This window comes from Halohasta sp. A2, assembly GCF_056175805.1.
In genome coordinates this window covers 1-55,627 of the sequence record NZ_JAQFWV010000007.1, presented here as the reverse complement: position 1 = coordinate 55,627, position 55,627 = coordinate 1, and the positions used below count along the sequence as shown (strand labels likewise).

Here is a 55,627-nt window from a genome sequence, read left to right as displayed (position 1 = left end):
CAACCCAATACCGATGTGGTATGTAACTTAGTTCCAATTGCGTAGTTTGTCGTTACTTCAATCACGCTTCGGCCGCCCAGATAAATCACTGTCTACTCGGTCCAGTAGGAACAAGTTACTGACCGGTTATTCGTCTTTTGATGACGTGCTTGCAGCGGCCGACTGGCCATCAGTCGGTCGACACAGAGGCCGAAAAAGCACGAGGGCAGTCTGCTAACGTGCGAATACTGCTCCAGCATTGTTCGCACAGCGCATTGGTAGCCGACGCCATCTCTCCGAGAAAGCCAGTCTCGAACCCGGTTGACCGGCGCGGATTTTCCCCGAGTATCAGTACGGTTTTCACCAGTATAACTGACCACTTGCGAGACTGGTAGTAGTTGTCAACTACAGAACACTGTCGGTTTGGTACTGATTATGTGTCGATCTGTAGTTGACTGATAACAATACGTGTCTCTGAAAGATTATCTGTTACTCTCTGACCCCGAGCGCATCCATCGCGGGCTGGAGGAAAAGCCATGTCCGACGAAACCAACATAACGAGACGAGCGAGCCTCAGAGGAATCGCAGCGACCGGCGCACTCATTACCGGAACCGGCATTAGCGCCGGGACGGTCAGCGCCGGCGAGGAAAAAGGAAAGAAGGTCAGCAAAATCGAGTTTGCTGACTGTCACTCGATGGCGGTCCACCTCAAAGACGACGTCGACGAGGTCCCGATCACGATCAGGGCCTACAACGCCGACGGCGAGCGCATTGAGAACATTCATCAGACAGTCTCCTCAGGCGCGACGATCCCATACAAACACTGGGAAGCGTTCTACGACGGCGACCACGACAAAAAATACGATGATACAGACGACTACGAAAAAAAGAAAAGTGATGACTATGAGAAGTGTATCTGTGAGGAACACGACGACGAACACGAAAAAAAGGGGGACGAAGATAAGTACGTCTGGACGTTCGACATTTTCCAGTTCTACGAGCGCGCAATAGACGCGGGCGACAAAATTCTCTCGGTCGAAGTCGATGGCGAACGAACGAAAAACACCAACGAGTGCGCGAAGAAGTACTCCAACGACTACGACAAGAAAGGCGAGGTCGACACAGACGATATCGGCCTCGTCGCGATCTGTGTTAACAGCGAGCAGAACACTGCACGCTTCCGCGTCGACAACTGGAACAAAAAGGAAGTAACCGTCCAGTACGACGTGTACAACACAGACCGTGGTGGCGATATCATGGTCGAGCCGAAAAGCACGACCTACTTCGACGTCGAAGCCTCCGGCTCGGGCGGCGAGGCAACGGTCAGACTGTTCTACGACGGCGAACTAATCGACACCAAGGCAAGCAACACCCAGCGCGAATGTGTCTCCAAAGACCAAGTCGGCTTCAGTGTGAATGATGTCGATCTTTCGAAGCGTGCCGTCGAGTTCTACGTTACCAACGATACCGACTTCGACAGGACGTTCACGTACTACGACAGCGTGACCGGTGCCGCAGGAACGATCACGGTCGAGAACGATACGGTTAACGCTGAAACCTTCTGGCTACCGACACGGACCTGTACGGCTTCGGTCACGCTGTTCTACCAGGGCGTTGCCGTGGCTACCGCGTCGAACGAAGCCCAATTCTCGGGGCCAGTCATCAACAAAACCCAGCGCGAGAGCTACGAGACGATTCAGGACGCAGTCGACGATGCAGACGAGGACGACACCATCGTCGTCTGCGAGGACGAGGATCTCGGACGAGATCAGGTAACGATCGACGTCGAAGGACTCACGCTCAAAGGGTTCGACAAACCTACTATTCGACTCGCGCACGACTCTGACAACCCTGGCTATCCGGTGTTCAATGTTGTTGCCGATGATGTCACCATCGAAGGATTCCACATCGAGCGTGTACTCACTGGTACGAACGACCGAGGGCAATTTATTGGCCACGGTATCAAGATTGGTGGATTCGAAGCAGAAGGTGGGGATAACGCAACAATCCTCGACAACAAGATCGAACTCGTCGACGAACAGGACCTCGACAATGACGAAACAGACGAAAATATCATGTTTGGGGTTGGCGTCATCGAACCCGATGATGATGGGTCGATCGAAACGGCGAGAATAGCTGGCAACACGATCAAAAACTTCGATGTCGAACCGTTTGATGGCGACTTCGAAAACGCCGGAATCAGAATCTTCGATGCCGAAGAGGGGGTTGTGGTTAAAAAGAACACGCTGAAAGACAACGAGTGCGGCATCCTCTACCTCGAAGATCTCGAGGACAACGTCGAACTCGACGGTAACGAGTTCGAGGATAACGACGAGGACATCTGTCCAATCGAATTGGATAACTAAGCCAACCACAGTGTCGTCGGTCGAACTCCGTCGACCGACACCGTACCGTTGTCTCCATCCCTTTCTGTTGATTCTTTTCTTTCGATTGTAAGCGACTGATCGGCGACCCCGTTTTGAGTCTATTGCTCTGTTTTGTGGTCTAACTACGGTTTGGTTTCCTTACTGGCCTGCTCGTAGTGACATCCCCCGCGCTAATGCAAGAGGATTTCCGAGTGTTGAGATTATACGATTCCAACCCACCTGTTCATTCGGAACGAAGCGCCCCGAGGTTTGATTGAACAGGTAGGATGCTGGCTATGCCAAACGATCGGTACTCATGTCCCCGGCAGAAGGATTTTGAGCCATTTATCTACGAATGTTACTGCACCGTTCACCTCTACGTTCGTCATTACGCTATACGACCCACAGACATACTGTCCACGTTCCACACGATTCACATCGCGCTTCCGACCACAACACGAATCCGAGAATACGTTTCATCGAGAGCGCTTATTACCGAGAGTGAAGCTGCACACTGCTTTGGTGAGCGTTATCGAAAAAAGAGACTGCTGAATTGTTATTCGTCTCTGTGACGCGCCACTACTACCAGCGCGATAAGTGCAACAACCGTTCCAACGACACCGAAACCGGGGGCTTCCTCGGCGGGCGTAGGCTCTTCGTCCGAGCTGTTCGTCTCGTTTGTCTCGCTGGAGTTGCTCTGCGTACTGTTCGTGTCAGTTTCGGTGGCTCCGTTTTCATCCGGCTCAGTGCTCTCGTTTTCGCCGTCGGTCGACTCATCCGTGTCTAACTGCAACACGACGACGACCTGACCGTGCGAGGCGTCTTCGGTGTACGTCCAGCCGCCGCCAGCCTCTTCGTAGGAGGTGGCGGCGTCGATTGGATCGATATCTGTCTCCCACGTGTCGCCACCCTTCTGGATGTAGCCGACGACATCGATCCGGTCGGCGTGCTCGCCGTCGACGCTTGCCTCGCCGTACTCGATTGTTTCGTCCGTATCCGGTCCGTGGAACTCGATGCAGTGGCTGTCCATGTAGCCGTCACCCTGGCCGATATCGTCGGCGGTGCCGAACTGATCGGCGTCGAGCGGGCGGTCGTAGTGCTCGGTGAGTGGGTAGTCGACGGTCATCGGATCCGCACTGCTGTGCCAGTCGATCGCCTCACTGGTCGGCACCGTGACGCTCGTGTTCGGAACCGTTTCGCCGACGATCGGTTCGCCCGCCTCGTTGAGCAGAACGGTACAGATCTTTCCGGAGCCGTCACCGAGATACGGATCGCGGTACTCGTCACGTGGGTTCTCGTAGCTCACCCACCGTCCATCTTCGGCTTCGGCTTCAAAATACTCGTCGCCGGGCTCGGGAGCCGGCTCCTCGTAGGCCTCTTCGGTTACATCATCCGAACTGTTGTCGGCTTGCGCGGTCACTGAGCCGGCCATCAGCGCGCCGAGAGCGACGGTGAGACCGAATAGCAACAGCACACAGATAACTGTCGTTCGACTACTCTCCCAGCTGCGTGTGTATTCTGACATGGTAAGGGGTTCTGACACTACTCCGCTTGCGGTCGACTCGATGGAGATCGGTCGACATCGATGAGAGTGGTTGTGTCAGATCTCCCTACACTGATCTTTCCTTTAGCTATGGTTCGAATACCAGATAGTAGAGGCTGTATACCAGTCGAACAGGTTTCAGTAGTATGAGAACACTCACTTTTTCGAGACGTTAGAGATAGCCTAATTCGGCGAGGCGCTGTTCGGTCGACGCGCTTATTTCGATGGTTGACCCGGAGGTGTGTTCTCGGTCGACCGTGCTGAGCCAGTCGTCTAGCTGTGTCCTGTGGCGTTCGGCGAGGTCGGGTCGCTGGTCGAGACGGCTGCGGTGTTCAGTGTCGTCGGATGCGAGATACAGCCACTGGCTTCCGTCCGATCCAGTGATGTAGGTCGCCGCGTCGGTCCGGATCGACCGGAGCGACCGGTCGAAGGCCTTGACACGCTCGGGTAGCTCTCCGAACCGGGCTTCCAGCGAGTCGACTGAGGGCTGTGGTTCGATATGTTCGGCGTACACCGCCTGGCGCGGTGGCGATGTCGACCGTGGATGAAACGAGCGTCCCTGCGCCTGCTGAGCCAACGCAGGCGCTGAGACACCCGTTTCAGCCAGCAGTGTCGGCACCAGATCGAGCAGTTGAACGAACTCGTCGCGTCGACCTCCATCGCAAAAACTTCCGCCAGTAAGGACCAAGGGCACGTGGACAACCGTCTCGTGGAGGTTGTACTGGTGGCCGAAAAAGCTGTACTCGCCGATATTTTCACCGTGATCGCCGAGGATGACGACGATCGTGTTCTCCCACTCGCGGCTGGCCTGCAACGACGCACGGAGCCGCCCGAGTTGTGCATCGACATACGCGAGTTCACCCCGATACAGACCTCGGAGGAGCTCAAACTCCCGCTCGGAGTGCTCGTACTCGCCGACATCGAACGCTCGGGGATCCTGTCGGAGCTGAAGTGCCTCGGCCACCTCTGACGACGAGAGGAACTGCTCGGCGTACTCGCGGGGGGGATCGTACGGAATATGCGGCTCGATGTAGTTACAGAACAGAAAAAACGGCTGTCGACTAGCGCCTCGGCCCCGGGTAGCCAACCAGCTATCTATCCAGTCGGTCGTTCTGGCAGCTCCGTCATCACTACACAAGTACCGTTCGTAGGCGACGTTCGCCACCGTGACTGCAGGGTTCCCGGTAAGTATTTGGTCTCTAAATGCAATTAGTCGTTCTCTAAGGCCGTGAGCGCGAACAATCGCGCCGGTGTCGACGTCGGATTGGAGATACTGCCACCCTTTTCGAAACCGATCGAAGCCACGGTCGAAGCCGAACTCGCTTGTGATCCAGCAGTTGTTTGAGACGCCGACCGTTTCGTAGCCTGCCGACTGGAAGGCCTCCGGGAGTGTTTCGTGGGCCGTATCGAGATAGGTATGGCCACCGTGGGCTCCGTGGGCGGCGGTATAGAGACCCGTGAACAGCGAGGCGTGAGACGGAAGCGTCCACGGGCTACTGGTGTAGGCGCGGGTGAACTCGGTGCCGCTGTCGGCCAGCGAGGCGAGCGTGGGTGTGAGTCGGGAGTCCGCGGGTACTGTCTCTCTGGCGCGTGCAGTATCCATGACGACGAGAACGACGTTCTGACGGTCGTCCCCGTCGCCGGAATCATGGAGCGCTGCTGTCTCGGATGCACTGTTGTCGGGGGACATGGCATATAATCTACGCCAACTCGCCGTAAGGCAGTAGTTGCCGAACAGTATCCGGATGTTCGTGGTCGACAGCGGCTTCAACCCTCTCTCACGGGCTTTTTAAGCCGTAGTCCCCGACTAATCAGCGATGCGTGCGTTTCGTCTGGCCTACGACGGCCGACCGTTTTACGGCTTTCAACGCCAGCCAACTGTGCCGACCGTCGAGAACACGCTGTTCGATGCCCTCGGCTCGCTGTCGGTACTCTCAGCCGACGCCACCAAACCGACTGGCTACGCGGCCGCGGGCCGAACCGATGCCGGGGTCTCGGCGCTCGCCCAGACGGTCGCCTTCGAGTGTCCCGACTGGCTCCGACCTCGGGCGCTCAACAGCGAACTGCCTGGGACGGTTCGGGCGTGGGCCAGCGCTGATGTCGACCCCGAGTTCCATGCAACCCACCACGCCGTCCGCCGGACCTACCGCTACTATTTATATGCGCCACGGAGCGAGGCCCGGAGTCTCGACGGTCGACCACCGATTGACGAACGCCAAGCAATGGCGGCGCTCGATGGGCTCTGTGGGAGTCACGACTTTTGCAATCTCACACCTGACGATGACGGAACCAGACGTGGGCTCTCGGGTCGAATCCACCGAGAGCGCGAGTGGCTCGTAATCGAGGTCGCCGCCGGGGGGTTCGCTCGCGAACTCGTCCGTCGGCTCGTCTCGGTGATACGTATCGTCGCAAGTGGCGAGCGACCGCTCGCGTGGATCGACGAACTGCTCGGCGCTGAGCCGATTGAGCACCGACCGCCACCGGCCCCGCCCGAACCGCTGGTGCTCACCGACGTTCAGTATCCTGGCGTCAAGTTCGAACCCGACCCACAGGCAGTCGACAGCACGGTCGACGCATTCGGCGAGCGCGCTGTCGAGGCGCTGGCAACTGGGAGAGTCTCGACGGCAGTCGTCGACCACATTAGCAACACCCTAAACAACCGATAATCAGTCTTTGTGGCCGAGTAGGCGAAGGTTACTGGCCGAACTGAGATCGGTTGCTTTCGTGTGGGCTCGGTATTGGTTAAATAGAGACCCGTCGACTGCGACGAAACCCGTCGAGTAACAAGATTTACACCTGCTGTCGGCCTTCGGTCGGTCATGAGTACGGTTCCCGAACGGTCAGAGATTGCGACCGAAGACACGTGGGCGCTCGAAAGCATCTTCGAGTCGGACGAGGCGTGGCACGAACAGTTCGAGACGATTTCCGGGCGGATCGACGAACTCACCGCCTACGAAAGCGAGCTCACCGAGAGCCCCGAAACCCTGCTGGAACTGCTCGAACTCCGTGAGGAGATCATGCGCGAAGTCGCCCAACTCTCCGTCTATGCCAACCTTCGAGCCAGCGAGGATACTCGCAATCAGGAGTACCAGGCGTTGTCGGGCAAGGCACAGGCGCTCTCGTCGGAGGCCTCAAGTGCGACATCCTACATCGAACCGGAACTGCAGGAACTAACCGATGAAGACGTCAAGGAATTCGTCGACGCTGAGCCAGCGCTCGCCGAATACGAGCAGTTCTTTGACGACGTGCTACGGGCGAAGCCCCACACTCGCTCACCCGAAGTCGAGGAACTTCTGGCGGAGTTGGGCGAGGTCACCAGTTCGCCGAGCGAAATCTACTCGATGCTGGCGAACGCCGACATGACGTTTCCCACCGTCGACGATCCTGACGGTGAGGAAATCGAGATCAGCCAGGGAAACTTCACGAAACTCCAGAAACACGAAAACAGAGCCTTCCGAAAGACGGTCCACGAGCAGTTTTACGACGAGTGGGAGACCGTCCGCAACACGGTCGGTACCTCGCTGAAAAAGCAGATCCGAAAGGACGTCAAGATCGCCCGGGCTCGAAACTACGAGACGGCCCGTGAGGCCGCCCTCGACGGGCCGAACGTCCCAGTGGCGGTGTACGACACGCTCGTCGACACCGTCCGTGAGAACCTCGATCTGCTCCACCGCCACGCCGAACTCAAAGCCAACGCGCTCGGCGTTGACGACCTCCAGCCGTGGGATCTCTACATGTCGCTGACGGGCGACGAGGGGCCAACCGTCGAGTACGAACAGGCCAAATCGTGGATTATCGAGGCGGTCGAGCCGTTAGGCGACGCCTACCAACAGCGAATGGCCGAGGGTCTGGAGAGCCGCTGGGTCGACGTCTACGAGAACCGCGGCAAGCGCTCGGGGGCGTTCTCGTCGGGGACCTACGACACCCAGCCGTTCATTCTGATGAACTACCAGGACGACATTTCCTCGATGTTCACACTCGCCCACGAGTTGGGTCACTCGATGCACTCGGAGCTGTCGGCCGACGCCCAGCCGTGGCACGACGCGGGCTACGAGATCTTCGTCGCCGAGGTCGCCTCAACGGTCAACGAGACGCTGTTGACCCAGTATCTACTCGAAACGGTCGACGATGACGAACTCCGACTGCACGTGCTTGACGAGTATCTCGAACGGTTCCGGTCGACGCTCTTCCGACAGACAATGTTCTCCGAGTTCGAACAGCAGATCCACGAACATGCGGAGGCCGACCAGCCACTGACGCCCGACATCTTCGACGAGTTGTACGGCGATCTCAAAGCTGCCTACTACAAGCCAGCCGAGGTCGACGATCACATCACACGCGAGTGGCAGCGGATTCCCCATTTCTACTACAACTTCTATGTCTACCAGTACGCGACCGGGATTTCGGCGGCGGTCGCTATCGTCGAGGGGATTTTACAAGGCGGCGAGGCGGGCGAAAAAGCTGCCGCAGCCTACCGTGAGATGTTACGTGCGGGCGGGAGCGTGTATCCGATCGAAGCGCTTGAACTCGCCGGTATCGATATGACGACCGCCGAGCCGATCGAATCGGCGCTCTCGGTGTACGGCGAGTATCTCGACCGCGTCGACGAGCTCCGATAGGCGTCTTTGATGGCTGAGCGTCGGTAGGAAGGTCCTACCGAACGCCTCAGAGTTCCATTCTCGACTCTTTTGCCGTACCCGGCCGTGGCGTTCGCGAGACCCAAAGGCACATTTAACTCCGGCTCTAATCGCTGACAACAAATGTCACGTAGCCCATCGCTTCCCGACCGTCCACGGCTAAATCTCGATCCCGAAATGTCGACAGCCGAGCGGCTTGAGGCGATCCAACAGCACTTCCGTCGACTCGTGGAAGTAAACGAGGAACTCGACGAGCGGCTTACCGAAGCCAGCCAGCAACGCACGCGTCTTCGACAAAAAGTCTCGAAACTCAAAGACAGAAATGAGGCGCTCAAAACGTCGGCGCTCTACATCGCCAGTGTCGAGGAACTGACCGACGACGGCGGCGTCATCATCAAACAGCACGGCAACAACCAGGAGGTACTAACCGAGGTTTCGCCGGGGCTGTATGCCGAAATCGAAAACGGCGACCGCGTCGCGATCAACGAATCGTTCGGCATTCAGCTCGTACTTGATGATGAAACCGACTCGCGAGCCCAAGCGATGGAGGTCACCGAATCGCCCGATGTCCGATACACCGATATCGGCGGCATCGACGACCAGATCCAAGAGGTCATAGAGGCCGTCGAAGATCCGATCGAGAACCCCGAACAGTTCGAAACAGTCGGAATCGAACCGCCGTCTGGTGTCCTGCTGCACGGTCCACCGGGCACCGGCAAAACGATGTTAGCCAAAGCAGTGGCCAACGAGAGCAACGCGACGTTCATCAAGATGACCGGCTCCGAACTGGTCCAGAAGTTCATCGGCGAGGGCGCGCGGCTGGTTCGGGATCTGTTCGGGCTCGCGGCCGAACGGGAGCCAGCGGTCGTCTTCATCGACGAGATCGACGCCATCGCCTCCCGGCGAACGGACTCGAAAACCTCCGGCGACGCCGAGGTCCAACGGACGATGATGCAGCTGCTCAGCGAGATGGATGGCTTCGACGACCGCGGCGAGATCCGAATCATGGCGGCGACCAACCGGTACGACATGCTCGACGAGGCCATTCTCCGACCGGGGCGGTTCGACCGGCTCATCGAGGTTCCCACCCCCGGTCCCGAGGGTCGACGGAAGATCCTCGAAATCCACAGCCGAGAGATCAACGTCGACCCGGCGGTCGACTTCGACGAACTCGCCGACCAGCTCGACGATTACAGTGGGGCGGATATCGAGAGCCTGATCACCGAAGCCGGCATGTTCGCGATCCGAAACGACCGAACGACCGTCACCCGCAAAGACATCGACCACGCTCGCGAGAAACTCGACCGCAACGAGACCGACGACGGCGTGGTTCGCTACCAGTACTGAGCGCCGACCGGGACTTGTCGACGGCGATCCGTAACCGATTACCGCTGTCGTCACCGTCAATCGGTAATGAATACTATTTATTTGGCGGGTGGCGTTGGCGTCGCACCGACCGAGATGTCGGCCTACGACGCCGCGCTTGCCGACGCGAATCTCCACAACTACAACCTGATTTCGGTCTCGTCTATCGTCCCTGCCGACGCGGAGCTTCAGGTCGTCGACGAAGTCCCGGATCTCGGCCCGGCGGGCAACCGACTCACTGTCGTCCAGGGGAAAGTCGTCGCTGGCCCCGACTCCGAGCACGCGGCGATCACGACCGGCATCGGCTGGTCGACCGGCCCCGGTCCGGGGTTGTTCTACGAGGCCTCCGGCACCGACCCGGAGGCCGTCGAAAGCGAGATTCGCCGCGGGCTCGACGCCGGCGCTGAACTTCGCGAGTGGGACCTTACCGACAGTGATCTGTTGGTGTCAAGCGCCGAACCAGTCGACGATGCGTGGACGGCGGTGGTCGTGCTCGCAGCCTACGGCGAGAGCGAACCGATCCTGTGACCCTGTGGAGTCGTTGAAACGCCGTTGTGACCGCCGACGCCTTTTTACGACCGTCGAACCAACTGTTGGTATAATTCACATGAATGGAAACTACACCGGGTCTGGGGGATCACCGGTCGGTGGCCAGTCGGCGAGTGCCGACGAGCTATCGTGCGGACAGCGCGACGCACTCCGCGTCGCCGTTGCAGGCATCGTTGCCGAAACACAGTCGTATCTCCCCGAGGGCTACCAGGTCGGCTCCGAACTCACCTACGCGAGTGGGGCGACTGCCACCGTCGCGGTCGACCCGCCAGCAGGCCATCCCGTTACGGCTGGCTACTCGCCGGATCCCGACGAGATCGACAGCGGGCTCGATGCCGAGACCCAACACGAGGTCGCACAGGGGCTCGCGGCGAGTGCAGTTCTCCAGGTAATGAATGCGGTCGGTGACGGAATTACCCCTACCGGGCGGTAATCCACACAGAAACAGGTCTATTTCTTACTTGATTCGGTGTTGTTTACCACTGAGCGATGGCTCGCGCCGAGTCGGCTCGTAGTCGGTCGGAATCGATTTGTCACCGGTCGGCGTCGACTAAAATTGACCAACGGCGTACAGACAGTAGCTGACGAGCAGCCCCGCCAGCGCGGCACCGACACTGATTCCGACGAACAGCGGAACCGACAACAGCAACGCGCTCACCGCGCCTGCGAGTAGTGATACTGGAATCGCCGCCAACAGGAGATCGAACTCGGAAAACTCGCGCTCGAAAACCGTCCGTCCAGATTGTAGCTGTGGCTCCATTTCTCGATTCACCCACCATGGATATTGGTGAGTATGCTACGTATTTGTAGCGTTGGATAGCCGACTCGTCTCGTTGGATTGGTGACTCCGTATCGTCACTTGCCCCAGAACGGATCGCGTTTCCGGCGCTTATTTAAATAACCCGAGAGCGCTTCGAGTTCGTCGGCGGGAATCTCGTCCGACAACTCTTGTTCGAGGATCTTGGCGTGTTTTTCGGGGAGCTCAATCCAGAGTTCGTCGCCCTCGTTGATCTGTCGACCCACCGTCGGTCCGTCGATCGCGATACTCACTCGCTGGCCGGCTCGGGCCTCCGAGACGTCGTCGCCTTGCAGTTGAATTCCCGACAGCTGGCCGACACGGGTCGGCTCGTTGTTCTCGAACGTCGCGACGTTGGTGTTGTTTTTCACCGTCCCCGACATGATTTCGACGCCGACGACCGCCGGATCCGATTGGCGGAAGGTGTGATCCTGGAGGATCTGGAACCGTGCAGGCCGGATGATCTTGTCGAGAATCGTCTCCTGTTGGCTGCGTTTCATCTCGTCGACATACTGCTCGTATTCCTCGATGAGCTGATAAATCACGTCGTCGTCGAACAGTCGGACGTCCGACTGCTCGAGTTCGCGCTCGGCGTTCGCTAGGACGTCGACGTTGAACCCCAAAATCGCGGTGTGTTCGGGTTCACGCGCGGTGCCAGCGACCGCGACGTCACGGGGGGCGATGTCGCCGACCTCGGCGCGAAGAATCGGAATCTCGGCTTCTTGGAGCGCGTTTGCCATCGCTTCGAGGCTGCCGAGGGTGTCGGCTTTGACGACGACGCCCTCTTCTTCGGTGTCGACTTCGATCTCGGCGAGTTCGGCTTTGACCTCAGCTATTACCTCTTCGACCGGTCGGTCACGGACCACTCGCACGGGTGCGCCGGCGATTGCGGTATCCAGATCCGGGGCAGCGATCTTGACACCGGCGGCTGCACCGACGCTGTCGACGCGCTCGAAGCGTTTTTCGACGCGTATCTCGGCGTTCGGTCGGGGCTGCAACAACGCCCGAATCTCGGTGACGATCGGCTCGTTGCTCGCCCCGACGACGATCCTGTCGCCCTCGCGGATGATGCCGTCGTAGACAACCACATCGAGTGTGGCTCCGAATCCCTGTTCGTCTTTGACTTCGAGCACCGTCCCCTCGCCGGGGCCGTCGACGTCGATCTCCATCTCGGCTTTCATAAAGCGCTGCGACAGACCCATCAGGACGGCCAAAACGTCGGGAACGCCCTCACCGGTAAGCGCCGAGCAGGGGACGACGCCGATGTTCTTCTGGAAGTTCTGCACGCGCCAGTAGAAGTCAGCCGAGAAATCCCGATCCGACAGCTGGCCGATGAGTTCGTAGAGGTTCTCGTCGAGCCGACCGCGTGCCGCGTCGCTCTGGCCATCGTAGCTGGGTTTGATCGGCGAGTTCTCGACTGGGTTCCAGCCGGGCGTCGTGTCGACCTTGTTGGCGGCGACAACAAACGGCGTCCCGGTGCGCTGGAGGATGTCGAGGGCTTCCTCGGTTTGGGGTTGGAACCCATCATTTACGTCGACGACGAGAATGGCGATGTCGGCGAGCGCGCCGCCGCGCGACCGAAGCGTCGAAAACGAGTGGTGGCCCGGTGTATCGATAAACAGCAGGCCGGGCAGATCGAAGTCGGTCGGGTCGACGAGGCTGCCGGCCATCTCGGAGATGGTTTCGAGCGGGACGGCGGTCGCACCGATGTGCTGGGTGATCGCCCCCGCTTCGCCGTCGCTGACCGCCGAGCCGCGGATTTTGTCGAGGAGACTGGTCTTGCCGTGGTCGACGTGGCCGAGAACGGCGACGATGGGTGTGCGCAGTGAGTTGGCTTGATCGGACATGGATAGAACCTCAAAAGGTCGTGTTACCGAAAATCAGTGTGGCGTCGGTGTTAAGTGTTTCAACTTCCCATCCACCGCAGTCGACGTCCCGTCCCATCGCAGTCGACGCCAGCGTCGGGTTGGTGGGGTGTACGACGGTGGGCTGGCGGAGTTGTGACCGATCAGCCTCTGGGATGGAACCGTCTCACCGCCCCCTCGACGGCCGCGCGTCGACCGAGGAAGGTGACGCGGTCGCCACGGTCCAGTTTCTCGTCCGCGGTGGGAACGTGCGTTTCCTCGCCGCGGCCGATGACGGCGATGATACAGCCGTCGGGAATCGCGCTGTTGATCTCACGGACCGTCTGTCCGGCCAGATCATCGGCGGTGAGTTCGATCTCTTGGACGTCGTGTCCCTCGCCGATTTTCGTCATCCAGTGGGCGAGCTCCGGCCGTTCGATCTCGTTGTCGATCGACCACGCGGTCGCCTCCGAGGCGCTGATGGCGGTCACATCGAGCGATTCGAACGTCTGGACGTTCCCTGGCTCGTTGACCCGCGCCAGCACGTCGTCGACATCGAACTTCGTGCGGGCGATTTGGGCTACCAGTAGGTTCGTATCGTCGTCGCCGGTGACCGCGACCACCCGTTTGGCACCCAGAGTTCCAACCGCTTCGAGTACGTCCGTCTCGGTGCCGTCGCCCTGCCGAGCCGTGTGGCCCGCTTTTTGGAGCGCGTCGACCGTCTCCTGTCGAAGGTCGACGATGACCACGTTTTCGCCACGGTTCTCCAGTCGTTCGGCGAGCATGCGGCCGACGCGGCCGCCGCCGATGAGGATTGTTCGCATTGGTATCACATCGAGTGCGGTTGCGATCTGTCGAGCCAGACCGGCTTGCAGAAGAACGGTCGTGAAAATAACCAGAAAGACGGTGCCAGCGAGCACCTGCGCCTCGTCGAACTGTCCGGCACCCTGGAGTTCGATCGCGAACAGGGTCGCGATGCTGGCGGGGATGATCCCGCGCGGGCCGACGAAGCTGAGAAACAGCTTTTCGTCCGTGCTGAACTGCGGATCTCGCGCCGAGAGCCAGACGACGATCGGTCGGATGACGACTGTGAGCGTGACAACGACTGCAATTCCGCCGAGGCCCAACCCCAACAGGGCGTCGAACTCGATCAGAGCAGCGAGCGCGATGAAGACGATCGCGAGCACGATCAGCGTCAGGTCCCGGGTGAACTCGGCGACCGGCTCTCGGTGAGGCATTGAGAGATTGCCCATCAGCAGTCCGGCCGCGGCGACCGCCGCCACACCGGTTTCCGAAACTAGCGCCTCGGACGCACCGTAGGCCAAAATCACCGCCGAGAGCACGGTGAGCCGGGCGACGCGGGGGGCATCGTCGGCCGGAATCTCCATCCAGACGAGCAGTGAGCGAATGCCGAGCGCGATTGCCACGCCGACCCCCACGCCGATCGCCAGGCGAGTCAGAAAGCCACCGGGCAGCGCCAGCGGCGTCGATTCGACGACCAGCGTCTCGAAGACGACGATCGAGAGGATCGCGGCGGTCACGTCGTTGAAAATTCCCTCAGCTTCGAACGTCGTCTCCAGGTGTTCGCGGACCGTGATGACCTCCATAATGGGTGTGATAACCGTCGGCCCGGTGGCGATCAACAACGCGCCGATCAACAGCGAGATGCCCCAGTCGGTGCCGAGAAAGACGCGAACGGCGACGGCTGTCCCGACGAACATCGCCAGCGCGCCAGCGGTCGTCAGGCCGGTGATCGCTTTCGGGGCCAACTGGAGTTTCTCGCGTCGAAGCTGAAACGCGCCGTCGAAGACGATGACTGCCACGCTGAGTCCGACAACCGTCGACAGCCCGTCGCCGAACGTTTCGGGCGTGACGAGCCCGATTCCAGCGGGGCCCAGACCGACACCGATCAGGATCAAAAACAGCACGCTCGGCACTTTGAGCCGTTTGGCCAGCACCTGTGCCCCGATGCCGAGCGCCAGGATTATCGCGGTGATGGTGAGAACACTGGATGACACAGATATGACTTCTCAGTCGTGATACCGTATAATCGCTTTGTTGATCCGGTCGACCGCTATTTAAAGGAACGTCAGACACTGCCCGTGGCGTTTATATGATTCCGACTAATTAGCGAGTATATGGTAGACATACTCGCTGAAAACCTCTCGGGGAAAGCGGTGATGGGCGCCGATGGCACCGAGCTCGGTGACCTGTACAACATTACGATGGAGATGAAAACCGGCGGCCTGCGCAGCCTGCTCGTCGTTCCCAACGAGGGGATCTCGGCACACTCGTCGGGCTTCGAAGCCGACGACGCCGGTCGACTCAAAATCCCGATCAGCACCGTTCAGGCCGTCAAAGACTACATCGTCGTCTCTCGCTAACGAATGGAAATTCTCGACACGTCGGCTTTTATTCACGAGTATCACACTGATGACGACACAGCCTCGGTGCCACAGGTTCACGAGGAGTTAGAGGGCGAACACGCCTTCCGGTTCGATGCCGAGGAGGGTGCCGGAATGCACATTCACATTCCGGCCGACGGAACCGTCGAAACGGTCCAACGCGCCGCCACCGAAACCGGCGACGCCGCCGAACTCTCCGAAACCGATCTCCTGTTGGTTTCGGCGGCGTTCGAACTCGACGGCACGCTCGTCACCGACGACTACGCGATGCAGAACGTCGCCGAGCGATTGGACGTCGACGTCCAAGTGATCGCCACTGACGGCATTACCGAACAGCGCGAGTGGCAGTTCCAGTGCAGCGGCTGTGGCCGGACGTTCGACGACAACCACGATCGGTGTCCGATCTGTGGCAGTGACCTCTCGCGGAAAAACCCGGCCTGAGCCGACACGCTATTGTGCGCTGGAATTCAGCCCAGCATGCCGATCTCATTGAGGTACAGAATTATAAACAGTGTCGCGTTGTAACTGCCGTGAACCACTGCTGGGACGACGATGTTCCGGGTATAGTCGTACAGAAACCCGAGCAGAAACCCGAGCAGCCCGGCGATGACGGCATACGAGAGTTGGGCCTCGAAACCACCACTGATTGCCGGAATATGAATCAGCCCAAATAACACGGTCGCGCCGACAATTGCGGGCCATCGGCCCCACGACTGGCGGAGTCGACCCTGCACCGCCCCTCGAAACAGGAGTTCTTCGACCGGGCCAACGACCAGTAGCGAGACGGGGATCATCGCCAGAAAGTAGGTCGGCTCGCCAAGGCCGGCGGTGACAGCCTGGTTCGTTCCGGGCGAGAAGCCGATCAACCGAAACAGCACGTTGACGAAATACTGACCGCCGAGCAGGACGATCGTTCCTGCCGCGATCAGTCCGAGGCTTCGACGATCCGGAACGACTGCCCTGATCAGCCGCTCGGAGTCGACGACCCGTGCGTACCAGAGGACGACAGCCCCGAGGGCGACGAACTGGCTCACCGTCAGAATGATGTCTCCAAGCGTCGAGCCGAGTCCGTCTATAACCGGTGAGATCGCCGTAACCGCTAGAATAGCGGCGAGATACGCACCAAAAATCACCAGAATAACTTCACCGATATGCTGGAGTCGACGGTCCATTGTCGCCTGTGGTTGCTGGTCCATCAGTTGGGCTCGTATACGCCTGGCTGCCTGTTAGGCACACCGATATGCACAGGCTGTGGCTGGGCACGCCGGTCTCTCCTCGGGCGAACGCATCGGTGTCGACGCCTTCTTTCAGTCTGTATTTATATATAGAACTCGCGTTTGTCGGCGACGGCGTCGGCTTCGGCGAACTCGCCGCCACCAAGCAGTCCGCGAGCGGCCTTCTTGCCCCACTCGACGGCCGGTTGGGTGAACGTCGACACGCCGGCGAGTTCGCCGTACATCACACAGGCGACCTCCATCCCGTAGAGGAGTTCGCCGATTCCGTGGGCGTCGACCGCGTCGACTTCGATCCGGACGTTTGGCCGATTCTCGGCAGCCAAACTCGCCTCGGTCGCCTCGAACTCGGCGTCGAGCAAGTCGCCGAGACCCGCACCGCCGAGATACGACAGTCCCTCCAGATCCGTCTCGGGGATTTCGATATCGTTGCGTTCGCGTGGACGAACGAGCGTGACGAGTTTGTCGCGCGGGCCAGCGCGATACAGTTGAAGCTGGGAGTGCTGGTCAGTCGCGCCGAGTGCACGGGCGGGCGTCTGGCCCAATCCTTCCTTCCCGAGGCTTTCGGCCCACAGTTGGGCGAACCACTCGGCGAAGTATTCGAGCGATTCAGTATAGGGCATCATCGCATTGGTCAGCGCACCGCGTTCGGCGAGCGCGTAACACACCGCGCCGTAGGCGTAGGCTGGCGAGTCGTACAGCGACCCCGAGAGGGTCTCCATCTCGCTTCGGGCTCCCTCGACGACGCCCTCAATGTCGAGGCCCTGGAGTGCGGCGCAAGCCAGCCCGACCGTCGAGAGCGCCGAGAACCGACCCGGCACCCCGTCGGGCACTTTCAGCGACGGCAGGTCGTGTTTGTCGGCCAGATTCCGGAGGTTACCCTCGTCGCCAGTGGTTACAAAAGTCTGGTCGGTCCAGTCGACGCCAGCGTCTTCCATCGCTTTGCGGACGACCAAGAAGTTCGCGAGCGTTTCGGCGGTCGTCCCCGACCGGGAGACGACGTTGAGCACGGTCTCGTCGAGGGCAAGCGAATCGAGGAGTTCGGTCGTCTGTTCGGGGTCGACATTGTCGAGGAAGTGTGCGTCGACGTCGGTCTGGTCGGCGAGGGCGGCTGAAATCGTCGCCGCACCGAGCGCGCTGCCGCCGATGCCGACCGTGAGCACGGCTTCTGGCGTGCCGAACCGTTCGAGCGTGGATCGGATCTCGTCTGTGTCGACCGTGTCAGGGAGATTCAGCGCGGCGTAGCCGTGTTCGGCGGCGTCGCGTCCGTCTTCGATACGGTCGTGGGCGATAGCGACGCGCTCGTCAAGTCGGTCGAGGGTTGCTTCGGTGAGTCCGGGGCTGGTCTCTAACGCGTTTCCAATATCCAGATACATACCCCTATGGGCGGTCGGCGGGGGTAAAATCGTTGCCGTCTGTTCGGTCGATAAGCTGTTCTCGCGGTCGGTCGGCACTCCACATACCGAGAATTCCCAACGGATTGTCGACCGGAAACCAGTCCATCGAAGGGAATCCAATGCTGTTAATTCGGCTGACACCCAACCGGTGACAATGGCAGACGGCTACCGCGGGCTGTTTGGCGCGTTCCCGTACGCCTATCGACACGGCGACTCGTTGTTTTTTCGACTGTATGTGGTCGGTGGCACGCTCGCCGCGCTGTTCGTCGGCGGACTGTTCACGCTCAGTCTGATCGTGTGGATCGGCGAGACGGCTGGTCGACCGGGCGGTTCGCTGACCCTCTCGCGAACGTTTATCGCGGTCGTCGGGCTGTTCGCAGCCGGCCCGTTGATCGCCCCGATTCTGCTCGTCGCGCGCAAGCACCGCAAAAAACTGGCCTATCATCCCCGATACGACACGATTATGGCCGCACTCGGCATCGGATTTCTGCTTTCTCTTTATTTGGCAGCGATCATCTCGATGCCCGAGTGTTTCGAACTCGACGGCGAGACGGTGTGCCGTGATCCAGCCAGTGGCGTGTTCGGACCGCTGGTGAACCTCATGTACCGGCTCCCGCAGGCAGCCGCAATCGGCCCGCCGGTGGCGATGATGGCGGTGATGGCCGCCAGCCACGCGCTGTTGTCGGGGCGGCTGTCGACCGGCGCAACTGACTCGCAGTCGTGACTACACAGCAATCAATGACGAAACGCCGATACCCACGCAGGTCGACCACCCTTTCATGACGCACTCCGAGTCCAAGACAAGCACGTTTCTGGTGACTCACGCGGACGCCGACTCAGCCGTTCTCAAGGACGTTCACGACGGTCAGGTTCACACCGTGACCACGAATCCCGGTATCGAGGTCGACGACGCCATCGAGGGAACCGTCTCGCCCGACCCGCCGCTCGACGTTTCGTGGCAACTCACCGAGGTCGACGAGCGCCGACCGCTCTCGATCGACGAGAGCCAAGAGCCACCGACAGTCCAAGAACGCGAGTTGGCCGCCGACCAGTCGGTCGGCGAGCTCGCACGCGAACCTCGCGCAGGGATCGGTGAGATTCACGTGGTGACCGTCCCCAAAGACGGCACCCGCGAAGCGGTTTCGGACGTTATCGAAGACCGTGAAGCCACGCTCTCGCGGGCCGCACGACTGGGCGTTAACCGAGTCGAGATTCGGTCGGAACCCGGTGTGGTAAGTATCCGGTACCTTCCGTGAGTATTCGACCTTCTCGCTGATTGGCGTTGGCAGTAGTCGACGCCTAATACTCTCTGTCTTCGACATGAGAAGGCTTATTCAACGCTGAATCAGAGCACCCCGTATGGTTGAGATCGCGGTACCGGAAGTCGACTATTCCCGGTACACGAACCGGCAGCTGTTGGCCGTGCCGCTGGCGTTGCTGGCTGTGGCGCTGCTTGTTGTTGTCGGCTGGTACGTGATGACGGGGGCCCCGGCGAACATGGGGTTGGAGTTTACCGGGGGAACAGAGCTTCGCGTCGACGTCGATGGAGACGATCCACGCGGACAGATCGAAGAGACATTCGGCGGTGAATCCGAGTCGATTCGGGAGGTTCAGGGCGACGGCTCGTACGTCGTGACGTTCGACTCCGAGGGGCTGTCGACCCAGGAAATAGAGGACAGAGCCTCCGAAGCTGGCTTCGACATACAGACGGTCGACACCGTCTCAGCGAGCTTCGGTGGCGATACCCAACGACTCGCGGTCGGTGGGGTGGTCTTCGCGTTCGTCGGGATGAGCCTGATCGTGTTTGGGGCGTTTCGGTCGTTCGTTCCATCGATTGCGGTGGTCATCTCGGCGTTTTCCGACGTGATGATCCCACTGGCAATGATGAACGTGCTCGGAATCGACCTCACGCTGGGGACGGTGGCTGCACTCCTGATGTTGATCGGGTACAGCGTCGACTCGGATATTCTGTTGAACAACAGTATTCTTCGCCAGTCAGGCGACTTCTACGAATCTACGTACCGCGCGCGACGGACCGGTGTGACGATGACGGTCACTTCGATCGTTGCAATGGCCGTAATGGCGGTGCTCGCCTACATTTTCGGCATCGGAATTATGAGCGCGATTGGCTTTATTCTCGTCGTCGGGCTCACGGCTGATCTGATCAACACCTATCTGCTGAACGTCACCCTGCTGCGCTGGTACGTTCACGAGGGGGTGAAACGATGATCGACTGGCTGAAATCGAACTGGCGCGTCGTGCTGTTGGGTGTCTTCATCCTGTTGGCCTGCTTCGCGCTGTTCTCGCCGACGATCGGTGCGGACGACACCGAGGCGATCGGGAACGAATCGGAAGCCGATTCCGGGCTGACGAATCTCCAGTACGGCCTCGATCTGGAGGGTGGAACGCGGATCAGGGCCCCGCTACTCGGGTTTACGGCTGAAAACGTCGAGTTCGATGGTGACAGCGAAGCGACGGTGTCGGCTGCAGTCGCCGAAGAGTTACCCGACACACAGTCCACTGACGTCGTCGCACGCAACGAGACGCAGGACGAACCTGCGAGCGTCGAGGTAGTCGATCCGGATGTCTCCGAAGAGGAGTTCGCCCAGGCGATGGACGACTCGGGCTACGAGTACGAATCGATCACCGATCAACTGACCGACGCGACCCGCGAGGAGGCGGTCTCAGTACTGGAAGGAAAGGTGAACCAAGCCGGCCTGTCCGGCAGTAGCGTCCAAGAGACTTCCAGCGCGAGCGGCGAGTACTTCATGCTCATTGAGGTCCCCGGCCAGGACCGCCAAGACGTTGTAGACCTGATCGAGGATCGTGGTGACGTCCGCGTCGACATCTACTACCCGAACGATTCGGGCGAGTACGAAACCGAAGAGGGGGCGCTGACGCAGTCCGACTTCCAGACGGTGGGCACGGCGACCGAAAACGAGCAGGGCCAACCGAACGTGCCAGTGACGGTCCGAGAGAGCTCCGCCGAGGACTTCCAGCAGAGCGCCGTCGACACTGGCCTCGCCCAAGAGGGTGGTTCACAGTGTACCTATGAGGACGACCGAGAGAACACCGATCCGTGTCTGTTGTTGGTCTCCGACGGTGAGGTGATCAACTCCTTCGGCATGAACGGCGACCTCGCATCGAGCATGCAGAACGGTGATTGGGCGCAGGATCCGAACTTCATCCTGACGACCACTTCGATCGAAGAGGCCCAACAGATCGCCATCGATCTGCGTGCCGGTGCGCTGCCAGCCGAACTCGATCTCGAGAACGGAACGACGTCGTTCATCTCGCCCACCCAGGGTGAGAACTTCCAAACCTACTCGCTGGTTATCGGACTGTTGTCAGTCCTGGCGGTCGCTGGCGTCGTCTTTCTCCGTTACCGCGAGCCGAAAGTCGCCTTGCCGATGGTCGTCACGGCCTTTTCGGAGGTCGTCATCCTACTCGGCTTTGCCGCGTATCTGGGCTATCCGTTGGACCTGTCGGTGATCGCTGGCTTCATCGCGGTAATCGGGACCGGCGTCGACGATCTGGTGATCATTGCCGACGAGGTGCTCTCGGAAGGTGACGTAACGAGCCGGCGCGTGTTCGACTCGCGGTTCAAGAAGGCGTTCTGGGTGATCGGCGTCGCCGCCGCAACGACGATCGTCGCCATGTCACCACTGGCAGTGTTGTCGCTGGGTGATCTCCGTGGGTTCGCGATCTTCACCATCCTCGGCGTTCTCGTCGGGGTGTTGGTCACACGGCCAGCCTACGGTGACATCCTCCGATACCTGATGACCGATCGCTAACCGGCCACCACGCAGGGTTGTCAGTCATCGTCTTTGTTCGAAAACACTTCCTGAAACACCGCTAACCGTCTGACAGCTGTCAGACAGAACCGATACGTTTTCTATCCGGTATGCAAACCAATACGAGATGGCAACAGATGCTCGGGCAGACGATGAAGCCACAGCGTCCGTTCGAGAGGAGATCGGACGGCTTGTGGGCGCACTTTCGAAGGCCGTCTTCGGCGTGTGTTCAGTCGCTGTCGGGGCGTTGATACTGCTGGTGACTGCCGGAAACGCCACGGGCGACTCAGGTGTGTTCTTTTTGACGCTCGGGGTAGCGACAATGCTCGCCGGATTCGTGATGATCAGTCGACTCCCGACTCCCAACTCGTCGTCTCAAGACGGCTCCCAGGGAGTGGCGAGCCACGATAACGACCGTCGACAGAACGACTAATCGTTCAAAAATCGTCGAGCGCAGCCTGCGCCCGGGCCGCCAAGAGATCCTCGCACGTCGACCACGACGCTCTGGCACACGCAGGGAGTTCGTCGTACCGGTCGACGTAGCTGGCCAGAAACGACCGCGTTGTTCGGTCGCTCGGGTAGCCACTTCCTACTGGTCCTAACTCTGAGTAGTCACTGCCTACTTCGGCCATTTGCCGGTCGCGTTCGACTTTCGCGATGATGCTGGCGGCTGCCGCCAGACGGTGGCTGTCGTCGGCACCGTGTTCGGCGGTTACGTCGACTGCAATTCCGTCAGCCGCGAGCCCCTCAGTGACACGACGGGCGAAGCGTGATTCGGAGACATCGCACGCGTCGACGATCGCTGAGTCTCCAGTTTCGGCGACGCCCAGAATTGCCCGTCGCTGTGCGGCGACCGTCAGCCGGTTCATATCCGTAGCGGGATCGTCTATCTCCTCTACGGTCACCGTACCAATGGCTATCTCGACGGCGTCTGTCGACCGAAGTTCGTCGGCCAGCGAGTCGCGTCTGTCGGGCGTCAGCCGCTTGGAGTCGGCGATTCCCTTGGGGAGTTTGGCTGGTTCGGCCCGGACGGCGGCCGCAATCATCGGTCCCAACACTGGGCCTTTGCCTGCCTCGTCGACGCCGATCTGGAATGTCATCGCTTACTCCAGCAAGAACTCCTCGCGCTCGAACGGCTCGTCGACGCCCTTGACACCCGTCACATCGAGTTCAGTGACGACGGCTTGGACGCCCAGCAGGGCGGCGAGACTCGGCTCGGTTCGGTCGTTGTCGCCCGAGATGAGCTCTTTTATATATAGGCCGCCCTCGCCGTGGATCTCGACCGTCGCGTGTCGTGGGTCGTCGAGTTTCGCACTGGCTGCGAGGACGTCTCGGACACGCGTGAGCCCCGCCCGGCGGTGGTCGACGCGCTCTGGAGTGTACTGCTCGATGGTCGAGCCGTCGAGTTCAGCGATGGCCGTCTGGAGCTCGTCGTCGGTCACCTCGGAATCGAACTCGACGTACGCACGGTATGTTTTCGAGGCGTCGAGTTCCTTGACGCGCTCGACCATTTCGTAGCTCGCCAGCCGGAGGCCTTCGACCTCGACTTTCCCCTCGGCGAAGGCGTTGATATCGCCTTCGAGGCGCTCGACGTCGACTGTTCGTCGGTGGGGCTCTTGGACCTCGATCACGAACGGGCGGCCGGTACCCAGCATGCGGGCGTCGACGTCCTCGCGGCCTGCGCCGTGGAAGGTTGCCTCGGTGCCGTCCATCACGTCCATCACCACGGGAGCAGTCAGCTGTTCGACGCTCTCGGGGTACAGATAGCCCGTGCCGTCGCAGTGCTCGCAGGGGAGTTTCCCTGTGCGGCCGCTGGCGTGGCACTCCCGGCAGGGCCACTCGGTTTGGGGAATATCCCGTTCGAGCTTGCGGTACCGCCCGTATATAAAGGCGGAGTTGAGTTTCGTTTCGACGCGATCGTTCTCGATGTCGAGGGTGATCTGGACGTCGGGTCGACCGAAGTCGACGTCAGTACCGGTGAGTTGGCCAACTCGCTTGCCGACCTCGCGGTTCATGTTCGATTTAAATAGTTCGCCAGCATCCGCGTCAACACCGGCGTCCATCCGAAGGAGTTCGTCGTTCTCCTCGATCAGTGGCGGGGTTTTCGTGCCGACCTGGTAGGTCGAAAACTCGGGGTCGCCGATCGCGTCGACCGCGCGGTCGGCCCACTCGTCGAACCGGCCGCACTCGACCTCGCAGACCCAGCACTCGTCGGGGTCGACTGATTCGTATGGCTGGTCGTCGTCGAGGGCGACCGCGACGCGGAGGCTTCGACCGCGATCGGCGTTCGAGAGGCCGAAACTCCGGTCGGCGAACACTCGGCCGACACAGCTATCGCAGACCGGGCCTGCCGCGATGACGGCCCGTGCCTCGGCAAGGATACTCATTACTCCATCAATCGGCGGCGGCGATAACTGTCTTGCCTTTCTACGGCTCGTCCGTCGACCGCGGTAAGACGATATGGATGCAAACCAATGCGAGCTACTGCCGTCGAACGACTACCGTATCGGCTGCGAGATCGCCAACGCGTTGGTGGTTATCAGTCACCAGAATGGCGACGATTCCGATGAGGTAGGCAAACGGTAAATTATCGATTGTCAACAGCACGTTTCGGATGATCGAAGCCCCGATCGTACAGTTCGATCCATCGCTTTTGACAACAACCAACCCGAGCAGGTATTTGCCGGGTGTGTAGCCGTAGAGTCCTTCGAGGACAAATACATACACGAACATGGCCGTAAAACCGAGTACGAAGAGTGCTGTCGACAGTGTTCCAGAAACCGGCGGTGCTGCAAAGGCAATGAAGAGCACAGAGATAAGTATTGTATCAATAATCAACGCGAGTGCGCGTCGACCGAGGAGCGTCTCGTCAGTGTCCATCTGCGGGGTGGGATGTTTTTCCATACGATTTCAGAATTATTGACACTATATGTTATTTGTTTCTCTTCAGGTCATTCAGCCAAGTACTGATAATTCTGCATCACGAAGCCCTCAAGAGGCTTCATCACCTCTATACTAGTAGAGGCGTTCCGGCGTTTCACCCCTCCAATGAATCCGTATACCACCAGTTCGATCTATAGCGACGCATCGACCTCGGAGTCCGCCAAGTCGACCACCACCGACATCGAGTACGAGGAGATCCACGTTCCCGTTCTCGTCGTCGGGGCCGGTGCGGCAGGCGCACGACTCGCCATCGAACTCGCCGAGAAGGGAGTCGAACCGTTGGTGATAGGCAAACGTGACTATGGCGACGCCCACACGACGTGGGCCGCCGGGGGAATCAACGCCGCACTAGGGAGCCGCGACCCCGAGGACAGTTGGGAGATCCACGCCGCCGACACGTTGCGAGAGGGCCACTTTCTGAACGATCCCGAAGCGGTCGAACTCGTCGCCAGCGAGATGCCCGACCGCATCCGCGAACTCGACGAGTGGGGCATGGCGTTCGCCCGAACCGACGATGACAAAATCCAACAGCGGTACTTCGGGGCGCAATCCTTCCGGCGAACCTGCTTCGTCGGTGATCGAACCGGCGAGGCGATCTTGGAGACGCTGGTCGACCGCGCCCAGTCGCTGTCGATTCCCTACCGCGAGAACGTGATGATCACCCGCGTGCTTTCGGACGGCGAGCGCGTCTCGGCAGCCGTAGGGTTCGACATGTCGACCGGCGACTTTCTCGTGTTCGTCACCGACCACGTCGTGCTCGCCGCCGGCGGATCGAGCGCGATGTACAACCGACACTCCTCGCGCGAGGAAGAAAACAACGGTGACGGGCCCGCGCTCGCGCTCGACGCGGGCGCGCAGTTGCTCGATATAGAGTTCGTCCAGTTCCATCCCACTGGGATGGTCGGCGCACGCTACGGCGACGAGTGGGACGGTCGACTCGTCACCGAAGCGGTCCGTGGCGAGGGCGGCCGCCTGTACAACGCCGACCGAGAGCGGTTCATGGAGCGCTACTCGCCCGACCAGATGGAACTCGACGCCCGCGACGTGGTCGCCCGAGCGATTGCTCAAGAGATCCGCGAGGGCAGAGGCACCGACAACGGGGGCGTCTATCTCGACATCTCCCACCGTGACGACGACTACATCCGCGAGCGACTACCGAGCATGGTCGACCGATTCGCCTCCCTCGGAGTGGACATCACCAGCGAACCGATGGAGGTCGCCCCCACCGCCCACTACACGATGGGCGGGGTGGATATCGACCCACAGACGGGCGAAACCGGCGTCGACGGGCTGTACGCGGTCGGCGAGACGACTGCGGGCGTTCACGGCGCAAACCGACTGGGCGGCAACTCGCTGGCCGAAACCGTGGCGATCGCCAAACCAGTCGGCCAGCATATCGCCGCCGGATTCCAGTCGAGTGGCCTCGCGGCCGACGGCGGCACCGACTCGATGGTCACCGAGACGGGCGCCGACCTCTCACTCCGAATGCGGGCCCACGCCGAACGAGAGTTCGCCGCCCTCTCACGGCTCGAAGCCGCCGACGGCGAGGCGACACCCGAGGAACTGCTCGACGATCTCGGCGAGTTACTCTGGCAGGATGCCGGGATCATCCGTGACGACGACGGGCTCCGGCGAGCTATCGCCGGGATCGAGGCGCTCCGAGACCGAGTCGACGACCTCCGAATCGAGGGCGACCGGACCAGTCGCTCCTTCGAGTTGGCCGTCGACCTCGGCTTTTCGCTGACGGTCGCCGAGGCAACCCTTCGAACGGCACTCGAACGGACCGAATCACGAGGAGCGCACTACCGCAGCGACTACCCCGAGATGGACCGAACACTTCGGACGAATCTCGTCGTCTCTGACGGCGCTGGGGGAATGGCGATCCGCCACCGATCGGTCGACGAGCCAAGCAAACTGGTCCAAAAAGCACTTGACGGCGACTACGAACTCGACTATCACCATCTGGAGTAGGAAGCCGATCGGCTTTCCGTGGCTATGTGACACACAGCCATTAGGCGGCCTGACCACGCAGTTTTTACGCGGCTGTCTCATATCGAATAACCACGATATGACTGAGTCTCCAGTGTCGACGGGCGAGCTTCCAAGCTCCCTTATTCGACTCTACGACGACCCCGAGACGGAGGCGGCGGCACTCCGCGAGCGGGCGGGCAACGCAGCGGTCGCCGAGCAGGTGAGCCGTCTGTGTGCGGCGCTTTCGAATCCCCTGCGGCTTCGACTGCTGTGGGCGCTTCAGGACGGCGAATGCTGCGTCTGTGAGCTCCAGACCGCCGTCGGCGCACCGCAGTCGACGGTCGCCTCCCAGCTCCGGTGTTTAACCGATGCCGGGCTCGTTACCACCCGCAAAGACGGCAAGTGGAGCTACTACAGCGCGGCCAACAAGCGGGTGTTCGAGCTGATCGACCGGGCAACCGAGCTCACCGAACGAACGGAGGCGACCGAATGAGTCAGTCGACGCCCGCACTCGAACTCACGGAATTGCGAAAGGAGTACGAGGACGTGACCGCGCTCGACGGCGTTTCGCTCACGGTGCCCGAGGGGAGCTTTTTTGGCCTGTTGGGTCCGAACGGCGCGGGCAAAACCACCTTTATAAACATTCTCGTTGGGCTCGTCCGGAAATCCGGCGGCACCGCCCGTGTCTTCGGCCACGATGTCGAAGACGACTACCAGGAGGCCAGAAACGCCATCGGACTTGCCCCACAGGAGTTCAACGTCGACCGATTCTTCCCGATTCGCGAAGTGCTCGAACACAAAGCGGGCTACCACGGCATTCCGGCGGCCGAAGCCAAAGACCGCGCCGACACGGTCCTCAAACAAGTCGGTATTTACGACAAGCGCGACACCAGATTCGACTGGCTCTCGGGCGGGATGAAACGCCGCTTTCTGTTGGCTCGGGCACTCATTACCGATCCCGACCTGTTGATTCTCGACGAGCCCAGCGCGGGCGTCGACGTCCAGCTTCGCCGGGATCTGTGGGATCTCGTCACCGAACTCAACGAGCAGGGAACAACCATTCTCCTGACGACCCACTACATCGAGGAGGCCGAGCGCCTCTGTGACGAGGTCGCCATTCTCGATTCCGGCCAACTCCGAGCGGTCGCGACGCCCGACGAGCTGAAAGGCCGCGGGGCCGACCGTATCATCGTCGAACTCCGCGACCCACCGGCGACGACACCGGAGCTGTTGGTCGGTGACAGGCGAGTCGAGTCGGTCGACCTCGACGGCCACCAACTCGAAGTCACCGCCCGCGAAGGTGGGCTGGTCGCACCGGACCTCGTCCGCGAACTGGACCGAGCAGGACTAGAAATCGTCGACCTCGAAATCGCCCGCACCTCGCTCGAAGAGATCTTCGTCGAGATGACCCGGACCGATGAGAGCGATGCGACGCCCGCAGAACGGGCGAGCGAGTCCGAAGACGAACGAACGGACCACCAGCCGGTCGCGCCGGACGGTGGCCGAAACACTGGGGGTCCACAATGAGCGTGGTCGATCGCGCGGCGGCAGCCGCGGGTGTCCCGACCGGCTTTTATACGCTCGTCAAGCGGGAGATCCTGCGCTACGTGCGTCGACCGAAAAACACGTTTTTCCCGCCGTTTATCACGAACGTACTCTACTTCTCTGTGTTCGGTGTCGTCCTTGGGACTCGTGTCGGCGACATTATCGGTGTTCCGTACATCCTGTTCATTCTGCCAGGGCTGGTCGTACTCGGGGCGGTCTCGAACGCGTTCGAGAACGCCTCGTTTTCGATCTTCCACGGGCGGTGGAACGAGTACATCGACGAGACGCTCACCTCGCCGCTGTCGTACACCCAGATGGTGTGGGCGTATCTGCTCTCGTCGGCGCTTCGGGGCGTGATCGTCGGCACGCTCATCGCCGTTCTCGGGTTCGTGATTATCGGTGGCCTCTATCAGCCGGTGCCGGTCGAAGAGCCGCTGTTCCTCGTAGCGTTTATGCTGGTTATCACGCTACTGTTCGCGAGTCTCGGCATCGTCGGCGGGCTTCTCGCCGAGGATTTCGACGATCTGACGATGATGAACCAGTTTCTGCTCCGCCCGTTGGTCTTCTTCGGAGCCGTCTTCTACTCGCTCGAAGACTTGACACCACTCATCCGTGACATCTCGCTGTTGAATCCGATGGTGTACATGGTCAACGGCGTCAGATACGGCTTTCTGGGCGTCGCCGAGGTCGACCCACTGGTTTCGCTGGCGGTGCTCTCTGCTGGAACGGCTGTCGTGGTCGCAATCAATATCGTGCTGTTCACGCGCGGCTACGGACTAACTGACTGAGGAATCGAGTCGACTATGTATATTACGATAGGAGGGTTGCAGAACCTCAGGCGCTCGGTTTCGTCGGCTCTCGGTACTCAGCGACGGACGACGTGTCGACCGTATTCGGTGAGTCGGTAGAGAACTTCGTCGCTGACCGATTCGAGATGTCCGGTGGCTTCGAGCGCAGCACATCGTCGTTCGACGAGCGGAATGTGGAGACCGGTGTTCGAGGCGATCAGTGCCGGATAGTCCGCCCCTGACGCCGAGAGATGGTGTAAAATACGCCTATCGGCGGTGCTGAGTGTGCTGTCGCCACCACTGGTCCCACTTGACATACCTTTTCGGAGGATGGGAGCCATTCACATCAAAGTGTCGGATCAGCTCACACGTACGCGGGTCGACGAACCAGTGACCGCTACGGTTCGGTTTCCGAGTCGGTATCGTCGTAAACGCCGACCGGTAGATCCGTCTCGTCGACTTTCGGATCGCCGAGTTCGACGACGGTGGTGCCGTCGGCGGCCTCGTACACGCCGAGCGGCAGTTCGGTCGCCGAGCCATCGCTTTGCTCGCGTGTTCGGGCCGCGGCCGCCAGCGCGGCGAGTTCGGCTTCGGGCGACGAGTCGTGGTCACGGGCGCGTCGACGGAGCCACGCGTACAGTTCCTCGTCGATCTGTATACTCACAGTCGGCATTATATACCCGTCTTCGTGGCGCAGCTATTTGTAAGGTGTCGTCGCTACCACTCCATGCCGCCGTTGACCCCGAGAATCTGGCCGGTCATGTAGTCGGCATCCTCAGTCGACAGAAATCGAACGATTCCGACGATATCGTCGACCGTCGCAAAGCGGTCGAGCGGGATCCGACTACGGATCTTTTCTTGGACCCGTTCGGGGACGTCGTCGAGCATATCCGTTCGAACGAACCCCGGCGAGACGCAGTTCGCAGTCGTCCCCGAATCGGCGAGTTCGAGCGCCACCGTCCGGGTAAAGCCGAACAGCCCGCTTTTGGTCGCCGCGTAGTTGGCCTGACCGTAGTTGCCCTGTTGGCCAACGACGCTCGAAATGTTGATCAGCCGACCGTGATCGGCGGCTTTGAGGTCGTCGAAAAACGCGTTCGTGCAGTTGTAGACGCCGCCGAGGTTGACGTCCATCACGCGGTCCCAGTCCTCGCGGGTCATCCGCTCGAACTTCTTGTCGACCGTTATGCCCGCGTTGTTGACGAGCACGTCAGTCGGCCCGAAGGCGTTGCGGACGCGGTCGGCCATCGCTTCGACCTCGTCGGTGTTCGTGACGTCGGCCTGCACGGCGATTGCGGTGCCGCCATCGGCTTCGATCTCGTCGACGACATCGTAGGCCTCGCGCTCGGAGTTCCGGTAGTTGACGACGACGTTCGCGCCGTGAGCGCCGAGTTCAGTGGCGATTCCTTTCCCGATGCCGCGCGAGGAGCCGGTGACAACGCACGTTTGGGTGTCTAGTTTCATAGTCGCGGGGAGTACGCGGTCGTCACTGATGTGGATCACCCCGAGAGCCAGTCGGCTCAACGTCTCTTGGCTGCGAGCAAACCAGTAGGGTGAGTGGAGGCCACACCGTCTCGACCGCTTGTCTACTGGTGTGGCGAATCCGCCATTAAGTCTTGTTACAGTAAGAAGTACAATATAAATAAAAAATGTATCTCGACCGGTACTAGCGGTCAGCCGATCAGTCGTCGATGTGTTCGTTCGCGTTCTCGATCCACTCTCGAACTCGCTCGGGCGAGGCTCCGACGTCCGCCGCGATCGACTCGGCGTCACCGGCTGCGAGCGCATCGATACTCCTGATGCCCGCCTCGCGCAGCTGTTCGGCGTAGTAGGGGCCGATCCCGTACACCGACTCCAACTGCTCGGCTCCATTGGTGAACGTCGACGCACCGGAGTCCGTCTCTTCGGTATCCGTCGACCCGTCTTCTGTGTCGACTGCCTCGCTTTCTGTCTCGACCGTCTCGTCTTCAGTGTCGACTGTACGGGCTTCGGCCTCGCTACCGGTCGACTCCGTCTCGGCCGTCTCGGAATCCGAATCGGGTTCGGTTTCCGACCTCGCGCTCGTCTCAGAGCCGGCTTCCGTCTGGTCGTCCGGATTCGACCGTTCGGCGAACCACTCGGCAACCGACGGCCACAGCTCGTCGTGGGAACTCGATGAGACCGACAGGCCGATGTGGCCGGTCCGCGCGTCGATCGTCGTCACGTCGTCGCTCGGCACTAGGTCGTTGAATTCGGTACTTGATTCTGGCGGGATGAGGTGGTCGTAGTGGCCGACGACCTGGACTATCGGCAACTCGATCTCGCCGAGGTCGACGTGTCTCTCGCCGAGATACAACTCGTTTCGCGCGAGCTTGTTGTCCTGGTAGATGTCCTCGATGAACTGCCGGTAGGTTTCGCCCGCGACGTCGATTCCCTCGTCGAGCCACCGCTCCATCCGCGCGAAGTTCTCGACGAACTCGTCGTCGTCGACGTTGTCATAGAGCCGCAGGTATTTGCTCACGAAGTTCGAGACCGGGTCCATCATCGCAAAGCCGACATCGAGAAAGTCGGCGGGAACGTTGCCGAACGTGTCGGTCACCTGCTGGGCGTCGTAGTACGGTTTTTCGCCCCAGAGTTCGAGCACACCGCCGGTGTCGTCGAAACAGAGCCCGGCGGCCATCAGCCCGAGGTTTCTGACTTTTTCGGGGAACAACGAGGCGTACATCACGCTCATCGTCCCACCCATGCAGTAGCCCAGCAGGTTGATCGACTCCTGGCCCGACCGCTCGCGGACGACGTCGACACAGTTGTCGGTGTAGCGCATGACGTAGTCCTCAAGGGTGAGCTGTGTGTCGAGCCGGGAGGGCTCGCCCCAGTCGATGAGGTAGATGTCGAAGCCGCCTTCGAGCAGCCGACGGACGACGCTTCGGTCCGGCTGGAGATCGAGGATGTACGGCTTGTTGATCAGCGCGTAGACGATCAGAATCGGAATGTCGTGTGTCGTCTCGGGTTCGATTCCCGCCTCCTCGGGCTGGTAGTGGAGCAGTTGGAGCTTGTTCTCCTCGTAGACGACCTCGCTCGGGGTGGTTCCGACCTCGATGTCGGCGACGCGCTCGATCTGTTCGGCGAGCATCGGCATCTTTTCGAGATACTCCGAGGTCGCCTCCAGCGTGCGCTGCTGGGCGTCGACGGCGGCACGCATCGGATTCATGAGCCCTCGGTTTCTCCGTCGTCGAGATGTTCGATGAGCCGGTCGAGCTTTCGTTCGACAGCGTGTTGTCGACGTTCGAGTTCGACGAGTCGACCGCCGACCTCTTCGATCTGGTCGGTGGTCGCAAAGCCGACCGAGCCGAGCGCCTCCTGACTTGCGTGGTCGAACTGCTCGCTGGCTTCGAGTAGATCGCCGACCGTCTGGCCCGTCGCGGCCGCGAACGCACTCGTTCCCATCACTTCTTTGAACGCGTCGTTAGCCGCGTTGAGCCAGATGTCGCGGAACGTTTCCAGGTCGACGTCCTCGCCACTGAGCGATTCACCGACAAGCCGGAGCTGGGCCTCAATAGCCTCCATCCAGACTTCGTAGGCCCGACTGGTTCCGGCTATTCCATCGGCGGTTTGCTCGTCGAGCCCACTCTTGTCGAGCGACTCGCGCCAAGAGTCGAGGAACTCCGTTTGCATTCGCATGTTCTGCTCGAACGCCTCGAAGAACGACTGGTTCAGGTCCTCGGCGTACTCGCTCCACGGTTCGTCGCCTGCGGTCGATTGGGTGGTGTCTGACATCGGAGGCTCTCGGAGTGGTAGGCTGCTTACGCCGTCTCTTCGTCATCGATGTCGACGTCCATCCGGGACGTCCCCACCGACTCATTGGACTCGGTTCCGTACTCCATGTTTTCGACATCCGACTGGACGTCTTCGAGCGAGTCGACGAGGGCCTCGACCGACTCCTCGGTCAGCGAGTTCGACTGGTCGACGAACTCGACGTAGCTGTCGGTGTTTTCTTCGAGCTGCTGTTCGATCGAATCCCAGGTCTGGTCGCTGATCTCTTCGACGGCCTCGTACTGGTCTTCGATCGCCTGGTGGAGGCTCTCGAAGGCCTCGTGTTGTCGCTCGGTGGCATCGCTGTCGTCGTCAATCAGCGACTGTTCGTTTGGTATGGCCGCTTCCATCATCTCGACCATGCCTTTGGCGAGACTGCGGCTGGCGTCGAGGCCCGTTTTCTGGACCGACCGCTGGGACTCGATTGCGTCTCCCCAGACGCGGGGAACCTGTTTTTGGGCGTCCATGCTCTGTTTGAGGACCTGCTGGCCCTGTTTGATCGACTGTCGCTGGAGTTGGAACATCGATGCCATCGGGTTGGACGTGCTGGACTGCTGTGTGTGTGTTTTACTCATTGGAATCACTGGAGGTCTGCGTGATTGGGATGACGAACGTCTGGACGATATCTCCCTCTTCGATACCCAACACTTCGCGTTCGGCGTCGGGAATGCTGATTCGACCGCCGCTTTGGACGCGTGTTTTGAACATCGCCATCCGCATCCCGACTGATTCGAACCCTGTGGGATCGAACTTTGTTGGATCGAACCCCAACTGGGTGCCGTCTGTCGACGACAGGAGTTCGGTGAACGCTTGCATCTGCTGTGCGGTCATCTCTTGGCCAGCCTCCTGCAGTTGTGTTGCAAACTGCATCGGCGACCACGCCATCTCGTCTGAGCCGTTCGTCATCTCGTCTACACCATCGGCCGACGTTTACTTAACTCTTGTCGCCAACTACCAACACATACCATTCTATGGCAACAAATGGTATATGATGGAACGCCGTACGTTGTATCGACCAAAGGGTGGTGACCGAAACCGCTAAGCCGGGTACCCACCGAGTTCCGAATATCACACACTATGAATGGTGAACAAACCAGCGTCGGCATCGAAGCAGTACCGTACAGCATGGCGGATGCCTGGGTTCGGGCGACGGGGCATCTCGTCAAAAGCGCTGTCGAGGTCAACCGTGCCGCGCTGGCGGCCTACGGCTTCGACGACTCCGAGCGAACGAGTGGCGGGCCGTCGGTCGCGTACGCTCGGCCCGAGTGGGAGGTCGATCGCGAATCCGCCGAGCCCGAGCGTCTGACGGTCGGCGACCGGGTGACGTTTTCGAAGACGTTTACGGACGAGGACGTGGCGGCGTTCGCCGATATCTCGGGCGATACCAACCGCCTTCACCTCGAAGACGGCTTCGCCGACGAAAGCCGTTTCGGCGACCGGATCATCCACGGTACATTGGTTTCGGGGCTGATCAGTGCGGCACTCGCACGCCTGCCCGGACTGACGATCTATCTCTCACAGGACATTACGTTTCTCGCACCCGCCTACATCGGCGACGAGTTGACCGCCACGGTCGAAGTCGTCGACGACCTCGAAGACGACAAGTACATTCTGTCGACGACCGTCCACAACCAGTCCGAAAAACAGTTGATCAACGGCGAGGCGGTCGTCCTGATCGACCCCGTCCCCGAGCCCGAAACCGAGTAAGCTCACCTTCGAGTCCGAGGTCGACTTGTTCTTTTTTAGGTTGTCGCGCATTGGCTTTTTATCTTGATAGAACCTGCTTGGACTACTGAACGTCCGCGTTGAGGTGGTTGCGGCATTATATATCCGTGCTCGGCGTAGCGCACTGCTAATGATCGACACGACCGAGCAACCGCATCTCGCTGCCAAGCTCTTCATCCGGGCGGACCCAGAGCTGGGCTGTGAGAAACAGAAACAGGCCGTCTTAGAGCGGCTCGACAGGCTCGACGAGGAGGGATACATCGGAACCTACGACATTCACATCTGGTCCAAAGAGATCCGCGTCTCGGGGCCGCTCAAAGGGACCGACTACTACCAGCGCGTGTTCGACCACTTCACCGCCTTCCAGCAGTGGGCCACCGAAACCTCGGTCCGACTGAACACGGCGTTCAAGATCCGGTCGCTCGACTGTGAGATAACCGGCGAAACGTACACCGTGCTGACGTTGCCGAGCCTCTGTCTGGCCATCTACGAGGACGACGAACTCCGGGCTGTCTATCCACACGTCGACGACCAGCGGGTCCGACGGATCACCGACTGTCTCGACAGCCTCGAAACCGACACGCCGATCGAGTCCGCGAACTGACACCAGTCGATGACACGGAACGAACTCGGTCGACGCTGAGCGACCCCGTCGGCGGCTGGCTGTTTCGGTGTTCGTACCTGTCTTGTAGACATCCGATTGTAGCCCGCACAACAGCTATTAGTCAGGCCATAGTCAGTTTAGGCGAAGCGCGCGGCGAGGCTGGCTGTGGGCCACGGTGTCGCGGTCGTCTACCTACTACGACGAGCAGCAGTACAGCCAGCCCTCCAGTACTCGTCGGCGTCCCCCAACAATGTCCAACGCACACTCAGATTCCAGTCCAACAGAGCAGTACGGTCCTGCCGACCCCGAGTCGGTGTCGGTGCCGCCCGAACTCTCCTCGGATGGGGCGAAACTCGTCTATCTCTACCTCCGGGTCAGCGGCGAGTCGACGCTCGCTGAACTCAATCAGTCCTTAGAGATGAAATCCATCTCACTGCTCCCCATTTTACAAACGCTGGAACGAAAGGATCTCGTGAGCCGCGACGAGAACCGATACCTTCCGATCGCCGCGTAATCGAGTTCCTCAGTCGACGAATCACACCGATTTCAGTAGATACTGAAATCCGACACTGAGATCGGTCACTGAATGTCACTTTCGACGTGACTGTGGTCTGTAAATCCGGCCACCTAAGCCGACGGCCGTCGACCGACCGGTATGCACCAGTTCATCGTGCTCGGTCACGACGCCCCGACCACTCCCGATTTTTCGCTCTCTGATCTCGCCGGTGGAGCCGGTCGACTCGACGTGCTGTGTCGGTGTGTCAACGCCGGACTGTTCGTCTCGCACGGAATCCGCGAAGACGTTCGCGTGCATCTCGTTCTCGATGATGAGTACACGATTCGGTTCGACGGGTCGACGGCCAAACGCCTCTACCCGAACGAGCGGGCGGTCGCCTCGCGGATTCGTGGCGCGCTCGAAGCCAGAGAAGACGCCATCGGCCACCAGCCAGCCGACGTCTCGCCCGGCGTCGAACTCTACCGGATGGGCCTGGGGTCGACGCTCGAAACCGTCGCCCACGATGGAACCGTCGTCGAACTCCACGAGGACGGCGAGCCGCTGGCCGAGGCCGAGCCACTGGAAAATCCGATTTTCGTGCTCTCGGATCACCACGATTTTACTGATTCAGAAGCCCAACTATTGGCCGACCACGCCGAGCGACGGCTCAGTGTCGGTCCAGAGGTTCTGCACGCGGATCAGACGATGACGGTCGTACACAACTGGCTCGACACTGCGGGGTATCAGACGTACTGAGCGGGTCGACGGATCACAATTGTTAAAATCGGTGGCGGCATCTGGTCGACTGCGGGCCGGTGGGGTAGCTTGGTATCCTTCGGCCTTCGGGTGGCCGTAACCTCAGTTCGAATCTGAGCCGGCCCACTTCTACCCCGACGCAACAGTGAGGAGCGACAGCGACGAGCACGCGTCGGGGTTGTCTGGAACACGTGAAGATTCGAATCAGGGAGCGAACGTAGTGAGCGACCGTGGTTCGAATCTGAGCCAGCCAACTTGTACCTATCTTCTGTCGACGAGTGTATTTCCGGTCGTAGCCTTGTTCACCAGATACCACATATTATAAATGAAGTGTCATCTTAGATTTTTATAGATCATATTGCATTAGGTGTTGAGTACTCTTTTAGCGAGCATTGGGTTGAATCGCGTTCAAATGTAAGGATTTCATTATATATATATTAATATGGTAATAAAAGTAATATTCTATAGTTCGTAACAATCACTGAATCATATATGTCAGAGGAAATGATGGGCTCGACGAGACGGCGGGTACTACAGGGGATCACCAGCGCAGTCGCCCTCAGCGCGACAGCGGGCGTCGGGTCGGCAAACACTGAACAGACCGTCGACATCAACGTTGGCTACCGCAACGAACGGGGCCGCAGGGCGGCCGCGGAGGCTGCCAGCGAAACAATCCGTGAGTTCGGTTTCGACGCCGTGACGATCCGGGTTCCAGAACAGGCCGTCGATGCCCTCCAGCGCAACCAAAATATCCGATACGTCGAGGAAAACGGCAAGCTGTACCCGATCGAACAGACAACTCCCTACGGTGTTGAGACGGTCGACGCAGATGATACGACCAGCGCGGGTGAGACGGGCGCAGGTGTCAGCGTCGCTGTTCTGGATACGGGCGTCGATTACGATCACGAAGACCTCGAACAGAACATCGGCCAGGGGATCGACTGCGGTGGCGGCGAGGTTCGTGAGGGACTGGCTGACGACGATGGCTCACACGGAACGCACGTCGCTGGTATCGTCGGCGCGGTCGACAACGGCGACGGCGTGGTTGGGGTCGCCCCCGATGTCACACTCCACTCGGTGAAAGTGCTCGGCGACGATGGCGGCACGTACGATGCGGTCGCTGCCGGGATCGAGGCTTCGGCAGATGCTGGCCACCAGGTCCAGAACATGAGCTTCGGTGGTGGCGTCAGTTCACTCGTTGTAGATTCGATGCAGTATGCCGCCGACAGAGACGTTGTCATGGTCGCCGCGGCGGGCAACGGCGGCCCCTGCGACGACTGTGTAATCTTCCCCGCCTCCGCGGCCGAGACCATCGCCGTAAGTGCGACTGACCGAAACGACAATCTCGCCGAGTTCTCCTCGGCAGGCCCCGAGGTCGACATCGCCGCACCAGGGTACGAAATTCTGTCGACCGAGCCGGATGACGAATATCGATACGCCAGCGGGACCTCGATGGCGACACCGCACGTCTCGGCCGCCGCAGCGGTACTGATCGCCGCAGGCATCACCGACCGCCAGGAGGTTCGCCGTCTTCTCACCGAGTCGGCAACGGATATCGGGCTCTCGACGTCCGAACAGGGTGCTGGTCGACTTGACGTTGCTGCAGCTGTCGCACAGGCTAGCGACGAGAACGAAGACGACTCCGAACGCGTGGCAGTAACGACGAGCGAAGCGAGTGATGTTAGCTCGACAGCGGCCACGCTGGTCGGCGAGCTAACTGACCTCGAAGGGACTGACTCGGCGACGGTATTTTTCGAATACGGCCCCAGCGACGCAAGCAGTTGGGAGTCGACGACCAAACAGTCGTTGCAGACACTCGAGTCGTTCAGCCAGGATATCGAAGCCCTCGACACCGACACAGAGTACGTCTTTCGGGCAGTTGCGGAGACGACCGACGCCACCGATACCGGCGAACAGCAGGGGTTCACAACGGACACCGACAGCAGCACCGACGAGAACGCCGACCCCGAGATCGACAGCCTCTCGGTGCGAAGCCGGACGACCGGGCCGTGGTTCCGGCCGACAGCAGAATGGACAGTCACCGATGACGACGGTAATCTCGAAAGCGTGAGCATCGAACTGCTCGATGGTGGCAGGCTCGTCAGCGACCAGACCGACTCTCTGTCCGGGTCGACAGCGAGCGGTGAAACCGAGTTTCGGACTCGTGAAGACGCCGACGAGATCCGACTGACAGTCACCGACAGTGATGGGGCCACAGCCACTGCCAGCCGATCGATCTGAGTAGCCCGGACCCGGTTTTGCCTACGACTTTCCAAGCGCAGTTTCGAAGACACGTTGGCCGCGCTCGTAGGCCTCGTTCCGGTCGACAATCGGCTCGCAGTACTCCGGCGCTAACTCCGATCGCTCTGCCTCCGACAGATTCGGCCAGTCGACGATCGTTTCGGCCGCAACCCTACGCAGTTCAGGCACGTACGTTTTCACGTATACCGCCTCGTCGTCGTACTTTGCCATCTGCGCGACGGGATCGAAGATGCGTACGTCGACGCTGTCGGTTCCAGTCGAGGCGATCCACTGCCAGTTGGCGCTGTTGTTAGCGGGATCGAAGTCGACCAGTTTGTCGGCGAAGTATTCGGCCCCTTTGCGCCAGTCGACCAGCAGGTGTTTGGTCAGAAACGAGGCGACGTTCTGCCGCGGGCGGTTGTGGATGTAGCCCTCCCCATTGAGTTGGCGCATTCCGGCGTCGACCAGCGGATACCCCGTCTCGCCCTGGGTCCACGCCGAAAAGTGGTCGCGGTCGTTCTCCCACGCGATCGGGTTCGGGATCTCTTTATAATTCTCCGTGGGCAGGGCCGGATTGTAGTACAACAGGTGGTAGTTCTGCTCGCGCCATGAGAGTTCGTAGCGGAACTTGTCGATGTTTCGTCGCCCTTGATCGTCTGCGGCAGCCTCGTACCGCTGGGTTGCGTCAGCCCACACCTCACGAATCCCGATCATTCCCGTCGCGAGATATGGAGAGAGACGCGATACTGCACCCACCGGTCGGTCGACGGCCGCTGCCATGTCGTCTCGTGTGTCGTTGTACGACTCGATACCGTCGGCTAAGAACTCGTCGTATCGTGCTCTGGCCGCCTCGTAGCCGGCTGTGGGAAGATCGATATCCGGGGTGGCCTCAAGAACGGGTGCCTCGTCGGTCACTTCGGCGAGGTCGTCGCTGCCCGGTACCGCCGCTGGGGTCGACTTCTCGACGTCTTGCCAGTCGTTGTAGAACTGGCTGTGGCTCGAATACCGTGGGGCTAACCCCACCGGGTCGACCAACACCAGATCGGTCACTGACTCGGTCGGCAGCGCCTCGTCGACCCGCCTTTGACGGGCCCGCCGAAACGGACCGTAGTGGTGGTTGTAGTAGAGTCGATCCGCACCGTACTCGTCGACGATCCGCCCGAGCGTCTCAACGGGTGGGCCCTCGCGGATAACCAACTCTGAGCCGAGCTCGCGGTAGTGATCTTTCAAACATTGGACGCCATTTATAAAGAAAGCCCACTGACGCGCACCCATCCGCTCGCGGAGAGCCGGATCGACGAGATACACCGGAACCGTCCTGTCGTCGGCGGTAGCCGCGGCCAACCCGTTGTTATCACGAACCCGAAGGTCGCGTTGATGCCAGAAGATATGCATACCAAGTGGTGGGTACCGAGACAGATGACAGGCGCGGTCGAGACGAACTGTCGAGCGTCACCGCAAGCGCTGATGGTGCTCAGTACAGATCCATATCGAGACTGTCGAGCACCGAGTCGACGAAGATCGCCCGACGGAGCGTTCCGTCGGGTCGCACGCCCTTATGAATGGCCGCGACGAGCAGCCCGTCGTCGGTCGAAACGAAGTACGGTCCGCCAGAATCGCCGCCCGTGCTGTGGATGTCGACGCCGAGCTCGCGGTGGCCGTCCTCGTGCTCGGTGAGCTCAACGATCCGACCCTCACATCGCCCGGAGACCGCTCCCTGTTTATATATGGGCCTGTCTTCGGCGTGGTAGCGTTCGAGCAGCGACCAGCTTGCGGTGCCAACGAACGGCCGGTCGTCGTAGGTGTCGCCGCCCGGCTCGGCGAGAAACCGACTCGGAAAGGTGTCGGTGTCGACAGCGACCGCCGCGGCGTCAATCGCCGGCTCGGCGGTCGTCCCTAGACCGTGACACCGACCGATCGAGTGGGGTCGTCTCGACTGATACAGCTCGGCCCCGCGGAGGTCGGCCGGCTCGTGGTCCCGCTCGGGCTCGAAGGTGTGGGCGGTCGTGACGATGACAGCCTGGCCGTCGCGAAGCCCACGAAACCCGGTCGAGGCGATCTTGCCGAGCGTCTCGCTTCTGACCGCCGCACCTTGGGCGATCCCCTTGGCGCGGTACCGGGCGTCGGAAAACCGCCCAAAACGGTGCTTGCAGTCGGCCTCTGGCTCTGCTGGAGGCCGTGTTCGAACCTCGACGTCGACCTCGTCGATCTCGTCGCGAAGCCGGTCGTCGTCGACCACGGCGTCAAGTCGATCCCTGAACAACTCGATCGCCTCCGAGGCCCGCTGTTTGTCACTATCGGTCGGACAGTCGACGACCAGCCGAAGCCCGTCGGTCGAGTACGCTCTGCTCACACCGTACGTCTCGCGTAGCTGTTGGCTGTCGGTCTCGACACTCGCATCGAGCTCTGAGACCGCCTCAAGAAGCGTGTCAGCGAACTCCTTGCTGGCGGTGATTTCGTCGACCGTCTCGGCGTCGACCGACGCCGACAAGGTCTCGGTTTCCGGTGGCTCGTCGGGGCGTGTTCCGTCGTCGAACCGTGCCTGGTCGACAATCCGGCGGCCACGCTGGATCGATTCGGTGGCCGTCGAATCGACAGTCGACTCGTCGGTAGACCGGTTGTCGACTGTTATTGACCTATCGGCTGCTCTTGTACGCCCACTGATAATCGAACTGAGAGGAAACAGACCGCTCGCAGTTGCTGTCTGAATAAAGGTGCGGCGGTTCATTTCAAATGCGTACAGATAGCTACCACGACGCCTCACATAGCTGTGTTTGGCCCCCACGTTGAGAGTCGGTTTAGTCGACCGGTCGAACTGATCGATCAATCGCTCAGCCGGTCAGCCGGTCGGTGGGTCGACTGCGCACCGCGAGACGTACCGCCGACCTAATCGGCACCGACTGCGAACCGTGTGGCGTCCTCGTCAGCCGCCGGCGTGGTCAACACCGAGACACCGACGGTCAACAGTGCGCCGACGAGCATGGTCGCGAGCGCGACGTCCCAGCCTCCGTAAGTGCTGGCGAACAACGGAACGGCCGTTCTGCCGAGGTCGACTGTCACGGTCGGAACGAACACGTGTGAGAGATACAGCAGTTGACTGCTCACGATTCCCGCGAGCATCCCATCGCGAGTCGTTCCCGACCAGTAGAGCGCGATCATCACCGGCAAGGTGAGTTGGGCAAACCCACCAAACGCGGTGTCACCCACCTCGATGAGCGTCCCCGGTCGACTCAGACTGGCAACGAAGGCGGCCGTGGCAAACAGCGCCACCCCGATACGCGCGAGCCACGCCTCGCGGGTCTCGTCGAGATCCGGGTCGACGAACGGCCGGTAGAGGTCACGGATGAAGTACGACGATCCCGACAGCAGCATCGAATCCGACGAGGACATCATCGCGGCCAGCGCGCCCGCGATCACGAGCGCAGCGAACCAAACCGGCGTGTACTCCGCCAGCAGAATGGGCAGGACGTTCTCGCCGTCAGGGACCGAAATCCCGAGGCCGGCGGCCCACGTCCCGAGCAGGAACGTCGGGACGAAAAGCAACAACACCAAAACGGGCCACAGAACGAACGACCGCTTGAGCACGCGCTCGGAGCGAGCGACGAAAAAGCGCTGGTTGATCTGGGGAAACATCGTGACGCCGAAAGCGATCACGACCGCACTCGAAATAATGTACTGGGGTGTGTAGAAGTCGCTGCCGAGCGCAAGAAACTCCGGGTTCGTCCCGGCGAGCGCCTCGGTCGCACCGCTCGGTCCACCGACCGCCGACAGCACCCAGCCGACCGCCAGCCACGTCACCGACAGCATGAACAGCCCCTGGATCGTATCAGTCCAGGCGACGCCGCGCATCCCCGCGATCGTCACGTAGACGATCATAAACGCGGTAATGAGCGCCGCCCCTGCCCAGTAGGGAACCGTGCCGCCTGTCAGTCCGGCGATCGCCTCACCAGCGCCCATCTGCTGGAGCATCACGTACGGAAACAGCCAAAACAGGCTCACACCGGCGACGAGTCCACGGAGACGTGTCGACCCGAATCGATCGCCCAACATCTCCGAGAGCGTGACGTAGCCCTGTTGCTGGCCGACGAGCCACTGTTTGTAGCCGATGAGGTACCAGAGAATCGCGAACAGGATGCCGTCCATCACACCCATAACGAGAATCCACTCGGGGCCCTGTGCGTAGGCGATGTTTGGCCCGCCGAAGAACGTAAATGCCGACAGCAGCGTTGCGAACGTCGTAAACAGCAACACGAGCGTTCCGATCGATCGGTCGGCCAGATAGTAGTCCTCGGCGACGTTGCTCGTCACGCGGTAGGCGACCAGCCCGACCAGCAGCGAGACGACGAGATAGCCGCCGATCACGCCGAGTTGGATCGACAGCTCAGACATCGCTCATCCCCATGAATCGGTTCCAATCCGTGCGTGCGAAAATCGAGAACACGACGCTTGCGACGACCATCCAGCCGATATGCCACCAAAGCCAGAGCGGAAGTCCGGCGGCGACTCGCCCGTCGCCCCACAAGAACCACGGAACCGACAAGACAACCAAGAGTGTGAACGTCACCACCCATACGAGGGTTCGGATACGCACTGTCATTACGATATGTAGTCAACAGACCTACCTAAACATTACTAATCGCCCTCAGAGTGACGTATTGAAGAGAAAATCCCATCAATACAGTCCATCGTCGCAGAGTGTCGCATCAGTCGACGAGTCACGAGCTATAATCGGCTCCGGGGCAAATGGAGTAACATGCAGACTGCTGTCCAACTCTACTCGTTTGAGGCCTCGCCGCTGTCGCTGGTAGCCCAACTCGAAGCGGTCAAGCGGGCGGGATTCGACGGTGTCGAGTTCGCCGGACTCGACGCCGAGTCCGGGCCGGTTCGGTCGGCGCTTTCGCGACTGGGGCTGGCAGCCCCAAACGCCCACATCCCCTTGTCGACGCTCGAAGGCGGCGTCGAAAGCGCAACCGAGCCCTACCGCGAACTCGGCGTCGAGACGGTCGTTATTCCCTATGTCGACCCCGCGCGACTCCAACCGGGGACGATCCGCGGGGCGGCCGCAGCCATCGACAGCGTCGCGGCCGAACTCAACGCCCATGGCTTGGGAGTGGCCTACCACAACCACGACGCCGAGTTCGACCAGATCGACGGCCAGTTCGCACTCGACGTGCTCATCGAGAACACCGGCGTGGGGATCGAACTCGATGTCGGCTGGGCCGCCGCAGCCGATGCCGATCCAGTCGCGCTGATCGACCGGTATGCCGACCGGCTGACGGCGATCCACCTCAAAGACGTTCGGCTCGATTCGACCACCGCTCGTGGGGGACGCTCAGTCGACCTCGGCAAGGGGGACGTAGATCTCGACGGCTGTCTCGAAGCGGCCAGCGCAGCCGACGTGCCGTGGGTGATTTTCGAGCACGACGCGCCCGCTCAGCCCATGAAATCGCTCGAACACGCTGGCGAGTGGGTGGCCGAACGACGAGCCATATTCTAATTTTAGCGAGTGGACCAAGAGAAGTCGACGCGTTTGGGCTCGACGACAGCTATTTCTGACCGCAGTCTTTATAAAGAGTGTTGGTGCAGTTACCGACTTCACCACGATCAGTATCCCGATCACCATCACGATCATCTCCCTACGGGGAACACAGCATGGACGATACAGCAAAATACCTCATTCACGCTCGCATTGCGGCCGACGGCGTCGTTGAGCGGAGCGACGTTGTCGGCGCGGTCTTCGGTCAGACCGAGGGCCTACTCGGCGACGAGTTGGATCTCAGAGACCTCCAGCAGTCATCGAAAGTCGGCCGGATCGACGTCGAGATCAGCTCCGAAAACGGCCAGTCGTTCGGCACGCTCACGATCGCAACGAGCCTGGATAAGGCCGAAACCGCCATTCTCGGCGCGTCGCTCGAAACGATCGAGCGCGTCGGCCCGTGTCGAGCCAGTATCGAAATTACGAGCATCGAAGACGTTCGCGCGGCCAAGCGCCGGGCTGTCGTCGACCGCGCAAAGGAACTCCTTGCATCGGCGTTCGACGAAACTGCCATTTCGAGCCAGGAGCTGTTGGCTGACGTCAGAGCCTCGGCCGAGGTCGAGGAAATCACTGACTACGCCGGGCTTCCCGCGGGGCCGAGCGTCGGCTCCTCGGATGCGATCATCATCGTCGAGGGGCGCGCCGACGTGCTCCAACTGCTGAAACACGGCATCAAAAACGCCGTCGGCGTCGAGGGAACGAACGTCCCCGACGCTGTCGCCGAACTGACTGCCGATCGCACCGTTACCGTGTTCGTCGATGGCGACCGTGGCGGCGAACTCATCCTCAGAGAGCTACTCCAGGTCGGCGATGTCGATTACGTCGTGTTCGCGCCCGCGGGCCAGTCGGTCGAGGACCTCTCACGCGAGGTCGTCCACTCGTTGCTCCGCGAGAAGATCGCTGCCAACCTGCTCGAAGACGCCCAGAACATCCGCGAGACGATCGCCGGACTCGTCGAAACCGCCCACCAGCCGTCAGCAACCAACGGTGAGACAGTCGAGCCGACGGCCACTGCATCCGATTCGTCAGCTACAGCGCCCGACTCGACGACCGAAACGCCCGATGCACCGAGTAGTTCGGCAACCGAGGTCGAAGTGGTTCCGACCAGTTCGGCCGAGGCCACGCCGCCCACATCGGAGCCAGCTGTCGATTTAGCTGACGAAGTCTCGGTCGATGAGTCAGCTGACTCGGTGGCTGACGAGTCGACGACCGACTCGTCGGCCACGAACTCGGCAGACGAGACAGTGGATGACGACCGACCGTCGACGCTTCGGAGCCACATTCGCGACGTCATCGACGAGCAAACGGGCACATCGCGCGTTCTCTCCGAATCGTTTGAGACGCTGGCAGAGGTCGACCCTGCTGATCTCGTCTCGATTCTCGAAACGGTCGACGAACCGTTCGCCGTCGTGCTCGACGACGAACTCACCCAACGGCAGCTCGACGTGGCCGCCCAACACGGGCTCGATCACATCGTTTCCCGGTCGACTGGTGAGTTCGTCAAACAGCCGGTTGGCACACGCGTGCTGACCGCCGACCAGCTCCGGACGTCCGAACTCGACGTCGAAGCCTAAGGCGTCGTTAGTCACTGTTTACTCGCGCTATGAGAGTATCGAAGCGTTAGGCCCTCACTACTGTCGAACAGATCGGCCGAGCGACTGGTTTCGACGAAGCCGACCTGTCGGTACAACGATCGAGCAGGGTCGTTTTGTGCACTGACATGAACGGTTACGTCGCGACCGGAATCAGCACAGATCGTACGTAACAGGGCGCTTGCACGGCCCTGTCGACGATAGTCAGAGGCGACGACGAGTTCGGCGATGTGTGTCGCTGGCCCCTCGACAGCGAGCAGATACCCAACTGGGCAGTCGTCATTGGTGGGGCTCACGAGGAGTCGACACGCTCGTAGTGCTGGTGGGCCAAGAGAGCCGACCTGCTCGCTTGCCTGCTCGGCGAGCGCGGTCGACAAAAGCCCTGGAGCGGTCTCCGGAAGAAGCGTTTGTAGTCGCTCGACAGCGGCCGCATCGGTGGGCCGGGCAGGCCGAACGGCCGGGAAATCCGACGGCATTCAAATCATCCAGACTGCGAGGCCAGCGCTGGCCAGCCCACCGCTGAGCGTCGCGAGGAAGTTGACCCACTGGTTGCCGAGCCGACCGCCCTCGACGGTCGCACCGAGGAGGCTGTCGACGGTCATCCCGACGAGCCCTCCGATGGCGACAACCAGCGCTGCGAGCCAGACCGGACCCAGTGGCAGCACAATCGTCGCAAGCAAGCCGGTCAGTCCGACGCCGGCGAGTCCCGCGAGTTCGCCCTGCCACGTGATTGCGCCATCAGTTCCGGGCTCGACGCGTTCGAGCGTCGTGATGAGTCGCGGCCGATCGAACAGGCCGCCGATCTCGCTCGACAGGGTGTCACCGAGCGCGGTCGACAACGAGCCACAGAAGGCGAACAGACAGACTACTGCCAGCATACCGGCACCGTCGACGAGCGCAAACCCAAGTACAGCACCGAGGCCGACCGCGGCGTTCGCCAGCACGTTGCCGGTGCCACGGGCGCCGTCGTTGCCCTCGGCGACCCCTCGAGTCTCTTTATCACCGTAGCGGAACTTCGACGAAAGCCCCCCGATACCGAAAAACGAGATCAGGACAGCGAACCAGCCGAAGCCGCCGAGAACGATCGTGAGTACGCCGAGCAGGACGCCAGTGAGCATCCCAGAGACCGAGGCGGTCCCCAGAACGTAGGAGATCGCACCGAGGACAACCGTGACCACCAGCGCCGCGACGAGTTCGACTGGTGGCACCGTTTCGACGAGCTCGGCGAACAGCCAGACGACGAGTCCAACCGAGAGCAACACGAGCGGATCGTCGCGTTCGTAGAGCAACTCGCGGAGTAGTGCGGCGATCAACGCCCCGACGATCGACAGAAACGTCACGACCGACCATTCGACGCTCGTCGACGTCTGTAGACCGACGAGCGATTGGCCGACAATTCCGGCGACGAAGCCGGCGGCGACAAAGCCAGCGACGGTCAGAAACGGTTGACTGGTCAGCCGACGGACGGCTTCCATGCCGAGGTTGCCGAATCCGAGAATAAGCAGCGTCGCAACGAACACGTCGACCGGCAGCGGCGTCCGGGGAACCGTGGCCAACAGCGCGAGTGCGGCCGCCGCCAGCGAAAAGCCCGCCAACCCGTTGAGCCGACCGTCCTCGCGGTCGCCCGGGCGGGCGAACAGTTCGAACAGGGGGCCACTACTGATTCGGAACGCAGCCACGAGCCCGATCAGTCCGAACGGGATGGCCGTCGACGGGCCCAACACTGGAGCCGCCAGCGCGAGGCTCGCAATGGCGGCAAACCCTCCAGCGCGTCGAAGCCGGTCTGTCACACAACCGGATATCGCCGAGAGACACTTAACGCTCCCGACACGCCGAAACGCCGTGTGGGTCGGTGACAACGAGGTTTTTATCTCTCCGTACTGACCTTCCAGCAGTGCTGTACGACACCTATCTCGCCGTTCGGCTCCGTCGACGCTCGCAACCACCGCCCGGTCACGTCGCGGTCGTCATCACCGAGCGAGACCTGCTCGAAGCTGGCGCATACGACACGCTGTCGTCGTTTTTCGAGTGGGCTGTCGAGTACGGAACCGACCGGATCACCGTCTCGGTCAGCGTGCTCGATGAGGCGGTGATCCCGACGCTCCGCCGCGAGCTCGCCGAGCTTTCGGCCCCGCGCCCGCTCGCGGTCAGAGGCCCAGAGGACACCGAACAGGTCGATGAGCCGATCCAGATCTCGATCGGACTCGGTGGCAAACGCGAGTTCACCGAAACGGTGCGCCAGCTCGCCGAGGCTGTCGAAACCGGCGAGCTATCGCCCACCGAAATCGAGGCCGAACACATCGACGATCGGCTCGTGTTTCGAGACGAGCCTGATCTGGTCATCAAAACCGGAGCCGAACGGCTCTCGGATTTCATGATCTGGCAGTCGGTCTACTCGGAACTCTACTTCACGGACGTCAACTGGCGGGATTTCCGCAAGCGCGACTATCTCCGGGCGCTGCTTGATTACGCGGATCGACAGCGGCGGTTCGGCGAGTAACGTTCGCCGCGCGACCCGTATGTTAGTCGGCTGACCCTGCAGTGGGCTGGTCGACCGCCTCTGCGCTCACCGTCGACTCGCCGGGCTGTTGATTTTCGAGTTCGTCGGCAACCGCTTGGAGACCCGCCTGCGGCAGGTGTGTGTGGAGCCGTCCGGCGACGGTTCGGGCCTCTTCGAGTTCGACGCTGCCGAGCGCTCGCACGAGTGCGACAGCGCGGTCGACCTTGCTCTGTTGCCACGACTGTTCGCGCGACTGGTAAGTCCGGATCCCTCTGAGGAAGTCGACTTTCGAGAATTCGGGCCAGTAGGGCGCACAGAAGTAGACGGCTGCCTCATTGCCGTTGGCGTGCCACGGCAGGAAGTTCGACGTCCGTTCGTCACCGCCGGTCCGGATGATGAGGTCGACGTCTCTGAGCGGCTGTCGATACAGTCGTCGTTCGATAGCCGGGACGTCGATGTCGCTCGACGAAAGCTCGCCAGCGTCGACGGCGTCAGCGACCTCGCGGGCCGCCCGAAGCAGTTCGTTGCGGCCGCCGTAGGCCAGCGCGACGTTGAGTCGAAAGCGACTGTACTCGGCGGTCTGTCGCTCGGCGTAGTCGATCGCCGTCCGAACGCGCTCGGGGAGCCGTTCGATCTCACCGATCGCACGCATACAGACCTCGTTTTCGTGCACCTGGTCGCTGTCGGCCAGTTCGTACAGCTTCGATTCGATAATGTCGAACAGCGGTTCGCGCTCGGCGGGCGGGCGGTTGAAGTTCTCCGTCGAAAACGCGTACAGCGTCAACTCCTCGATGCTGAGCTCCTCACACCAGTTGAGCACCTGTTCGGAGGTATCGGCTCCCGCGCGGTGACCATCCGGTGCAGCGCGTCCCTGCTTGCGGGCATAGCGCCGGTTTCCGTCCTGGATGATTGCAATGTGTGTCGGACCGCCGTCGATCTCACGGTGGAGGAGCCGCTCGTAGGTCCGCTGGAGTCGTCGACCGATCCACGTGTTCATCTACTGCAGGCTGTCAGCCCGGAGCTATGTGTGTCTTGCCATTCATATCCAGAGTAGTCATCCCCTACCGGCCAGTAGGAAGTAATTACGACCGAGTTACCCCCTGAAGTGGGGTTCGAACGACGGCTTGCCCGAACCGACTACCGGTTGGGCGATGGGTTTCGGTGTTGGAGTCTGAAATCACTCCGACACGTGCATGTAGGTGATTTTATGCGATCTGCTCGATGTTTTCGACGACTGCGTCGGCGAACTCGCTGGTGGCGAGTTTCTCGCCGCCGTCGATCTGTCGGTGCAGATCGTAGGTGACTGTTCCGTCGACGATGGTCTGTTCGACGGCGTCGCGGACGAGCTGTGCAGCATCTTTCCAGCCCAGATAGTCGAGCATCTCTCGACCCGAGAGGATCATCGCAGTCGGGTTGACCTTGTCCTGGCCAGCGTACTTGGGTGCGCTGCCGTGGACCGGCTCGGCCAGACAGCGACCGTGCCCGTAGTTCGCACCTGGGGCGATGCCGAGTCCACCGATCTGGGCGCCGGCAGCATCGGACATGTAGTCGCCGTTGAGGTTCATTGTGGCGATCACGTCGTACTGATCCGTTCGAGTTAGGAGCTGCTGGAGCATGTTGTCGGCGATGCGGTCGTTGACCACCACGGTGCCCTCGGGTTGTTCGCCATCGTACTCCTCCCAGAGTTCGTCTTCGGTGATGACGCTCTCGTCGTACTCTTCTTGGGCAACCTCGTAGCCCCAATCGCGGAACGCGCCCTCGGTGAACTTCATGATATTGCCCTTGTGGACAAGCGTCACCGTTGGTCGGTCGTTAGCGATAGCGTAATCGATGGCCTCGCGGATGAGCCGCTTCGAGCCGAACTCGGTGATCGGTTTGATACCGATGCCGACCGGACCGTCGTGGATGACGCCCGTCGCGCCCATCTTGTCTTCGACGAACTGCTTTACCTGCTCGACCTCGTCGGTTCCTGCCTCCCACTCGATGCCCGCGTAGACGTCCTCGGTGTTCTCCCGGAAGGTGACCATATCCATCGCGCTTGGATTCTTCACTGGTGACGGCACGCCGTCGAGATAGTAGGTCGGTCGAACGTTGGCGTACATGTCGAGCTTCTTGCGCAGTGCGACGTTGAGTGAACGGAAGCCCGCGCCGACCGGCGTCGTGAGCGGGCCCTTGATCGCCACGCGGTGTTCGCGGATCGCGTCGACCGTCTCCTGGGGGAGGTTCTCGTCGTACTTTTCGCGCGCCGAACTCCCGGCGTACAGTCGCATCCACGCGATCGAACGGCCGGTCGCTTCGGCGGCCGCATCCAGTACCTTCTGGGCCGCAGGGCCGACATCCGAGCCGATCCCGTCACCGTAGATGATCGGAATGATTGGCGTCTCTGGAACGTTCAGCTCCCCGGTTTCCTCATCGGCAAGCGTGATCTTCTTGCCCTCGTCGGGAATCTCGATCTGGTCGTAGCTCATAGACAGTGACGGATTTTCAGGGGATCGTAAAAGTCCTGCCGTTCTCTGTGTCATCAAAATAGCGAGTGTATATCGAACAAAAAACCACATCTGGTACTAATTGAGAGCGTAATTCGATAAACATCCACCTCTTCACCGTCAGAGACGCCCACGCCCTCCAGTACCTAATCACAGATGAACCTGTAAGCAACCAGGAGTATTAAGTAGACCCACATTAACATTTATTATGATTGTCCCATGGCAACAGCACACACTACCAGTGTCGACGACCATATCCACCGGACGATGTTTGATCCGGGAGCGAAAGACCCCTGTACGGCGGTTCTCCAGGCGATCGAAGCGGCAACTGGTGGGGGAGATCGAACAGTGCTTGCCGACAGTATCGACCCGGATACGCTGACACAGCTATTCCGGGGCGACCGCTGTGGTTCGTGGATGTTGAGCTTCGATCACGCGGGACTGGAGGTTACTATCTGGGCGAGCGGTCGAATTCATGTCGACACCTCCCCACTGGAACCAACGAGTACCGGTGGCGACTCGACAGACGCTGACTGATGACCACATCGAGTTCCGCGGTCGGAACCTCTTTGCGGATGACCTGCTAACCGAGCGGGTATGCCCATTGGACCGCTTGATGACGACGCAGCCGATAGCTACCGCGAAGCCGGCGACATTCTCGTCGAGACGATGAACGAGGCGCGAGAGATGATCGAACCTGGCGTCACCCAGCTCGAAGTCGCCGAGTACGCCGAAGACCACATCCGACAGTCCGGAGCGGGGCTCGCGTTTCCGGTCAACATCTCGGTCGACGAGGAAGCTTCGCATGCGACGCCCGCCCGCGATGACGACACCGAGTTCGGCGACGAGATGATCTGTCTGGATATCGGCGTCCACGTCGACGGCTACATCGCCGACGCGGCTGTGACGGTCGATTGTACCGACACTGTCGATCTAGTCGAAGCCTCCGAACAGGCGCTCAAAGCCGCGGTCGACGCGGTCGGACCGGGTGTCGAGGTTGGCGCGGTTGGCGCGGAGATCGAATCGGTTATCGATGGCTATGGCTACACACCGATCCTCAACCTGACGGGCCACGGTGTCCAGCGTTACGACGCCCACACAGGGCCGAATATTCCGAACCGTGAGGTCGGTCGAAGCGTCGAACTCGAAGTCGGCCAGGTGATCGCTATCGAGCCGTTCGCCACCGATGGTCGCGGGAAAGTCGGCGAAGGTGCGACCGAAGAGATCTACGAACAGGTGAGCGACGGCAGTGTCCGGGACCGTCGGGCACGACAGGTACTCGACGAGATCGAGGCGTTCGACGATCTACCGTTTGCGGCCCGATGGCTCGAGGGCTCGCGCTCAGAAATGGCGCTCCGCCGACTCAAAATGGCGAATATCGTCAAAGGGTATCCGGTGCTCAAAGAGTCGAATGGCCAACTCGTGAGCCAGGCCGAACACACACTGATCGTGACTGAAGATGGCTGTGAAGTGACGACCGCAGGGATTCACGGCTTCGATTAAGCGACTCTGCTCAGGCGTTGTTCATCCGCATCGTCGTCTCGGCGCCGCAGTCGACACATTGAGTGAGCCGATACGGTTCACGAGAGAACTCTGCGTTTTCGGGCTTTTGACTCTCGGTTCGAATCTCGACGCGAACCACATGCTGTGTCTCCCGGCCACACTCTGAACAGTACTCGACGGTGTTGTTGGGGGTTGAGGGCGTTGTGGCCATGTATCGTTCCGATAGACCGCACACGAGAATAAAACCACTAGCCGACCGAACTGACTGTCTACTGCTAATAGGGATGCGTAGGCGTCGACTAACAGACACGACTATAGGGGTCTATTGACTGTATCTCGTATGGAGCAGCTTTTCGCACCCTGGCGGATCGAGTGGGTCGAACGCGACGACAAAAACGCCGAGCTCGATGGCTGTCCGTTCTGTGTGCTTCCCGAACAGGATCTGGATCGATCGAATCTCGTCGTCGCCGAAAGCGACTCCGCGTTCGTTCTCCTCAACAACTACCCGTACAACCCCGGCCACGCGATGGTAATTCCACGCCGACACGTCGGCCAGTACACCGACCTCTCCGAGCCAGAACTGTTCGATCACGCCCGGCTCAAACAGGTCACGATCCGTGCACTCAACGCGGGACTCCACCCGGATGGATTCAACACGGGGATGAACCTGGGTGACGGCGCTGGCGGCTCGATCGGTGACCATATCCACACCCATATCGTCCCGCGGTGGCGCGGCGACACCAACTTTATGCCGGTCATCGGCGACACCAATGTCATCGTCGAGGCAGTAGCCGACACCTACGACCGGCTTCACGAAGGGTTCGCCGAACAGCCCGGCGCGGTCGACGAGGGCCCCGAAACCGCGGTCCGGTTCAGCTTCGAGTAGTCGAACCCTACCGACTATTGTGTCGCCGAACGAACGCCGGGCCATGGAGGAATTGGAGACGCCAGTACTCGACAACCATCTGCACCTCGATCCGCAACGGGGACGCGGCATGGACGCGGTAGAGGAGTTCGCCCGACTCGGTGGCACCCACCTCATGATCGTCAATCAGCCGTCGTGGAAACTCGGCGTCGACTCGACCGAGCCCGAAGCGTTCCGGTCGGTCTTCGAGACGACCTGCGAGATCGTAACCCAGGCCACCGACCGCCTTCCGGGTCGAGCGTGGGCCATCCTGGGTGCCCATCCGGGCCTGATTAGTCGACTTACCGACGAGCGGGGCTGTTCGCCCACCGAGGCTCGCGACTGCATGCAGGACGTGTTGGATATCGCTGGCGAGTACGTTCGCAACGGGAAGGCCTTGGGCCTGAAATCCGGTCGACCGCACTACGACGTTTCGGAGGCTGTGTGGGAGGCCTCGAACGACGTGATGAAACACGCGTTTTCGCTGGGTGTGGAGGTCGATTGTGCGGTCCAACTCCACACCGAAGCAAGCGAGGATCTGACAGACGTTGCCGACTGGGCCGAAGCGCAGGGGTTGGCTGCTCACAAGGTCGTCAAGCACTACGCGGGCGGTCGACTCGCTGGACCGACACCGAGCGTGATGAGTAACCGCGACTGGATCGAAACCGCGGCCGAATCCGGCGAGCCCTTTCTCATGGAGACCGACTTCATCGACGATCCGGAGCGGCCAGGGGCGGTGTTGGGGCCGAAAACGGTGCCACGCCGGGTTCGGTGGCTCGCCGAACAAGGATACGACGAGGCCATCGCCCGCGCCCACATCGAGACGCCGAAACTGGTGTACGGAGTCGACACCGAGTCGGCACTCTCGTGAGTGTAACGGTCGAACTGAGTGGACAACCATCTCTTATCAGTGGGTAGTCATTCCCTACGAGCGGGTAGTTACCGGCTAACAGCCGAGTTGTGGCCAGATCTGGATGCTGAGAGTCACTCGATAAGAAAGGCATTTGAGTCCCCACCCAGAGTAATGACGTATGACAGATGAGCCCGCCGAGACGTTTTACTCCGAAGATCGCTGGCAGAACTGGCTAACGCGGGTCGACGACGAGGATCTCGATCCCGAAAGCGAAGAGTTCGCTCGACTCTACTTTAATCTGCAGAACGACACGACGATCGCGATCGCAAAGGTGATTTCGGCAGCGAAAGACGACCGCGTCGACGAGGAGACCACTCTCGAAAAGCTCGAATTCATCAACGAAGTCGTCATGGCTCCGCCGGAGTTCGACGACGAGGAGGCACTCCTGTTGATCGACAGCGTTCAGACGAGCCTCGTTCCAGTTTTCTATGCAGCCGAGGAGTACGTTATCGGTGGCCCCGTCGACGAGTATTCGATAGACGAGTGTATCACCGCCGCTATCGAGGTCGCTTCGGACGAAGAAGACGTCGACGCTGCACTGGCGTATCTCGTCCAAGCAGGCACCCAGATCATCGACGGCGAGGAGTTCGACGGAACTGCGGTCGACGAAATCGACTCGTGGCTCGTTTCGGAGTGGCTCAACGGTCTCGATAGCCTCCAAGACGCCTTTTCCGATCCGGAAGTCATCGAAGAACAGTAGCTGTTGGTGGATAGTACGCGGCAATTCGAGGCCGCGTTACCGCGAAACCGAAGCGAACAGTCGACAACTGAGGGGCCGACCCTGTTGGTATATTGTTATAAATATGGATATTCATACAACCTTTTTATATTGATAGGTCCTTCTCTCTGAGAATGAGGGCCTGGATCAGGATGGACAACCGCGGTGTCTCGGAAGTTGTCGGTGCCGTGTTGGTGTTCGGAATCCTGATACTCCTGTTGTCGATATACCAGGTCTCGGTGGTTCCGAACCAGAATGCGGAAACGGAGTTCGAGCACAACCAGTTGGTCGAAAACGAGTTCGTCGACCTTCGAAATGCGGTTCTCGACGCACGATCGTCCGGTGAACAAACGTTTTCATCGGTAACGCTTGGCACACAGTATCAGAATCGGTTTTTGGCGATCAACCCTCCCCCACCGACGGGAACGCTCGAAACGCTCGAACAGGCCAACATCAGCGTTACTGTACAAGGAGACGATGAGGCAGATCCGTTGGGATTGGCTGATCGACCGCTCGAAAACCAGTTCGTCGAGTACACTCCCGACTACTTCGAGTACTCTGAGGCCGGAACGATACGCTACGACGCTCTTATGTAGAAACGTGGAAAGTCCCTATAGCTACGGTCTACGGTCCCAAATGAGGAGATATGCCCTCCTCAGATCCAGCCTTCGGCCGGATGCTTCGCCAGCTCGTCGATCTTGGCGTGATCA

General features: G+C 60.6%; 58 protein-coding genes, 1 tRNA gene and 1 pseudogene. 32 read left to right on the top strand and 28 right to left on the bottom strand.

Annotated elements, in window-relative coordinates:
- Positions 1 to 515: 515 nt before the first annotated feature.
- Complete coding sequence (locus O2S87_RS03795) at positions 516 to 2,345, top strand: right-handed parallel beta-helix repeat-containing protein (protein WP_475407474.1); 1,830 nt, start codon at positions 516 to 518, stop codon at positions 2,343 to 2,345.
- A gap of 297 nt (positions 2,346 to 2,642) precedes the next feature.
- Here the strand turns inward: O2S87_RS03795 and O2S87_RS03790 are convergent.
- The 3 genes and pseudogenes from O2S87_RS03790 to O2S87_RS03780 form a co-directional block, all read right to left on the bottom strand.
- A pseudogene (locus O2S87_RS03790) lies at positions 2,643 to 2,806 on the bottom strand (RNA-guided endonuclease TnpB family protein); the annotation flags it as partial.
- 95 nt (positions 2,807 to 2,901) lie between these two features.
- Positions 2,902 to 3,870: a PGF-CTERM sorting domain-containing protein gene (locus O2S87_RS03785; protein WP_475407473.1), complete on the bottom strand. Its 969-nt coding sequence runs from the start codon at positions 3,868 to 3,870 to the stop codon at positions 2,902 to 2,904.
- 190 nt (positions 3,871 to 4,060) lie between these two features.
- Complete coding sequence (locus O2S87_RS03780; protein ID WP_475407472.1) at positions 4,061 to 5,578, bottom strand: sulfatase; 1,518 nt, start codon at positions 5,576 to 5,578, stop codon at positions 4,061 to 4,063.
- A gap of 127 nt (positions 5,579 to 5,705) precedes the next feature.
- Between O2S87_RS03780 and truA the strand changes: the two genes are divergently transcribed.
- The 5 genes from truA (at position 5,706) to O2S87_RS03755 (ending at position 10,872) form a co-directional block, all read left to right on the top strand.
- On the top strand, positions 5,706 to 6,554 hold the full coding sequence (truA, locus tag O2S87_RS03775) for a tRNA pseudouridine(38-40) synthase TruA (RefSeq protein ID WP_475407471.1): 849 nt from the start codon (positions 5,706 to 5,708) through the stop codon (positions 6,552 to 6,554).
- A gap of 153 nt (positions 6,555 to 6,707) precedes the next feature.
- Positions 6,708 to 8,507: an oligoendopeptidase F gene (gene pepF, locus O2S87_RS03770; protein ID WP_475407470.1), complete on the top strand. Its 1,800-nt coding sequence runs from the start codon at positions 6,708 to 6,710 to the stop codon at positions 8,505 to 8,507.
- A 141-nt stretch (positions 8,508 to 8,648) separates the two neighbouring features.
- The gene (gene pan2 / locus O2S87_RS03765; protein WP_475407469.1) at positions 8,649 to 9,872 is read left to right on the top strand and encodes a proteasome-activating nucleotidase Pan2; all 1,224 of its coding nucleotides are present in this window, start codon (positions 8,649 to 8,651) and stop codon (positions 9,870 to 9,872) included.
- A 66-nt stretch (positions 9,873 to 9,938) separates the two neighbouring features.
- Positions 9,939 to 10,418 (top strand): pyruvoyl-dependent arginine decarboxylase, encoded by a 480-nt coding sequence (locus O2S87_RS03760; RefSeq protein WP_475407468.1) that lies wholly within the window; start codon positions 9,939 to 9,941, stop codon positions 10,416 to 10,418.
- Between the two features lie 79 nt (positions 10,419 to 10,497).
- A complete protein-coding gene (locus tag O2S87_RS03755; RefSeq protein WP_475407467.1) occupies positions 10,498 to 10,872 on the top strand; it encodes a DUF5811 family protein in 375 nt (124 codons plus the stop codon).
- A 117-nt stretch (positions 10,873 to 10,989) separates the two neighbouring features.
- Here the strand turns inward: O2S87_RS03755 and O2S87_RS03750 are convergent, their stop codons facing one another.
- From O2S87_RS03750 to O2S87_RS03740, 3 genes are all read right to left on the bottom strand, one after another.
- A complete protein-coding gene (locus O2S87_RS03750; RefSeq protein WP_475407466.1) occupies positions 10,990 to 11,199 on the bottom strand; it encodes a DUF8015 family protein in 210 nt (69 codons plus the stop codon).
- A gap of 95 nt (positions 11,200 to 11,294) precedes the next feature.
- On the bottom strand, positions 11,295 to 13,082 hold the full coding sequence (gene infB / locus O2S87_RS03745; RefSeq protein WP_475407465.1) for a translation initiation factor IF-2: 1,788 nt from the start codon (positions 13,080 to 13,082) through the stop codon (positions 11,295 to 11,297).
- A gap of 161 nt (positions 13,083 to 13,243) precedes the next feature.
- Complete coding sequence (locus tag O2S87_RS03740; protein ID WP_475407464.1) at positions 13,244 to 15,097, bottom strand: cation:proton antiporter domain-containing protein; 1,854 nt, start codon at positions 15,095 to 15,097, stop codon at positions 13,244 to 13,246.
- Positions 15,098 to 15,217: 120 nt separating this feature from the next.
- Here O2S87_RS03740 and O2S87_RS03735 point away from each other — a divergent pair, with 120 nt between their 5' ends.
- Both O2S87_RS03735 and O2S87_RS03730 read left to right on the top strand, forming a co-directional pair.
- Positions 15,218 to 15,463, top strand: a complete 246-nt coding sequence (locus O2S87_RS03735) for a PRC-barrel domain-containing protein (RefSeq protein WP_475407463.1) — start codon at positions 15,218 to 15,220, stop codon at positions 15,461 to 15,463.
- Between the two features lie 3 nt (positions 15,464 to 15,466).
- On the top strand, positions 15,467 to 15,925 hold the full coding sequence (locus O2S87_RS03730) for an NOB1 family endonuclease (RefSeq protein WP_475407462.1): 459 nt from the start codon (positions 15,467 to 15,469) through the stop codon (positions 15,923 to 15,925).
- Between the two features lie 26 nt (positions 15,926 to 15,951).
- Here the strand turns inward: O2S87_RS03730 and O2S87_RS03725 are convergent, their stop codons facing one another.
- The 3 genes from O2S87_RS03725 to O2S87_RS03715 all read right to left on the bottom strand — a co-directional run bounded on the left by O2S87_RS03725 (position 15,952) and on the right by O2S87_RS03715 (position 18,219).
- Positions 15,952 to 16,680, bottom strand: coding sequence for a CPBP family glutamic-type intramembrane protease (locus tag O2S87_RS03725; protein ID WP_475407461.1), 729 nt, complete (start codon positions 16,678 to 16,680; stop codon positions 15,952 to 15,954).
- Positions 16,681 to 16,802: 122 nt separating this feature from the next.
- A complete protein-coding gene (locus tag O2S87_RS03720; RefSeq protein ID WP_475407460.1) occupies positions 16,803 to 18,092 on the bottom strand; it encodes a glucose-6-phosphate isomerase in 1,290 nt (429 codons plus the stop codon).
- A gap of 4 nt (positions 18,093 to 18,096) precedes the next feature.
- On the bottom strand, positions 18,097 to 18,219 hold the full coding sequence (locus O2S87_RS03715; RefSeq protein WP_475407459.1) for a hypothetical protein: 123 nt from the start codon (positions 18,217 to 18,219) through the stop codon (positions 18,097 to 18,099).
- Positions 18,220 to 18,267: 48 nt separating this feature from the next.
- Here O2S87_RS03715 and O2S87_RS03710 point away from each other — a divergent pair, with 48 nt between their 5' ends.
- The 5 genes from O2S87_RS03710 to O2S87_RS03690 all read left to right on the top strand — a co-directional run bounded on the left by O2S87_RS03710 (position 18,268) and on the right by O2S87_RS03690 (position 22,340).
- A complete protein-coding gene (locus tag O2S87_RS03710; protein WP_475407458.1) occupies positions 18,268 to 18,837 on the top strand; it encodes a DUF8056 family protein in 570 nt (189 codons plus the stop codon).
- Positions 18,838 to 18,892: 55 nt separating this feature from the next.
- Entirely contained in the window at positions 18,893 to 19,369 is a 477-nt protein-coding gene (locus O2S87_RS03705) for a DUF5812 family protein (protein ID WP_475407457.1), read from the top strand.
- A 103-nt stretch (positions 19,370 to 19,472) separates the two neighbouring features.
- On the top strand, positions 19,473 to 20,342 hold the full coding sequence (gene secF, locus O2S87_RS03700; protein ID WP_475407456.1) for a protein translocase subunit SecF: 870 nt from the start codon (positions 19,473 to 19,475) through the stop codon (positions 20,340 to 20,342).
- On the top strand, positions 20,342 to 21,907 hold the full coding sequence (locus O2S87_RS03695) for a preprotein translocase subunit SecD (protein WP_475407502.1): 1,566 nt from the start codon (positions 20,342 to 20,344) through the stop codon (positions 21,905 to 21,907). Before secF ends, O2S87_RS03695 begins: the two co-directional genes overlap by 1 nt.
- A 127-nt stretch (positions 21,908 to 22,034) precedes the next feature.
- Positions 22,035 to 22,340: a hypothetical protein gene (locus O2S87_RS03690; RefSeq protein ID WP_475407455.1), complete on the top strand. Its 306-nt coding sequence runs from the start codon at positions 22,035 to 22,037 to the stop codon at positions 22,338 to 22,340.
- Positions 22,341 to 22,344: 4 nt separating this feature from the next.
- Here the strand turns inward: O2S87_RS03690 and rnhB are convergent, their stop codons facing one another.
- The 3 genes from rnhB to O2S87_RS03675 all read right to left on the bottom strand — a co-directional run bounded on the left by rnhB (position 22,345) and on the right by O2S87_RS03675 (position 24,811).
- On the bottom strand, positions 22,345 to 23,007 hold the full coding sequence (gene rnhB / locus O2S87_RS03685; protein WP_475407454.1) for a ribonuclease HII: 663 nt from the start codon (positions 23,005 to 23,007) through the stop codon (positions 22,345 to 22,347).
- A gap of 3 nt (positions 23,008 to 23,010) precedes the next feature.
- Entirely contained in the window at positions 23,011 to 24,294 is a 1,284-nt protein-coding gene (locus tag O2S87_RS03680) for a tRNA pseudouridine(54/55) synthase Pus10 (RefSeq protein WP_475407453.1), read from the bottom strand.
- A gap of 94 nt (positions 24,295 to 24,388) precedes the next feature.
- Positions 24,389 to 24,811, bottom strand: a complete 423-nt coding sequence (locus O2S87_RS03675; RefSeq protein ID WP_475407452.1) for an RDD family protein — start codon at positions 24,809 to 24,811, stop codon at positions 24,389 to 24,391.
- Positions 24,812 to 24,955: 144 nt separating this feature from the next.
- Between O2S87_RS03675 and O2S87_RS03670 the strand changes: the two genes are divergently transcribed.
- From O2S87_RS03670 to O2S87_RS03655, 4 genes are all read left to right on the top strand, one after another.
- Positions 24,956 to 26,821, top strand: a complete 1,866-nt coding sequence (locus O2S87_RS03670; RefSeq protein WP_475407451.1) for an L-aspartate oxidase — start codon at positions 24,956 to 24,958, stop codon at positions 26,819 to 26,821.
- Between the two features lie 97 nt (positions 26,822 to 26,918).
- Complete coding sequence (locus O2S87_RS03665; RefSeq protein ID WP_475407450.1) at positions 26,919 to 27,314, top strand: ArsR/SmtB family transcription factor; 396 nt, start codon at positions 26,919 to 26,921, stop codon at positions 27,312 to 27,314.
- On the top strand, positions 27,311 to 28,348 hold the full coding sequence (locus tag O2S87_RS03660; RefSeq protein ID WP_475407449.1) for an ABC transporter ATP-binding protein: 1,038 nt from the start codon (positions 27,311 to 27,313) through the stop codon (positions 28,346 to 28,348). The genes O2S87_RS03665 and O2S87_RS03660 overlap by 4 nt, the downstream gene beginning before the upstream one ends.
- Positions 28,345 to 29,154 carry an ABC transporter permease gene (locus tag O2S87_RS03655; protein WP_475407448.1) on the top strand — a complete coding sequence of 270 codons (810 nt, stop codon included), beginning with the start codon at positions 28,345 to 28,347 and terminating at the stop codon, positions 29,152 to 29,154. The genes O2S87_RS03660 and O2S87_RS03655 overlap by 4 nt, the downstream gene beginning before the upstream one ends.
- Before the next feature lie 77 nt (positions 29,155 to 29,231).
- Here O2S87_RS03655 and O2S87_RS03650 read toward each other — a convergent pair whose 3' ends face one another.
- The 7 genes from O2S87_RS03650 to O2S87_RS03620 form a co-directional block, all read right to left on the bottom strand.
- Positions 29,232 to 29,471, bottom strand: a complete 240-nt coding sequence (locus O2S87_RS03650) for a DUF2250 domain-containing protein (RefSeq protein WP_475407447.1) — start codon at positions 29,469 to 29,471, stop codon at positions 29,232 to 29,234.
- A gap of 80 nt (positions 29,472 to 29,551) precedes the next feature.
- Complete coding sequence (locus O2S87_RS03645; RefSeq protein WP_475407446.1) at positions 29,552 to 29,827, bottom strand: hypothetical protein; 276 nt, start codon at positions 29,825 to 29,827, stop codon at positions 29,552 to 29,554.
- A 44-nt stretch (positions 29,828 to 29,871) separates the two neighbouring features.
- A complete protein-coding gene (locus O2S87_RS03640; protein WP_475407445.1) occupies positions 29,872 to 30,615 on the bottom strand; it encodes a beta-ketoacyl-ACP reductase in 744 nt (247 codons plus the stop codon).
- A gap of 217 nt (positions 30,616 to 30,832) precedes the next feature.
- Positions 30,833 to 32,341 carry a class III poly(R)-hydroxyalkanoic acid synthase subunit PhaC gene (phaC, locus tag O2S87_RS03635; RefSeq protein ID WP_475407444.1) on the bottom strand — a complete coding sequence of 503 codons (1,509 nt, stop codon included), beginning with the start codon at positions 32,339 to 32,341 and terminating at the stop codon, positions 30,833 to 30,835.
- A complete protein-coding gene (locus O2S87_RS03630; protein ID WP_475407443.1) occupies positions 32,338 to 32,907 on the bottom strand; it encodes a poly(R)-hydroxyalkanoic acid synthase subunit in 570 nt (189 codons plus the stop codon). The genes phaC and O2S87_RS03630 overlap by 4 nt, the downstream gene beginning before the upstream one ends.
- Positions 32,908 to 32,933: 26 nt before the next feature.
- Entirely contained in the window at positions 32,934 to 33,518 is a 585-nt protein-coding gene (locus O2S87_RS03625; RefSeq protein WP_475407442.1) for a hypothetical protein, read from the bottom strand.
- Positions 33,511 to 33,849 carry an AbrB/MazE/SpoVT family DNA-binding domain-containing protein gene (locus tag O2S87_RS03620; protein ID WP_475407441.1) on the bottom strand — a complete coding sequence of 113 codons (339 nt, stop codon included), beginning with the start codon at positions 33,847 to 33,849 and terminating at the stop codon, positions 33,511 to 33,513. The genes O2S87_RS03625 and O2S87_RS03620 overlap by 8 nt, the downstream gene beginning before the upstream one ends.
- A gap of 171 nt (positions 33,850 to 34,020) precedes the next feature.
- Between O2S87_RS03620 and O2S87_RS03615 the strand changes: the two genes are divergently transcribed.
- From O2S87_RS03615 to O2S87_RS03590, 6 genes are all read left to right on the top strand, one after another.
- Entirely contained in the window at positions 34,021 to 34,650 is a 630-nt protein-coding gene (locus tag O2S87_RS03615; RefSeq protein WP_475407440.1) for a MaoC family dehydratase, read from the top strand.
- A gap of 148 nt (positions 34,651 to 34,798) precedes the next feature.
- Positions 34,799 to 35,272 (top strand): HTH domain-containing protein, encoded by a 474-nt coding sequence (locus O2S87_RS03610; protein WP_475407439.1) that lies wholly within the window; start codon positions 34,799 to 34,801, stop codon positions 35,270 to 35,272.
- A gap of 250 nt (positions 35,273 to 35,522) precedes the next feature.
- Positions 35,523 to 35,786, top strand: coding sequence for a TrmB family transcriptional regulator (locus tag O2S87_RS03605; RefSeq protein ID WP_475407438.1), 264 nt, complete (start codon positions 35,523 to 35,525; stop codon positions 35,784 to 35,786).
- 141 nt (positions 35,787 to 35,927) lie between these two features.
- Positions 35,928 to 36,524 (top strand): tRNA (pseudouridine(54)-N(1))-methyltransferase TrmY, encoded by a 597-nt coding sequence (trmY, locus tag O2S87_RS03600; protein ID WP_475407437.1) that lies wholly within the window; start codon positions 35,928 to 35,930, stop codon positions 36,522 to 36,524.
- Between the two features lie 53 nt (positions 36,525 to 36,577).
- Positions 36,578 to 36,650, top strand: a tRNA-Pro gene (locus O2S87_RS03595).
- A gap of 366 nt (positions 36,651 to 37,016) precedes the next feature.
- Positions 37,017 to 38,765 carry a S8 family serine peptidase gene (locus tag O2S87_RS03590; RefSeq protein WP_475407436.1) on the top strand — a complete coding sequence of 583 codons (1,749 nt, stop codon included), beginning with the start codon at positions 37,017 to 37,019 and terminating at the stop codon, positions 38,763 to 38,765.
- Between the two features lie 21 nt (positions 38,766 to 38,786).
- Here O2S87_RS03590 and O2S87_RS03585 read toward each other — a convergent pair whose 3' ends face one another.
- From O2S87_RS03585 to O2S87_RS03570, 4 genes are all read right to left on the bottom strand, one after another.
- Positions 38,787 to 40,160 carry a cryptochrome/photolyase family protein gene (locus tag O2S87_RS03585; RefSeq protein WP_475407435.1) on the bottom strand — a complete coding sequence of 458 codons (1,374 nt, stop codon included), beginning with the start codon at positions 40,158 to 40,160 and terminating at the stop codon, positions 38,787 to 38,789.
- Between the two features lie 79 nt (positions 40,161 to 40,239).
- Positions 40,240 to 41,493: a hypothetical protein gene (locus tag O2S87_RS03580; protein ID WP_475407434.1), complete on the bottom strand. Its 1,254-nt coding sequence runs from the start codon at positions 41,491 to 41,493 to the stop codon at positions 40,240 to 40,242.
- Positions 41,494 to 41,651: 158 nt separating this feature from the next.
- Positions 41,652 to 43,154, bottom strand: a complete 1,503-nt coding sequence (locus O2S87_RS03575) for a sodium:solute symporter family protein (RefSeq protein ID WP_475407433.1) — start codon at positions 43,152 to 43,154, stop codon at positions 41,652 to 41,654.
- On the bottom strand, positions 43,147 to 43,362 hold the full coding sequence (locus O2S87_RS03570) for a DUF3311 domain-containing protein (protein WP_475407432.1): 216 nt from the start codon (positions 43,360 to 43,362) through the stop codon (positions 43,147 to 43,149). Before O2S87_RS03570 ends, O2S87_RS03575 begins: the two co-directional genes overlap by 8 nt.
- 156 nt (positions 43,363 to 43,518) lie before the next feature.
- Here O2S87_RS03570 and O2S87_RS03565 point away from each other — a divergent pair, with 156 nt between their 5' ends.
- Positions 43,519 to 44,262 carry a sugar phosphate isomerase/epimerase family protein gene (locus O2S87_RS03565; protein WP_475407431.1) on the top strand — a complete coding sequence of 248 codons (744 nt, stop codon included), beginning with the start codon at positions 43,519 to 43,521 and terminating at the stop codon, positions 44,260 to 44,262.
- 155 nt (positions 44,263 to 44,417) lie between these two features.
- Entirely contained in the window at positions 44,418 to 45,875 is a 1,458-nt protein-coding gene (gene dnaG, locus O2S87_RS03560) for a DNA primase DnaG (RefSeq protein WP_475407430.1), read from the top strand.
- An 11-nt stretch (positions 45,876 to 45,886) separates the two neighbouring features.
- Here the strand turns inward: dnaG and O2S87_RS03555 are convergent, their stop codons facing one another.
- Together O2S87_RS03555 and O2S87_RS03550 are read right to left on the bottom strand one after the other, a co-directional pair.
- Positions 45,887 to 46,369 (bottom strand): GNAT family N-acetyltransferase, encoded by a 483-nt coding sequence (locus O2S87_RS03555; protein ID WP_475407429.1) that lies wholly within the window; start codon positions 46,367 to 46,369, stop codon positions 45,887 to 45,889.
- Positions 46,370 to 47,683: a DUF92 domain-containing protein gene (locus O2S87_RS03550; protein WP_475407428.1), complete on the bottom strand. Its 1,314-nt coding sequence runs from the start codon at positions 47,681 to 47,683 to the stop codon at positions 46,370 to 46,372.
- A gap of 104 nt (positions 47,684 to 47,787) precedes the next feature.
- On the opposite strand from O2S87_RS03550, the gene O2S87_RS03545 reads away from it, so the two are divergent.
- Entirely contained in the window at positions 47,788 to 48,393 is a 606-nt protein-coding gene (locus tag O2S87_RS03545) for an undecaprenyl diphosphate synthase family protein (protein ID WP_475407427.1), read from the top strand.
- A gap of 22 nt (positions 48,394 to 48,415) precedes the next feature.
- Here O2S87_RS03545 and uppS read toward each other — a convergent pair whose 3' ends face one another.
- Together uppS and icd are read right to left on the bottom strand one after the other, a co-directional pair.
- Positions 48,416 to 49,390: a polyprenyl diphosphate synthase gene (uppS, locus tag O2S87_RS03540; RefSeq protein WP_475407426.1), complete on the bottom strand. Its 975-nt coding sequence runs from the start codon at positions 49,388 to 49,390 to the stop codon at positions 48,416 to 48,418.
- Positions 49,391 to 49,598: 208 nt separating this feature from the next.
- Complete coding sequence (icd, locus tag O2S87_RS03535) at positions 49,599 to 50,861, bottom strand: isocitrate dehydrogenase (NADP(+)) (RefSeq protein ID WP_475407425.1); 1,263 nt, start codon at positions 50,859 to 50,861, stop codon at positions 49,599 to 49,601.
- A gap of 237 nt (positions 50,862 to 51,098) precedes the next feature.
- Here icd and O2S87_RS03530 point away from each other — a divergent pair, with 237 nt between their 5' ends.
- Together O2S87_RS03530 and map are read left to right on the top strand one after the other, a co-directional pair.
- Positions 51,099 to 51,416, top strand: coding sequence for a HalOD1 output domain-containing protein (locus O2S87_RS03530; RefSeq protein WP_475407424.1), 318 nt, complete (start codon positions 51,099 to 51,101; stop codon positions 51,414 to 51,416).
- Between the two features lie 60 nt (positions 51,417 to 51,476).
- Positions 51,477 to 52,382 carry a type II methionyl aminopeptidase gene (gene map, locus O2S87_RS03525; RefSeq protein ID WP_475407423.1) on the top strand — a complete coding sequence of 302 codons (906 nt, stop codon included), beginning with the start codon at positions 51,477 to 51,479 and terminating at the stop codon, positions 52,380 to 52,382.
- Positions 52,383 to 52,392: 10 nt separating this feature from the next.
- Here map and O2S87_RS03520 read toward each other — a convergent pair whose 3' ends face one another.
- Entirely contained in the window at positions 52,393 to 52,593 is a 201-nt protein-coding gene (locus O2S87_RS03520) for a DUF7835 family putative zinc beta-ribbon protein (protein ID WP_475407422.1), read from the bottom strand.
- A 129-nt stretch (positions 52,594 to 52,722) separates the two neighbouring features.
- Here O2S87_RS03520 and O2S87_RS03515 point away from each other — a divergent pair, with 129 nt between their 5' ends.
- The 4 genes from O2S87_RS03515 (at position 52,723) to O2S87_RS03500 (ending at position 55,513) form a co-directional block, all read left to right on the top strand.
- Positions 52,723 to 53,268, top strand: coding sequence for an HIT family protein (locus tag O2S87_RS03515; RefSeq protein WP_475407421.1), 546 nt, complete (start codon positions 52,723 to 52,725; stop codon positions 53,266 to 53,268).
- Positions 53,269 to 53,311: 43 nt separating this feature from the next.
- Positions 53,312 to 54,157 carry a TatD family hydrolase gene (locus O2S87_RS03510; RefSeq protein ID WP_475407420.1) on the top strand — a complete coding sequence of 282 codons (846 nt, stop codon included), beginning with the start codon at positions 53,312 to 53,314 and terminating at the stop codon, positions 54,155 to 54,157.
- A 160-nt stretch (positions 54,158 to 54,317) separates the two neighbouring features.
- On the top strand, positions 54,318 to 54,899 hold the full coding sequence (locus O2S87_RS03505; protein ID WP_475407419.1) for a DUF2150 family protein: 582 nt from the start codon (positions 54,318 to 54,320) through the stop codon (positions 54,897 to 54,899).
- A gap of 152 nt (positions 54,900 to 55,051) precedes the next feature.
- Positions 55,052 to 55,513, top strand: a complete 462-nt coding sequence (locus tag O2S87_RS03500; protein WP_475407418.1) for a hypothetical protein — start codon at positions 55,052 to 55,054, stop codon at positions 55,511 to 55,513.
- The last annotated feature ends 114 nt before the right edge of the window (positions 55,514 to 55,627 follow it).

Coding starts and splice junctions, on each gene's coding strand:
- O2S87_RS03580 (WP_475407434.1), bottom strand. CDS start 41,493: ATGAACCGCCGCACCTTTATTCAGACAGCAACTGCGAGCGGTCTGTTT.
- O2S87_RS03515 (WP_475407421.1), top strand. CDS start 52,723: ATGGAGCAGCTTTTCGCACCCTGGCGGATCGAGTGGGTCGAACGCGAC.
- O2S87_RS03570 (WP_475407432.1), bottom strand. CDS start 43,362: ATGACAGTGCGTATCCGAACCCTCGTATGGGTGGTGACGTTCACACTC.
- phaC (WP_475407444.1), bottom strand. CDS start 32,341: ATGAATCCGATGCGTGCCGCCGTCGACGCCCAGCAGCGCACGCTGGAG.
- O2S87_RS03715 (WP_475407459.1), bottom strand. CDS start 18,219: ATGGACTGGTTTCCGGTCGACAATCCGTTGGGAATTCTCGGTATGTGG.
- truA (WP_475407471.1), top strand. CDS start 5,706: ATGCGTGCGTTTCGTCTGGCCTACGACGGCCGACCGTTTTACGGCTTT.
- O2S87_RS03690 (WP_475407455.1), top strand. CDS start 22,035: ATGGCAACAGATGCTCGGGCAGACGATGAAGCCACAGCGTCCGTTCGA.
- O2S87_RS03510 (WP_475407420.1), top strand. CDS start 53,312: ATGGAGGAATTGGAGACGCCAGTACTCGACAACCATCTGCACCTCGAT.
- O2S87_RS03605 (WP_475407438.1), top strand. CDS start 35,523: ATGTCCAACGCACACTCAGATTCCAGTCCAACAGAGCAGTACGGTCCT.
- O2S87_RS03590 (WP_475407436.1), top strand. CDS start 37,017: ATGTCAGAGGAAATGATGGGCTCGACGAGACGGCGGGTACTACAGGGG.
- O2S87_RS03760 (WP_475407468.1), top strand. CDS start 9,939: ATGAATACTATTTATTTGGCGGGTGGCGTTGGCGTCGCACCGACCGAG.
- O2S87_RS03645 (WP_475407446.1), bottom strand. CDS start 29,827: ATGCCGACTGTGAGTATACAGATCGACGAGGAACTGTACGCGTGGCTC.
- O2S87_RS03680 (WP_475407453.1), bottom strand. CDS start 24,294: ATGAGTATCCTTGCCGAGGCACGGGCCGTCATCGCGGCAGGCCCGGTC.
- O2S87_RS03735 (WP_475407463.1), top strand. CDS start 15,218: ATGGTAGACATACTCGCTGAAAACCTCTCGGGGAAAGCGGTGATGGGC.
- O2S87_RS03720 (WP_475407460.1), bottom strand. CDS start 18,092: ATGTATCTGGATATTGGAAACGCGTTAGAGACCAGCCCCGGACTCACC.
- O2S87_RS03630 (WP_475407443.1), bottom strand. CDS start 32,907: ATGTCAGACACCACCCAATCGACCGCAGGCGACGAACCGTGGAGCGAG.
- O2S87_RS03650 (WP_475407447.1), bottom strand. CDS start 29,471: ATGTCAAGTGGGACCAGTGGTGGCGACAGCACACTCAGCACCGCCGAT.
- pan2 (WP_475407469.1), top strand. CDS start 8,649: ATGTCACGTAGCCCATCGCTTCCCGACCGTCCACGGCTAAATCTCGAT.
- rnhB (WP_475407454.1), bottom strand. CDS start 23,007: ATGACATTCCAGATCGGCGTCGACGAGGCAGGCAAAGGCCCAGTGTTG.
- O2S87_RS03665 (WP_475407450.1), top strand. CDS start 26,919: ATGACTGAGTCTCCAGTGTCGACGGGCGAGCTTCCAAGCTCCCTTATT.
- secF (WP_475407456.1), top strand. CDS start 19,473: ATGGTTGAGATCGCGGTACCGGAAGTCGACTATTCCCGGTACACGAAC.
- O2S87_RS03755 (WP_475407467.1), top strand. CDS start 10,498: ATGAATGGAAACTACACCGGGTCTGGGGGATCACCGGTCGGTGGCCAG.
- O2S87_RS03620 (WP_475407441.1), bottom strand. CDS start 33,849: ATGACGAACGGCTCAGACGAGATGGCGTGGTCGCCGATGCAGTTTGCA.
- O2S87_RS03655 (WP_475407448.1), top strand. CDS start 28,345: ATGAGCGTGGTCGATCGCGCGGCGGCAGCCGCGGGTGTCCCGACCGGC.
- O2S87_RS03505 (WP_475407419.1), top strand. CDS start 54,318: ATGACAGATGAGCCCGCCGAGACGTTTTACTCCGAAGATCGCTGGCAG.
- O2S87_RS03750 (WP_475407466.1), bottom strand. CDS start 11,199: ATGGAGCCACAGCTACAATCTGGACGGACGGTTTTCGAGCGCGAGTTT.
- O2S87_RS03520 (WP_475407422.1), bottom strand. CDS start 52,593: ATGGCCACAACGCCCTCAACCCCCAACAACACCGTCGAGTACTGTTCA.
- O2S87_RS03615 (WP_475407440.1), top strand. CDS start 34,021: ATGAATGGTGAACAAACCAGCGTCGGCATCGAAGCAGTACCGTACAGC.
- O2S87_RS03730 (WP_475407462.1), top strand. CDS start 15,467: ATGGAAATTCTCGACACGTCGGCTTTTATTCACGAGTATCACACTGAT.
- O2S87_RS03610 (WP_475407439.1), top strand. CDS start 34,799: ATGATCGACACGACCGAGCAACCGCATCTCGCTGCCAAGCTCTTCATC.
- O2S87_RS03585 (WP_475407435.1), bottom strand. CDS start 40,160: ATGCATATCTTCTGGCATCAACGCGACCTTCGGGTTCGTGATAACAAC.
- pepF (WP_475407470.1), top strand. CDS start 6,708: ATGAGTACGGTTCCCGAACGGTCAGAGATTGCGACCGAAGACACGTGG.
- O2S87_RS03670 (WP_475407451.1), top strand. CDS start 24,956: ATGAATCCGTATACCACCAGTTCGATCTATAGCGACGCATCGACCTCG.
- O2S87_RS03500 (WP_475407418.1), top strand. CDS start 55,052: ATGAGGGCCTGGATCAGGATGGACAACCGCGGTGTCTCGGAAGTTGTC.
- trmY (WP_475407437.1), top strand. CDS start 35,928: ATGCACCAGTTCATCGTGCTCGGTCACGACGCCCCGACCACTCCCGAT.
- O2S87_RS03785 (WP_475407473.1), bottom strand. CDS start 3,870: ATGTCAGAATACACACGCAGCTGGGAGAGTAGTCGAACGACAGTTATC.
- O2S87_RS03565 (WP_475407431.1), top strand. CDS start 43,519: ATGCAGACTGCTGTCCAACTCTACTCGTTTGAGGCCTCGCCGCTGTCG.
- O2S87_RS03555 (WP_475407429.1), bottom strand. CDS start 46,369: ATGCCGTCGGATTTCCCGGCCGTTCGGCCTGCCCGGCCCACCGATGCG.
- O2S87_RS03795 (WP_475407474.1), top strand. CDS start 516: ATGTCCGACGAAACCAACATAACGAGACGAGCGAGCCTCAGAGGAATC.
- O2S87_RS03705 (WP_475407457.1), top strand. CDS start 18,893: ATGACGCACTCCGAGTCCAAGACAAGCACGTTTCTGGTGACTCACGCG.
- O2S87_RS03725 (WP_475407461.1), bottom strand. CDS start 16,680: ATGGACCAGCAACCACAGGCGACAATGGACCGTCGACTCCAGCATATC.
- icd (WP_475407425.1), bottom strand. CDS start 50,861: ATGAGCTACGACCAGATCGAGATTCCCGACGAGGGCAAGAAGATCACG.
- O2S87_RS03675 (WP_475407452.1), bottom strand. CDS start 24,811: ATGGAAAAACATCCCACCCCGCAGATGGACACTGACGAGACGCTCCTC.
- map (WP_475407423.1), top strand. CDS start 51,477: ATGCCCATTGGACCGCTTGATGACGACGCAGCCGATAGCTACCGCGAA.
- infB (WP_475407465.1), bottom strand. CDS start 13,082: ATGTCCGATCAAGCCAACTCACTGCGCACACCCATCGTCGCCGTTCTC.
- O2S87_RS03625 (WP_475407442.1), bottom strand. CDS start 33,518: ATGAGTAAAACACACACACAGCAGTCCAGCACGTCCAACCCGATGGCA.
- dnaG (WP_475407430.1), top strand. CDS start 44,418: ATGGACGATACAGCAAAATACCTCATTCACGCTCGCATTGCGGCCGAC.
- O2S87_RS03640 (WP_475407445.1), bottom strand. CDS start 30,615: ATGAAACTAGACACCCAAACGTGCGTTGTCACCGGCTCCTCGCGCGGC.
- O2S87_RS03780 (WP_475407472.1), bottom strand. CDS start 5,578: ATGTCCCCCGACAACAGTGCATCCGAGACAGCAGCGCTCCATGATTCC.
- O2S87_RS03660 (WP_475407449.1), top strand. CDS start 27,311: ATGAGTCAGTCGACGCCCGCACTCGAACTCACGGAATTGCGAAAGGAG.
- uppS (WP_475407426.1), bottom strand. CDS start 49,390: ATGAACACGTGGATCGGTCGACGACTCCAGCGGACCTACGAGCGGCTC.
- O2S87_RS03710 (WP_475407458.1), top strand. CDS start 18,268: ATGGCAGACGGCTACCGCGGGCTGTTTGGCGCGTTCCCGTACGCCTAT.
- O2S87_RS03575 (WP_475407433.1), bottom strand. CDS start 43,154: ATGTCTGAGCTGTCGATCCAACTCGGCGTGATCGGCGGCTATCTCGTC.
- O2S87_RS03530 (WP_475407424.1), top strand. CDS start 51,099: ATGGCAACAGCACACACTACCAGTGTCGACGACCATATCCACCGGACG.